The 53889-nt window shown below is 63.2% G+C and carries 59 protein-coding genes and 2 tRNA genes (1 of these 61 only partly in view); 32 read left to right on the forward strand and 29 right to left on the reverse strand.

What is annotated here, in order from left to right:
* The coding region (locus tag AC1DWU_RS05990; protein ID WP_477149072.1) for a hypothetical protein at positions 1-216 on the forward strand (216 nt) is incomplete at its 5' end.
* 278 nt (positions 217-494) lie between these two features.
* Here AC1DWU_RS05990 and AC1DWU_RS05995 read toward each other — a convergent pair.
* A complete protein-coding gene (locus AC1DWU_RS05995; RefSeq protein WP_477149073.1) occupies positions 495-1124 on the reverse strand; it encodes a hypothetical protein in 630 nt (209 codons plus the stop codon).
* 145 nt (positions 1125-1269) lie between these two features.
* Between AC1DWU_RS05995 and ku (AC1DWU_RS06000) the strand changes: the two genes are divergently transcribed.
* Complete coding sequence (ku, locus tag AC1DWU_RS06000; protein WP_477149074.1) at positions 1270-2139, forward strand: non-homologous end joining protein Ku; 870 nt, start codon at positions 1270-1272, stop codon at positions 2137-2139.
* On the opposite strand, the gene ku (AC1DWU_RS06005) is transcribed toward ku (AC1DWU_RS06000), so the two are convergent.
* Together ku (AC1DWU_RS06005) and AC1DWU_RS06010 are read right to left on the reverse strand one after the other, a co-directional pair.
* Positions 2136-2960, reverse strand: coding sequence for a non-homologous end joining protein Ku (gene ku, locus AC1DWU_RS06005; protein ID WP_477149075.1), 825 nt, complete (start codon positions 2958-2960; stop codon positions 2136-2138). The two genes, ku (AC1DWU_RS06000) and ku (AC1DWU_RS06005), sit on opposite strands and share 4 nt — an antisense overlap.
* A gap of 89 nt (positions 2961-3049) precedes the next feature.
* Positions 3050-3229: a hypothetical protein gene (locus tag AC1DWU_RS06010; protein WP_477149076.1), complete on the reverse strand. Its 180-nt coding sequence runs from the start codon at positions 3227-3229 to the stop codon at positions 3050-3052.
* Positions 3230-3336: 107 nt separating this feature from the next.
* Between AC1DWU_RS06010 and AC1DWU_RS06015 the strand changes: the two genes are divergently transcribed.
* Positions 3337-4155, forward strand: a complete 819-nt coding sequence (locus AC1DWU_RS06015) for a hypothetical protein (RefSeq protein WP_477149077.1) — start codon at positions 3337-3339, stop codon at positions 4153-4155.
* A gap of 132 nt (positions 4156-4287) precedes the next feature.
* Here the strand turns inward: AC1DWU_RS06015 and AC1DWU_RS06020 are convergent, their stop codons facing one another.
* On the reverse strand, positions 4288-4557 hold the full coding sequence (locus AC1DWU_RS06020; RefSeq protein WP_477149078.1) for an antibiotic biosynthesis monooxygenase family protein: 270 nt from the start codon (positions 4555-4557) through the stop codon (positions 4288-4290).
* Between the two features lie 23 nt (positions 4558-4580).
* Positions 4581-5099 carry a DUF924 family protein gene (locus AC1DWU_RS06025; protein WP_477149407.1) on the reverse strand — a complete coding sequence of 173 codons (519 nt, stop codon included), beginning with the start codon at positions 5097-5099 and terminating at the stop codon, positions 4581-4583.
* A 347-nt stretch (positions 5100-5446) separates the two neighbouring features.
* Between AC1DWU_RS06025 and AC1DWU_RS06030 the strand changes: the two genes are divergently transcribed.
* Positions 5447-6397 (forward strand): LysR family transcriptional regulator, encoded by a 951-nt coding sequence (locus tag AC1DWU_RS06030; protein ID WP_477149079.1) that lies wholly within the window; start codon positions 5447-5449, stop codon positions 6395-6397.
* Positions 6398-6695: 298 nt separating this feature from the next.
* Here the strand turns inward: AC1DWU_RS06030 and AC1DWU_RS06035 are convergent, their stop codons facing one another.
* The 5 genes from AC1DWU_RS06035 to AC1DWU_RS06055 form a co-directional block, all read right to left on the reverse strand.
* Complete coding sequence (locus AC1DWU_RS06035) at positions 6696-8837, reverse strand: beta-galactosidase (RefSeq protein WP_477149080.1); 2142 nt, start codon at positions 8835-8837, stop codon at positions 6696-6698.
* 24 nt (positions 8838-8861) lie between these two features.
* Positions 8862-9764 carry a carbohydrate ABC transporter permease gene (locus AC1DWU_RS06040; protein ID WP_477149081.1) on the reverse strand — a complete coding sequence of 301 codons (903 nt, stop codon included), beginning with the start codon at positions 9762-9764 and terminating at the stop codon, positions 8862-8864.
* The gene (locus tag AC1DWU_RS06045; protein WP_477149082.1) at positions 9764-10591 is read right to left on the reverse strand and encodes a carbohydrate ABC transporter permease; all 828 of its coding nucleotides are present in this window, start codon (positions 10589-10591) and stop codon (positions 9764-9766) included. The genes AC1DWU_RS06040 and AC1DWU_RS06045 overlap by 1 nt, the downstream gene beginning before the upstream one ends.
* A gap of 170 nt (positions 10592-10761) precedes the next feature.
* Positions 10762-12102 carry an ABC transporter substrate-binding protein gene (locus tag AC1DWU_RS06050; RefSeq protein WP_477149083.1) on the reverse strand — a complete coding sequence of 447 codons (1341 nt, stop codon included), beginning with the start codon at positions 12100-12102 and terminating at the stop codon, positions 10762-10764.
* 78 nt (positions 12103-12180) lie between these two features.
* A complete protein-coding gene (locus AC1DWU_RS06055) occupies positions 12181-13398 on the reverse strand; it encodes an ROK family transcriptional regulator (RefSeq protein ID WP_477149084.1) in 1218 nt (405 codons plus the stop codon).
* A gap of 486 nt (positions 13399-13884) precedes the next feature.
* Between AC1DWU_RS06055 and AC1DWU_RS06060 the strand changes: the two genes are divergently transcribed.
* Entirely contained in the window at positions 13885-14685 is an 801-nt protein-coding gene (locus AC1DWU_RS06060) for a class I SAM-dependent methyltransferase (RefSeq protein WP_477149085.1), read from the forward strand.
* Positions 14686-14770: 85 nt separating this feature from the next.
* Here the strand turns inward: AC1DWU_RS06060 and AC1DWU_RS06065 are convergent, their stop codons facing one another.
* Together AC1DWU_RS06065 and xth are read right to left on the reverse strand one after the other, a co-directional pair.
* Positions 14771-14971 (reverse strand): hypothetical protein, encoded by a 201-nt coding sequence (locus tag AC1DWU_RS06065; protein ID WP_477149086.1) that lies wholly within the window; start codon positions 14969-14971, stop codon positions 14771-14773.
* 302 nt (positions 14972-15273) lie between these two features.
* Complete coding sequence (gene xth, locus AC1DWU_RS06070) at positions 15274-16047, reverse strand: exodeoxyribonuclease III (protein ID WP_477149087.1); 774 nt, start codon at positions 16045-16047, stop codon at positions 15274-15276.
* A gap of 421 nt (positions 16048-16468) precedes the next feature.
* Here xth and AC1DWU_RS06075 point away from each other — a divergent pair, with 421 nt between their 5' ends.
* The 3 genes from AC1DWU_RS06075 (at position 16469) to AC1DWU_RS06085 (ending at position 18140) form a co-directional block, all read left to right on the forward strand.
* Complete coding sequence (locus AC1DWU_RS06075) at positions 16469-16669, forward strand: helix-turn-helix domain-containing protein (protein WP_477149088.1); 201 nt, start codon at positions 16469-16471, stop codon at positions 16667-16669.
* A 29-nt stretch (positions 16670-16698) separates the two neighbouring features.
* Positions 16699-17028, forward strand: a complete 330-nt coding sequence (locus AC1DWU_RS06080; protein ID WP_477149089.1) for a hypothetical protein — start codon at positions 16699-16701, stop codon at positions 17026-17028.
* 86 nt (positions 17029-17114) lie between these two features.
* A complete protein-coding gene (locus AC1DWU_RS06085; protein ID WP_477149090.1) occupies positions 17115-18140 on the forward strand; it encodes a hypothetical protein in 1026 nt (341 codons plus the stop codon).
* Here AC1DWU_RS06085 and AC1DWU_RS06090 read toward each other — a convergent pair.
* Together AC1DWU_RS06090 and AC1DWU_RS06095 are read right to left on the reverse strand one after the other, a co-directional pair.
* Positions 18115-18846 carry a hypothetical protein gene (locus AC1DWU_RS06090; protein WP_477149091.1) on the reverse strand — a complete coding sequence of 244 codons (732 nt, stop codon included), beginning with the start codon at positions 18844-18846 and terminating at the stop codon, positions 18115-18117. The two genes, AC1DWU_RS06085 and AC1DWU_RS06090, sit on opposite strands and share 26 nt — an antisense overlap.
* A 48-nt stretch (positions 18847-18894) precedes the next feature.
* Positions 18895-19512, reverse strand: coding sequence for a hypothetical protein (locus AC1DWU_RS06095; RefSeq protein ID WP_477149092.1), 618 nt, complete (start codon positions 19510-19512; stop codon positions 18895-18897).
* On the opposite strand from AC1DWU_RS06095, the gene AC1DWU_RS06100 reads away from it, so the two are divergent.
* The gene (locus AC1DWU_RS06100; protein WP_477149093.1) at positions 19511-20176 is read left to right on the forward strand and encodes a hypothetical protein; all 666 of its coding nucleotides are present in this window, start codon (positions 19511-19513) and stop codon (positions 20174-20176) included. The two genes, AC1DWU_RS06095 and AC1DWU_RS06100, sit on opposite strands and share 2 nt — an antisense overlap.
* Positions 20177-20318: 142 nt before the next feature.
* Positions 20319-20741, forward strand: coding sequence for a hypothetical protein (locus AC1DWU_RS06105; RefSeq protein WP_477149094.1), 423 nt, complete (start codon positions 20319-20321; stop codon positions 20739-20741).
* 703 nt (positions 20742-21444) lie between these two features.
* Here the strand turns inward: AC1DWU_RS06105 and AC1DWU_RS06110 are convergent.
* The 3 genes from AC1DWU_RS06110 to AC1DWU_RS06120 all read right to left on the reverse strand — a co-directional run bounded on the left by AC1DWU_RS06110 (position 21445) and on the right by AC1DWU_RS06120 (position 23801).
* A complete protein-coding gene (locus tag AC1DWU_RS06110) occupies positions 21445-21810 on the reverse strand; it encodes a 4-fold beta flower protein (RefSeq protein ID WP_477149095.1) in 366 nt (121 codons plus the stop codon).
* Positions 21811-22331: 521 nt separating this feature from the next.
* A complete protein-coding gene (locus AC1DWU_RS06115; RefSeq protein WP_477149096.1) occupies positions 22332-23060 on the reverse strand; it encodes a phosphatidylserine/phosphatidylglycerophosphate/cardiolipin synthase family protein in 729 nt (242 codons plus the stop codon).
* A 273-nt stretch (positions 23061-23333) separates the two neighbouring features.
* Positions 23334-23801 (reverse strand): hypothetical protein, encoded by a 468-nt coding sequence (locus tag AC1DWU_RS06120; RefSeq protein WP_477149097.1) that lies wholly within the window; start codon positions 23799-23801, stop codon positions 23334-23336.
* Between the two features lie 98 nt (positions 23802-23899).
* Here AC1DWU_RS06120 and AC1DWU_RS06125 point away from each other — a divergent pair, with 98 nt between their 5' ends.
* The 4 genes from AC1DWU_RS06125 to AC1DWU_RS06140 all read left to right on the forward strand — a co-directional run bounded on the left by AC1DWU_RS06125 (position 23900) and on the right by AC1DWU_RS06140 (position 28683).
* The gene (locus AC1DWU_RS06125; RefSeq protein ID WP_477149098.1) at positions 23900-25516 is read left to right on the forward strand and encodes a tape measure protein; all 1617 of its coding nucleotides are present in this window, start codon (positions 23900-23902) and stop codon (positions 25514-25516) included.
* Positions 25513-26229: a hypothetical protein gene (locus AC1DWU_RS06130; RefSeq protein ID WP_477149099.1), complete on the forward strand. Its 717-nt coding sequence runs from the start codon at positions 25513-25515 to the stop codon at positions 26227-26229. Before AC1DWU_RS06125 ends, AC1DWU_RS06130 begins: the two co-directional genes overlap by 4 nt.
* Before the next feature lie 409 nt (positions 26230-26638).
* Entirely contained in the window at positions 26639-26794 is a 156-nt protein-coding gene (locus tag AC1DWU_RS06135) for a hypothetical protein (protein WP_477149100.1), read from the forward strand.
* Positions 26794-28683, forward strand: coding sequence for a hypothetical protein (locus AC1DWU_RS06140; RefSeq protein ID WP_477149101.1), 1890 nt, complete (start codon positions 26794-26796; stop codon positions 28681-28683). Before AC1DWU_RS06135 ends, AC1DWU_RS06140 begins: the two co-directional genes overlap by 1 nt.
* Positions 28684-29145: 462 nt before the next feature.
* On the opposite strand, the gene AC1DWU_RS06145 is transcribed toward AC1DWU_RS06140, so the two are convergent.
* Positions 29146-29379: a hypothetical protein gene (locus AC1DWU_RS06145; protein ID WP_477149102.1), complete on the reverse strand. Its 234-nt coding sequence runs from the start codon at positions 29377-29379 to the stop codon at positions 29146-29148.
* 78 nt (positions 29380-29457) lie between these two features.
* Between AC1DWU_RS06145 and AC1DWU_RS06150 the strand changes: the two genes are divergently transcribed.
* From AC1DWU_RS06150 to AC1DWU_RS06165, 4 genes are all read left to right on the forward strand, one after another.
* Complete coding sequence (locus AC1DWU_RS06150) at positions 29458-29745, forward strand: hypothetical protein (RefSeq protein WP_477149103.1); 288 nt, start codon at positions 29458-29460, stop codon at positions 29743-29745.
* Complete coding sequence (locus AC1DWU_RS06155) at positions 29745-30065, forward strand: hypothetical protein (RefSeq protein ID WP_477149104.1); 321 nt, start codon at positions 29745-29747, stop codon at positions 30063-30065. The genes AC1DWU_RS06150 and AC1DWU_RS06155 overlap by 1 nt, the downstream gene beginning before the upstream one ends.
* 60 nt (positions 30066-30125) lie before the next feature.
* The gene (locus tag AC1DWU_RS06160; protein ID WP_477149105.1) at positions 30126-30314 is read left to right on the forward strand and encodes a hypothetical protein; all 189 of its coding nucleotides are present in this window, start codon (positions 30126-30128) and stop codon (positions 30312-30314) included.
* Between the two features lie 293 nt (positions 30315-30607).
* The gene (locus AC1DWU_RS06165) at positions 30608-30952 is read left to right on the forward strand and encodes a hypothetical protein (RefSeq protein WP_477149106.1); all 345 of its coding nucleotides are present in this window, start codon (positions 30608-30610) and stop codon (positions 30950-30952) included.
* Positions 30953-31220: 268 nt separating this feature from the next.
* Here AC1DWU_RS06165 and AC1DWU_RS06170 read toward each other — a convergent pair whose 3' ends face one another.
* The 3 genes from AC1DWU_RS06170 to AC1DWU_RS06180 form a co-directional block, all read right to left on the reverse strand.
* A complete protein-coding gene (locus tag AC1DWU_RS06170) occupies positions 31221-31565 on the reverse strand; it encodes a helix-turn-helix domain-containing protein (protein WP_477149107.1) in 345 nt (114 codons plus the stop codon).
* A 639-nt stretch (positions 31566-32204) separates the two neighbouring features.
* Positions 32205-32279, reverse strand: a tRNA-Lys gene (locus tag AC1DWU_RS06175).
* 109 nt (positions 32280-32388) lie between these two features.
* On the reverse strand, positions 32389-33183 hold the full coding sequence (locus tag AC1DWU_RS06180; protein WP_477149108.1) for a hypothetical protein: 795 nt from the start codon (positions 33181-33183) through the stop codon (positions 32389-32391).
* Between the two features lie 131 nt (positions 33184-33314).
* On the opposite strand from AC1DWU_RS06180, the gene glmU reads away from it, so the two are divergent.
* The 3 genes from glmU to AC1DWU_RS06195 are packed head-to-tail and all read left to right on the forward strand — an operon-like array spanning position 33315 to position 36886.
* A complete protein-coding gene (glmU, locus tag AC1DWU_RS06185; RefSeq protein WP_477149109.1) occupies positions 33315-34670 on the forward strand; it encodes a bifunctional UDP-N-acetylglucosamine diphosphorylase/glucosamine-1-phosphate N-acetyltransferase GlmU in 1356 nt (451 codons plus the stop codon).
* A gap of 10 nt (positions 34671-34680) precedes the next feature.
* The gene (gene glmS, locus AC1DWU_RS06190; RefSeq protein ID WP_477149110.1) at positions 34681-36507 is read left to right on the forward strand and encodes a glutamine--fructose-6-phosphate transaminase (isomerizing); all 1827 of its coding nucleotides are present in this window, start codon (positions 34681-34683) and stop codon (positions 36505-36507) included.
* Positions 36500-36886, forward strand: a complete 387-nt coding sequence (locus AC1DWU_RS06195) for a DUF2237 family protein (RefSeq protein WP_477149111.1) — start codon at positions 36500-36502, stop codon at positions 36884-36886. Before glmS ends, AC1DWU_RS06195 begins: the two co-directional genes overlap by 8 nt.
* On the opposite strand, the gene AC1DWU_RS06200 is transcribed toward AC1DWU_RS06195, so the two are convergent.
* On the reverse strand, positions 36883-37299 hold the full coding sequence (locus tag AC1DWU_RS06200; RefSeq protein WP_477149112.1) for a GNAT family acetyltransferase: 417 nt from the start codon (positions 37297-37299) through the stop codon (positions 36883-36885). The two genes, AC1DWU_RS06195 and AC1DWU_RS06200, sit on opposite strands and share 4 nt — an antisense overlap.
* A 3-nt stretch (positions 37300-37302) precedes the next feature.
* Positions 37303-39411: an ATP-dependent DNA helicase RecG gene (gene recG, locus AC1DWU_RS06205; protein WP_477149113.1), complete on the reverse strand. Its 2109-nt coding sequence runs from the start codon at positions 39409-39411 to the stop codon at positions 37303-37305.
* Between the two features lie 148 nt (positions 39412-39559).
* On the opposite strand from recG, the gene AC1DWU_RS06210 reads away from it, so the two are divergent.
* The 3 genes from AC1DWU_RS06210 (at position 39560) to AC1DWU_RS06220 (ending at position 44125) form a co-directional block, all read left to right on the forward strand.
* Positions 39560-39805, forward strand: coding sequence for an FAD assembly factor SdhE (locus tag AC1DWU_RS06210; RefSeq protein WP_477149114.1), 246 nt, complete (start codon positions 39560-39562; stop codon positions 39803-39805).
* Entirely contained in the window at positions 39802-43302 is a 3501-nt protein-coding gene (mfd, locus tag AC1DWU_RS06215) for a transcription-repair coupling factor (RefSeq protein ID WP_477149115.1), read from the forward strand. Before AC1DWU_RS06210 ends, mfd begins: the two co-directional genes overlap by 4 nt.
* A 112-nt stretch (positions 43303-43414) precedes the next feature.
* Entirely contained in the window at positions 43415-44125 is a 711-nt protein-coding gene (locus AC1DWU_RS06220; protein ID WP_477149116.1) for an invasion associated locus B family protein, read from the forward strand.
* A gap of 52 nt (positions 44126-44177) precedes the next feature.
* Here the strand turns inward: AC1DWU_RS06220 and AC1DWU_RS06225 are convergent, their stop codons facing one another.
* The 3 genes from AC1DWU_RS06225 to AC1DWU_RS06235 are packed head-to-tail and all read right to left on the reverse strand — an operon-like array spanning position 44178 to position 46268.
* Entirely contained in the window at positions 44178-45338 is a 1161-nt protein-coding gene (locus tag AC1DWU_RS06225; RefSeq protein ID WP_477149117.1) for an FAD-dependent monooxygenase, read from the reverse strand.
* The gene (locus AC1DWU_RS06230; protein ID WP_477149118.1) at positions 45335-45808 is read right to left on the reverse strand and encodes a DUF6691 family protein; all 474 of its coding nucleotides are present in this window, start codon (positions 45806-45808) and stop codon (positions 45335-45337) included. Before AC1DWU_RS06230 ends, AC1DWU_RS06225 begins: the two co-directional genes overlap by 4 nt.
* A 1-nt stretch (position 45809) precedes the next feature.
* Complete coding sequence (locus tag AC1DWU_RS06235; RefSeq protein WP_477149119.1) at positions 45810-46268, reverse strand: YeeE/YedE family protein; 459 nt, start codon at positions 46266-46268, stop codon at positions 45810-45812.
* Between the two features lie 200 nt (positions 46269-46468).
* Between AC1DWU_RS06235 and AC1DWU_RS06240 the strand changes: the two genes are divergently transcribed.
* The 3 genes from AC1DWU_RS06240 to AC1DWU_RS06250 all read left to right on the forward strand — a co-directional run bounded on the left by AC1DWU_RS06240 (position 46469) and on the right by AC1DWU_RS06250 (position 48433).
* Positions 46469-47338, forward strand: a complete 870-nt coding sequence (locus tag AC1DWU_RS06240; RefSeq protein WP_477149120.1) for a TerC family protein — start codon at positions 46469-46471, stop codon at positions 47336-47338.
* A gap of 3 nt (positions 47339-47341) precedes the next feature.
* Positions 47342-48313 carry a quinone oxidoreductase family protein gene (locus tag AC1DWU_RS06245; RefSeq protein ID WP_477149121.1) on the forward strand — a complete coding sequence of 324 codons (972 nt, stop codon included), beginning with the start codon at positions 47342-47344 and terminating at the stop codon, positions 48311-48313.
* 30 nt (positions 48314-48343) lie between these two features.
* A tRNA-Ser gene (locus tag AC1DWU_RS06250) sits at positions 48344-48433 on the forward strand.
* Between the two features lie 44 nt (positions 48434-48477).
* Here AC1DWU_RS06250 and AC1DWU_RS06255 read toward each other — a convergent pair.
* Positions 48478-49500: an LLM class flavin-dependent oxidoreductase gene (locus AC1DWU_RS06255; protein WP_477149122.1), complete on the reverse strand. Its 1023-nt coding sequence runs from the start codon at positions 49498-49500 to the stop codon at positions 48478-48480.
* Positions 49501-49707: 207 nt separating this feature from the next.
* On the opposite strand from AC1DWU_RS06255, the gene AC1DWU_RS06260 reads away from it, so the two are divergent.
* Positions 49708-49923 carry a dodecin gene (locus AC1DWU_RS06260; RefSeq protein ID WP_477149123.1) on the forward strand — a complete coding sequence of 72 codons (216 nt, stop codon included), beginning with the start codon at positions 49708-49710 and terminating at the stop codon, positions 49921-49923.
* Positions 49924-49927: 4 nt separating this feature from the next.
* Here AC1DWU_RS06260 and AC1DWU_RS06265 read toward each other — a convergent pair whose 3' ends face one another.
* Complete coding sequence (locus tag AC1DWU_RS06265; RefSeq protein WP_477149124.1) at positions 49928-50476, reverse strand: dihydrofolate reductase family protein; 549 nt, start codon at positions 50474-50476, stop codon at positions 49928-49930.
* A gap of 103 nt (positions 50477-50579) precedes the next feature.
* Here AC1DWU_RS06265 and AC1DWU_RS06270 point away from each other — a divergent pair, with 103 nt between their 5' ends.
* The 4 genes from AC1DWU_RS06270 to AC1DWU_RS06285 are packed head-to-tail and all read left to right on the forward strand — an operon-like array spanning position 50580 to position 53804.
* The gene (locus tag AC1DWU_RS06270; RefSeq protein ID WP_477149125.1) at positions 50580-51218 is read left to right on the forward strand and encodes a 5-oxoprolinase subunit B family protein; all 639 of its coding nucleotides are present in this window, start codon (positions 50580-50582) and stop codon (positions 51216-51218) included.
* Complete coding sequence (locus tag AC1DWU_RS06275; RefSeq protein WP_477149126.1) at positions 51215-52105, forward strand: 5-oxoprolinase subunit C family protein; 891 nt, start codon at positions 51215-51217, stop codon at positions 52103-52105. The genes AC1DWU_RS06270 and AC1DWU_RS06275 overlap by 4 nt, the downstream gene beginning before the upstream one ends.
* Complete coding sequence (locus AC1DWU_RS06280; protein WP_477149127.1) at positions 52102-52845, forward strand: LamB/YcsF family protein; 744 nt, start codon at positions 52102-52104, stop codon at positions 52843-52845. Before AC1DWU_RS06275 ends, AC1DWU_RS06280 begins: the two co-directional genes overlap by 4 nt.
* Before the next feature lie 56 nt (positions 52846-52901).
* Positions 52902-53804 (forward strand): bifunctional methylenetetrahydrofolate dehydrogenase/methenyltetrahydrofolate cyclohydrolase, encoded by a 903-nt coding sequence (locus tag AC1DWU_RS06285; protein ID WP_477149128.1) that lies wholly within the window; start codon positions 52902-52904, stop codon positions 53802-53804.
* Here the strand turns inward: AC1DWU_RS06285 and AC1DWU_RS06290 are convergent.
* Positions 53801-53889, reverse strand: the final stretch of a protein-coding gene (locus tag AC1DWU_RS06290; RefSeq protein ID WP_477149129.1) for an MmcQ/YjbR family DNA-binding protein. The gene runs 274 nt beyond the window's last position; the window shows 89 of its 363 coding nt (coding positions 275-363); its start codon lies beyond the right edge, outside the window — the gene reads right to left on this strand; the stop codon is at positions 53801-53803. The genes AC1DWU_RS06285 and AC1DWU_RS06290 overlap by 4 nt on opposite strands.

Raw genomic sequence — 53889 nt, forward strand, 5'->3', positions numbered from 1 at the left:
CAGTATCGAGGGGCCGACGAAATCGATGCCCACTCCCATGGTTACGCCCTCAAGCGTGTGGTTGCCGAAGCGGTACCCGAGCCCAGAGTCTCCAGCAGTCGTGATGCCCAGGCCGTCGATCCGGCGATTGTGCGTCATCGCCGGCCATATCTCGGCGGCATGTCGCTTTTGAACGGGTGGAACCTCACCTTCCGCGCGCAACTGCCAGCCCATTGATCAACCCCGCCTCCGCAAGAACCAGTATCGGCGGCTAACGCGAGGAATCACGACGACTACGAAGGGCTGGAGTGTTAGACGATAGAGCCTGTGGGCGGACAGCCAACGAGCGAAGATTGCTCTTCTTGGAGCCGAAACGGAGACCGCCGCAGCAGCTGAAGACTCCTGACCCGCAGCTTTGCGCGGCTCTTCGGAATTGGGTCGGCCGGCTCGCCCGCGGCCGACCGGGATTGGGAAGGGCGATTGAGGGCAGTGCGCTAGCCGCGTTGCTGGCGGTCTCAGCGCAACAGTCCGTCGCGTTCGAACTCCGTCCAGCCGCGAAGCTTGAATCGATCTTCGTCGGCTGGGCTGTCCGATCGGTGCGATCGCTCGGTATCATTCTTGCGGGCTCGCGTGAGCTTCGCCTTCCAAGCGGCTTTGCGCCGGTTTTCAGCGGCTTTCACAGCGTCGTCCTCGCGCCAAGCGTCGATCAGTCCACTATCTAGGATGTCCTCGACCACACGAGGGTCGAAAACGTGGAAGGTTACCTTCTTGGCGCGGCCGCGAAGTTTTACCGTGCGTGTCCCAGCGCTCGGTAGCCGACCGTCCTTAAGCCATCGATGCCTCTCGGTGGTGGAGATCCCCAAGATATCTTCGATCTCGCGCGGGATCACCGGTCGGCTCTCGATGCCCTCAAGTGCCTTGGAGACAATCGCCGACGCTGCCGAAAACTGCTTGGATGCGCCTTCAGCCATATGGAGCGTGAGTTCTCCCATCTTCACCGTAAGTGACTTTCGGATCGCCACAGGTAGATGGGCGCGAATCTCAAGGTAGATGCCCTGAGATCGGATCGATGAGCCCAGCCTGGCGGCAGAAGGCAGCGTCCAAACCTCGATCAACTCCGCGGCGATATTTGCTTTCGTGCCCATGCGCTTCAGGTAGGACCTCCCGGGCGCTGCTACAATGAGACAGCCACGGTCCCCAGGCGATCGCCGTTCACAGTTGGTTCAGTCCATACGAGAGGGAACATGGGCGCTTCCCGGCCGTTGTCCGATCACAGACGGAGGTCGCGAATTGGCAGCTCGAGCAATCTGGAAGGGTGTTATCAAAATCGCTGAGATCGTGTGTCCGGTCTCGATGTACGCAGCGGCATCGCAGTCCGAACGCATCTCGTTGCACATAGTCAATCGCAGCACCGGAAATCGGCTCAAGCGGCTCTATGTGGACGAGAAAACGGACAAGCCGGTCGAGCACGACGATCAGGTGAAGGGCTATGAAACCAGCGACGGCCAATACGTGGTGCTGGAGCCTGAGGAAATCGCCGCTGCCGTGCCGAACAGTGACAAAGCTCTCACCGTCGACCGCTTCATTGCCTGCAACAAGATCGAGCCCACGTATTTCGACAAGCCCTATTACCTGCTGCCAACCACCGACATCGGGAACGAAACCTTCGTCCTGATCCGCGAAGCTCTGCGACAGCGAAAGGTCGCGGCGATCGCGCATGCTGTATTATTCCGACGGCTCAGGCCGGTTCTGATCCGCGCGCACCACGATGGATTGATCGCAACTACGCTAAACTTCGACTACGAGGTCCGATCGGCTTCCGACGCCTTTAAGGAAATCAAGAAGAGGAAAATCGAGCCCGAAATGCTGGACCTAGCCAAGCATATCCTTCAGACGAAGGCTGGCGAGTTCGACCCGAGCAAGTTCGACGACCGCTACGAGCAGGCCTTGGCTGACCTGGTGCAGGCCAAGATCAACGGCAAGACGATTGTGCCGCTTCGTCCGCCCGAGCCAACCAAGAAGAACGACCTGCTCGAAGCGCTACGGCTGAGCGCCGGCGCCAAGGGCGAGGCGGCGCCACGTCGGTCTGTCGGCAAGTCGAAGGCGAAGAAAACGGCCCCGCCGAGAAAAGCCGCCCCAGCCCGGCGGAAGGCGGGTTAACGACCGCCCTTGGCGTTCTGAGCCGGCTTGTTCTCGAGGCTCTTCTTCAAGGCAGCCATCAGGTTGATGACGTTGGTAGGGGCCTCGGTCTCAGGTTCAGCGTCCGTCTTGGCAGGCTTCGACTTCCGCTTGGGGGACTCCTTGGCCTTGATGATCTCTTTCAGCTTCGCCTGCACGGGATCCTTGACCATATCCTTGTTCCAGGCGGCTGTGCGCTCCTCGATGATCTTCTCGACCATCGCCAGCATTTTTTTGTCGGGCTTTGCTTCGTCGACCTTCTCGAAATACTCGTCTTCGTCGCGCACTTCGTCGCCGAAGCGGAGCGTCCAGAGCAATATGCCAGTGTCCCAAGGCTGCAGCATCACGGCGCGCTCGCGATTGCCGAGTACGAGGCGCGAGATTCCCATCACATTCTGTTCAGCCATCGCCTCGCGAATGACGGAAAAGGCCTCTTCGCCCACCTCGTCGGCCGGCACCACGAAATACGGGGTATCGAAGTAGGTCCACTCCACGGTGTCGGCCTCGACGAATTCGTCGATGTCGATCGTACGGACGCTGTCGAGCTTCACAGCGTCCAACTCCTCGTCCTCCAGGATGACGTACTCGTCTTCTGCTTTCTCGTAGGCTTTCACCTGGTGATCGTCATCGACGGTCTTGCCGGTCTCGGCGTCGACATATCGCGTGTAGATCCGATCTCCCGTGGTACGGTTCAGTGTGTGAAAACGAACGCGATTGCCCTCGGTCGTTGCCGGGGAGAGCGTCACCGCACACGTTACAAGAGACAACTTCAGATAGCCTTTCCAGTATGGACGAACTGCCATAATCACCTCCATCAAACCACGGGGCAACGCTTGATGGGGACTGTTGTTCCGACTGTCCGGGATGGGAACGGCGGGTTGCGGGTGGTGCGCTAGAACGGGGACGGCTCGGGCGGAGCGGGCGGGTCTTCCTTCGGCCCGATCGACACTACGCGAAGTCCCGGCGGTAGGGCGCGCTCCAGTTGTTGGGCCTTCTCCCTCGGCGCTGTCATCCAGCTTTCGATCTCTTCGGGCGTCGTGAGGGTCACCGGCATGGCATCGGGCTTGGCCAAGCCGATTGCCGATTGACCGGGGTTCCCTTCCCTGAAACGATAGTTACGGGGAAAGTAAAAGTATCTCAAGCGGATTGGCTATTCGTAATAGTTCTATTTCTAGGCGCTTGATCGACAGCATCAGCTGGTCGAAGGGGTTCAACGTGATCGGCTTGAACGGAGTCTCCATCAGCGCGTTGTCGGACACGATCAGCGCGATATATGACTGTGCGCTCGATCCTCATCGATGGCCCGACACTTGCCGAATGATTGCCGATCTGTGTGAGAGCACAGGAGGTGGAATATGTGTGCATGATAAGCGACATATGCAAAATGATCAGTTTTTTGTGTTCGGATACCAGCCAGAATTTCTTGAAAAGTTGGGAAGCCAATACGCAGAAAGTCCGATGGCAGCAGCGGATGTCGTCGCGAAAATCGGCCACGTTAGCGCCCTCTCTATGGAAGGCCTCGAGTTACTCGAAAGTCGGTTCCATAGAGAAGTACTAAAGCCGTTCGGACTGCTGGATATGATCTGGTTTCCGGCGTTGAGAACCGGGGGCCGTGTGGCCTCGATGCACGCCTCCAGGGGCGAGAATGCTCGGCATTACCAACAGATCGAGATCGGCCTGTTCAAGCTACTCTCACCGCATGTCTGCCGCGCACTCACGATCTCCGATGTGCTCGATATCAAGGCCCTGAGGTCGGGGATGCTGGAAGGGACGCTTGATGTTCTTGTCGCAGGTGTTTTCCTCACTGCGCGGTATGGCCGCGTAGTCTATATGAACGCCGCTGCCGAGCGCCAAGTCACAACCGGCGGTGCCATTCGCATCGTGAACAACCGGATTTTTCCCACCGATCCCGGGCGAAGCGCTCGGGGGACGGCCGGTATTGGCGCTAAGCGGACCTCATTCGGGAGGCAACGACCCGACACGATGATCAACGACTGAAAAATGCTACTTGATTGAATCGACATCGTCGGCCCGCCGCTGGCCTGGCATACTGTACTACGCGCCGGGACGCCTCCGGACACACGAATTTGAAAAGGCCCGGGCATTTGCTCGGACCCTTTCGGGTCGGGGCTAGGGCGTTACCACCGCGTGAAGCGGCTGGAACGTCACCTTGGGGTGAATGCCCGCCGGCAGGCTCGGTGCAACGTGGGTCGCAAAGAACTGCGTCGAGTTCTCCCTGGCCTCCCATACCTCGATCACACGCCAGCCGGTCTCGGTCTGGTGCGCGCTGTGCATCAGAAAGCCGGGGGCGCTCTTCATCGCTTCCGAGACCGCCTTGAGCGTTGCTTCATAGCCTGCCGGCGTCTGGCCGGCGATTTCGGCGATCATCATGATGGCCATCTTGTTACTCCGTGTTGGTAGTGTCAGCCGGCAAAGCCGCCGGCATCGAGAAAGGCCTGCTCCTCGTCGGTCGTCGGCCGGCCGAGGATGGCGTTGCGGTGCGGGAAGCGCCCGAAGCGCTGGATGATCTCGCGGTGGTGCTGCGCTCGGACCGAATGGGGCGGGCCGAGGTGCCAACTGAGTCGCACCGAGCGGTCCTGGTCGACCATGTCCTCCGAGTGCGCGAAGGGCAGGTAGAAAAACATGCGCAGCGCAGCTTCCACCGCGAGGTCGTATCCCCAGTCAACTGCCGCGGTCGCCACGTGTCGCGCGAGGGGGTCGGTGGTGTACATGCACGGCGTGCCGCGGAAGGCGTTGCGCGGGAATTGGTCGAGCAACAGTACCAGGGCAAGTGCGCCATAGGGCGCATCTGCCCAGTCGGCCAGCTCATCGCGCGCGGCCATCTCGTGCAGGCCGAGGAAGCGGGATCGAAACCGTTCGTCGAAGGCTGTGTCCTTGGCGAACCAAAGTCCGGGCCCGGATTCCTTCCAGAACTCGACCATCGCGGCCGCGTCACCAGGAATATCCGGGTATGGCCGGGTGGCGACGTCCGCGGGGGTTTTTCTCAGCGCGAGCGCTTGGCGGAAGGCCATCATCCTGAGAACCCTCCGTTGCGGAGGAACAATTCCACGTCTGAGAGCGCTTCCTGCTTGGCTAGCTTGCATGCAGGGCGGCGAGGCCGCTTGGGAGCGGCGACGTCGGGACGGGAGACATAGTCTCGCGTCGCGATGCGATCGCCGACAAGCATCAGGTTCTTGTACATTCGTTAGGTTCCAGTTGATCGCCCAACCCGCGGTCGTCTGATTGCCAGATTGCCGTATACTGAAGCCAGTGATATGATTTCAGTATTATGCTGCATGAAATTGATCTCTCTCGTATCGATCTGAACCTGCTGGTGCTTTTCGAGGTCGTGCTCGATGAACTCAACGTGGGGCGAGCTGCCCTGCGGCTCAATTTGTCGCCCTCGGCGGTCAGTCACGGGCTCGGCCGGCTGCGTTCGCAACTGAACGATCCACTGTTCCTGAAGACGCCCAAGGGTGTGGTCGCCACCGAGCGGGCGCTGACCCTGGCTGAGCCGGTGGCCGATATTCTCGGGCGCGTGCGGCGCGTCATGGCCACGGCAGAACCGTTCGATCCGCTGACCTCACGGCGCCGGTTCATCATCGGCTCGCCGGACGGTAGCGCCATCGTGCCGCTGCCGATGCTGCTCGCCGAGCTCGCGGCCAAGGCGCCGGGCATCGATATTGGCACACGCCAACTCATGCCCGATCCCGCACAGCTGCGGCCGTGGGATCCGGTGTTCGAGGAACTGGACGCCCGGCGCGTCGATATCGCGGCGATCACCTTTGGTGAGGTGCCGTCACGCTTCGTCGCCCGACCGCTCTACACCGACGAATTCGTCGTCGTTGCGCGCAAGGGGCATCCGTTCCTTGCAGAGCCCACGCTCGATGCCTATTGCGCGGCCAACCACGTGGTCGTCTCGGGCCGTGCCGACCCCGCGAGCTATACCGGCGAAGTTCTGGCATCGCTCGGCCGGTCGCGCCGCGTGCAACTTACCGTGCCGCTTTTCGTCGTGGCGCTGGCTACGATCGCGGAGTCGGACCTCATCGGCTCCATGCCTAAGCGGCTCATCGCGACCCTCTCCGATCGCTTCGGGCTGGCCACAGCACCCCTGCCGTTCAATCACGGGCCGCCAAGCCAGGTGAGCCTCGTTGTGCCGCGCGTAGCGCTGATGGACGTCGGGCTCGCCTGGCTCGTCGGCCGGATCGAGCAGCTCGTCATGGAAACCGTCGCCGCGTGAGCGTTGCCAGCCGTCCTCGCCTCGACAGATTTGCAGAGCCGTCGCCCAATAGCTTTCTGAGCGACCACTTGTGGCGCACAGCGGACGTCGGCGACCGTCCGAGGGAAGGCAGGGTGGGGCTGGTGGTAGACTGTTTACAACAGGGGACGCCTGACGAGCAGCGCACCTACCGCCGATGGATGACCGGAGCCACTTCTGGCCCAAAGCGGCCGTCGAGAACTGGGCAACTCCGCCCCGTACGAGGCACTCCGATCAACTCCCTCGTGTCGCCCTCCTTCGGTCAGTGCGCCCAGGCATCCTAGTCGAGTTCGATGATGCTGCATCCATAGGCCGGCAGCGACAGCTTACCGCCGCGTACTTTGCCGTCGCCGAGCAAGTTCTTGCCCGCAGGCACATTACCGATGCTTGCCAGCTCACCCATCGTATTGAGGATGAAAAGCAGGCGGCGGTCCTTGCTCTCGCGGATGGTCGCTTCGACGCCGGCCGGCATGTCGGCGATGAGCGGCACAATACCGGCGGGCGCCAGCACTTGATCGGCCAGCACCTCGACCAGAGCATCGCTGAGGTACGTGCCTAGGTAGATCACCTGGCCCTTGCCGACCCTACGGGAGGTCATTGCGGCCACGCCCTCGGCGAAGCGGTTCGCCCAGCGGCCGATTACCCTGGTGCCGGGGGCGACGTTAAGCAGCTCGTAAAGATGCGCCGCCGTCACCTGCGCATTCCCGATCTTGAGCTCATATTGGCGGCTCGCCGAAGTCGCCGGCAGCTTTTCGCGGACCGAGTTGGCGCCGAAGCGACCGCCATGCGCGAAAAGCCCATCGCCGCCGACCGGCGTCAAACGTCCGAACTCCTCGACCGTGATACCGGCCAGCGCCGAGAGCGTCTTGCCCGGCGAGGTCTCGCGGATGACGTGGTTGTTGACGTCGCGCGATCCGGTGCGACCGCCGAGGATCACCGTTCCACCGGCCTTGGCGAAGGCCTCGATGCGCGCCGTCCACGCATCGGTCCATTTCAGCCAATGCGGCACATAGAGTGCCTTGAGTTTCGACAGATCGTCCTCTGGATGGATGAAGCCGCAGGCGATGTTGTGCCGGTAGCAATAGCGATGCAGAAGCGTCGCATCGTCCTGCGGGCTCGGCAGGCCGATGGGGTAGGAGCGGTGCATCTCCTGATTGTCGAAATCTGATCCGGCGATGCCCAAATCCATGCGCACATGGGTGCCAAGGATCTTGTCTTTGAGCGCCGTAACCTCACCCGCAAACTGCTTGGCCTCGTCATAGCGGCGGCGAGGGATGTCGTCGTGATCGATGATGCCCATCCAGTAGATCTCGGCGCCGAAATGTGCCGGCCGCCAGCGGAAGAACATCACGCCATCGGCGCCGCGCGCCACCGAGGTGTAGGCCATGCGGCGCATCTCGCCGGGTTCGGGCGTCAGTGTCGAAAAGTTCGGCTGTGCGCCGAAGCCAGATTGCTGCTCGGGCACAATGAAATTGCCGGTGAAGCCGCGGCAGATATCGAGTTGAAGCGCCTGCGCTTCGCCGACGCCGCCGACACGCTGCTTCTCGTCATCAAGATACGGGTAGATATCGAAGCCGAGGAAATCGAGATCGGTCGAGAACTCGCCACGGAAGTCGATGTCGTCGATGCGGCCCAGATTGTGGAAAACGAACCAGTCGGAATTGGTGGCGCGCAGGATCAGCACCTGATCGTGCTGGAACCGCGCCGTGACGAAGGCGAGGAAGCGGTGATAGTCGACCACATGGGTCGGCCCGACCGGGGCAGGGGCGTAGTCGAAGGGCAGCACCACCTGATCGAAATCGTCGTAGGCGGTGGCCCAGAAATGCCCGCCCCACGCATCGTTGAGCGCGGCGATAGTCTTGTACTTGTCCTTAAGGAAGGCCTGGAACTCGAGCAGCGTTACCGGTCCGTAGGACAGCGACCCGGAAGTGTTGAGCTCGTTGTCCGTCTGCCAGCCGATGATGTGCGAATTGCCGCGATAATGCTCGGCCATCGCCTTAGTGATGCGCTTCGAATGCTCGCGGAACACTCCGCTCGCAAGATTGGCGTGCTGGCGCGAACCATGGCTCATGGCGCGGCCATTGGCATCGACGCGCAATACTTCGGGATAGCGCGCCGTCAGCCAGCGCGGGGGCGTCGCCGTCGGCGTGCACATGATGGTCTTGATGCCGGCTTTGCCCAGCACATCTATGGCCCGGTCGAACAAATCGAAATCGAACGCCCCCTCATGCGGCTCTAGAATGTGCCAGGCGAATTCCGCAAGTCGCACCGCGTTGAAGCCCGCGGCTGCCATGCGGTCGGCGTCGCGCTGCCAATAGCTCTCATCGACATGCTCCGGGTAATGTGGGGCACCGACGAGGAAAGTGTCGGTCGCGATCGGCCGCCAGACAGAGAGCGGCGCGGATTTCGAGGCAGTCGTCATAGTCGGAAAACTCCAGGCGATAGTCTATTTGATGGCGCCGGCGGTGAGGCCGCCCTGCCAGAACCGCTGCAGCAGCAGGAACACCACGATGACCGGGATGATGCTGACCAGCGCGCCGGTGATGACGATCGAGAACAGCACCTGTCCGCCGCCACCGCCCTGCTGCGCGAGTTGATACCAGGTCGCAAGGCCCACCGTGATCGGCTGATACTCCTGCGAGCGCAGGACGATCAGCGGCAGGAAGTAGTTGTTCCAGGTCCCGACGAACGAGAGCAGCGCCACGGTCACCATGCCCGGCGCCACCAGCCGAAGCACGATGGCGCGGAAGATCATGAACTCGCCGGCGCCATCGATACGCGCGGCGTCGAGCAGTTCGTCATCGACGCCCTGTTCGATATAGACGCGCATCAGATAGACACCGATCGGCGAGATCATCGAGGGCAGGATCACGCCCAGGGGATTGTCGCTGAGACCCGAAAGCGCCAGCAGCAGGAAGATCGGCACCACTAGGGCCGTCTGCGGGACAAACACCGCGCCCAGCACGAGCCCAAAGGTCAGATTTCGGCCGCGGAACTTGAACTTCGCGAACGCGTAGCCCGCCGCTGTTGCCAGCAGCGCCGCACCTGCCCCCGAAATGGTCGAGTAGAGCACGCTGTTGCCCATCCAACGCAGGAACATGCCATTGTCGCGCGAGAACAGATCGACCAGATTCTGCCAGAGGTTGAACTCGGTGCCGAAGCCGAAGCCGAACGTGGCGAACAGGTCGCCATTTGTTTTGGTTGCCGATAGGACCAGGTAGAGCAGCGGCGCGAGGCTGTAGACGAGGAACAGTGACAACAGCAGCGTGAGCATGATCCGAGAGCGCTGCCGTTCGCCGGGCAGGCGCCTGGCAACTTCGAAAGTGGCGATGTCGGTGGTCGCAGTCATCATTGCTCCGGCCGACGGCGGTTGGTGATCAGGGTGAAGATGTAGGAGGCACCGGCGATCACGATGCCAAGCACGAATGAGACGGCGGCTGCATAGCCATACTGCTGGTTCTGAGTCGCCAGCGAATAGGCATAGAGGTTCGGCGTGTAGCTCGAATTGATGGTGTTTCTGGCGAGCGCGCGCATCAAATACGGCTCATTGAACAGCTGCAGTGTGCCATTGATCGAAAAGATGATGGTGAGCAGGATCGCCGGCCACAGCAGCGGCAGCTGGATGAGCCGCGCAAATTGCCAGGGCGAGGCGCCATCTATCCGCGAGGCCTCGGCGAGGTCCGACGGGATCGCCTTCAGCGCGGCGTAATAGATCACCATATTATAGCCGACATATTCCCACGTCGCGATATTGGCCAACGAGAAGATCATCGCGCCCGGCGACAGGAAGTCCGGCGGTGGCAGGTTGAACGCCTTGGCCATCTGCGTGAACGGGCCGAAGGTAGGGCCGTAAAGATAACCCCAGATGATCGTCGCGATTACGCTCGGCACGGCGTACGGGAGGAAGAAGCCGAGCCGGAAGACGCCCTTGGCATAGATCTGGCCACGATCGAGCACGATGGCGAACAGCAGAGCGAGACCCAGCATGATCGGCACCTGGACGATCCCGAAGATAACGAGGTTCCAGACGCCGCCCCAGAACTTCGCGTCGCCCGCCACCTTGATATAGGCCGCGGTAGCGGCAAACTGTCGGCCACCGACAAGCGTGTCGCGGAACAGGCTCATGTAGAACGCATACACAAGTGGCGCGACGATGAAGGCGATGAACAGCAGCAAGAATGGCGCCAAGAAGAGATAGGGCGCGAGCTTTCGTGACGTAAAACCGCCCGATCGCGCTGGGTGCGTCGTAGCGGCTGGCGTATTCGACATTGCCATGGTCCCCCGTCCGGCAAGATGAAGAGATCGGGCGCGCCGATCAGGCGCGCCCGGCCGTTGCCCGGGAGAACTTAGGCTACGGTAAAGCCTTGTTCCTTCGCGTAGGTGACCACGGCGTCCTGGATACGGTCGAACGCATCCGACAGAGTGCCGTTACCGCTGAGCGAGGCGCCGAATTCATCAGACATCGACTGGTACAAGAAGCTCTGGAACGGGCTCCATTCAAACGGCGTCACAGCATTCGACGACTTGGCGAACACCTTGTTCACTTCCTGTCCGCCGTAGAAATCCATCTTGTTGCCCGCCCATTCCGGGCTCGACAGCAGCGCGTTGGTGGTGGGGAAGAAGAATTGCTTGGTGGTGTAGAGCTTTGTGGCTTCGGGATCCCTGCACAGCCAGATCGCGACTTCGGCGGCCTCAGGCAGATGCTGGGTCGCTTTCAGCACGGCCAGTGATGAGCCACCCCAAGCGCCGGTCGCGAACTTGCTCGCGTCCCACTGCGGCAGATCGGCGGCACGCCACTGGCCCGCGCTGGTCTTGGCGAACGAGGTCAGGAACACCGGACCCCAGCCCGCGGTGAGCCAGGTGGCATAGCGGCCCGAGTCGAGGCCGGTGTACCACTCATTGTTGAAGCCCGGCTTGGTCTCGATGACACCGGCGGAAATAAGGTCCTGCCAATAGGCGGCGAAGTCCTTAGAAATCTTGTCGTTGATGTTGATCACGAGCTTGTCGCCATCGCGGCTGACCGGCTTCCAGCCCATCGGCCACAGCAGAGCATTGACCCAGTCGCCTGAGCTGAACAGCGCGTCCGTCAGGTAGACATTGGGATCCGCCGCATGCAGCTTCTTGGCCGCATCGGCAAACTCGGCCCAGGTCGTGGGCGGCGTGATCCCATGCTTGTCGAAGACGTCCTTGCGATAGAGCATCGCCATGGGACCGGTATCCTGCGGCATGGCGTTGACCACATCGCCCTTGCCGAGTTGGCTCCATGTGCCTTCTGGGAACTCCGCCTTGTGCGGGTTTGCCCACTGGCCGATGTCGGCGAAAGCGTCCAACTGGCGGAAGCTCTCGAGGTGCTGAAATTCGATTTGCACGACGTCGGGCAGGCCGCTGCCCCCCTGCAGGCCCGCACGGACCGCCTGATACTCCGGGTCGCCCTGGCCGGCATTCACGAGTTCGACCTGGATGCCCGGATGCGCGGCGTTGAACATATCGACCTGAAGCTGGAGATCCGGCACCCACGACCACAGCACCACCTTCACGGGCTCCTGCGCCCGCACTGCCGCCGGCAGGGCCGCAACCGCGAGCCCAGCACCCGCAACTTTCAAGAAGTCACGACGCTGCATCGTCCGCCCAAGCGGATTGAAAATCTTCGTCATTGAAGTCCTCCCACGAAAGATGCGCTCCCACACGGCGTAGGGCGCATTTTTTCTTTCAGTTAGAAACTTAATGCCGAGATTCCGTCGATGTCAATCGCGAACGATTGATCTTCAGTCGGCCATCGCGAGGCTGTTGGCAGGGTTGAGCGTGGTCGCATCGAGCACTAGGCGCACCGCTCCAAGCACGATGTCGCGGTGCCCCAGCGCGCCTATCACGAGGCGCGGCGGGTCGTACACATTGCCTTTGAGGCGATGCCGCAGCACATCGAGCACCAGATCACCGCCGCCGACGACCCGGCCCGCCAGTACGATGATTTCGGGGTTCATGAAGGCAGCAACACTGCCCACCGCCATGGTCGCGTAGTCGAGTAGTTCGGTCACGACTGGCGCGATTTTGCCCGGCTCCCGGTCGGTGACGTCAGCCAGGGTGAGCTTCCCCGCCGCATACTGCGTGTTGGCCTCTTCGAGCATCTTGGTCGCCTGTTCGGGGATGCCGAAAAAGCGCAGCGATTGCTTGTCGCCCAGATGTTCGAACGGCCGCCCGGTGAGGAGGGGGTCATCGAGATACCAGCCGAGTTCGCCCGCCGCATGCGAGTGCCCGCCATAGAGCTTGCCGTCGATCACGACGCCCGCGCCGGCACCCGGCCCGATCGAGAGGCTCACGACGCTGTCGGCGCCACGCCCGGCCCCGAATCCCCATTCGCCTACGGCGGCGAGGTTGCGACCGTTCTCCACGACGATGGGCATCTGAAAATGCTCGCGGAGTCGCGCCCGCAACGGCATGTCGCGCCAGCCGAGCCCGAGCGTCAGCACCACTTCGCCCTCCGGCTGCCGGACGATCGAGGGCAGGCCAATGCCGATGCCGCGAATGGTCTGGCCGCGCGGGCGGGGGGCCGCCATCAGCCTGCGGATCAGGCCCACCAGCTTTTCGAAATTGCGCTCGCCATAATCGTCGGCCGTCTCGTGCATTTCTGTCTGCACGACGCCTTCCAGATTGGCCACGGCGCCGTAGAATTCGCCCTTGCCGGCCTCGATGCCGATGATCGCATGCGCCGCACCGCGAAACTTGATGCGCGCACGCGGCCGGCCTCGCGACGTTTCGTCGAAGCCGTCATAGGCGACCAAATCTTCGGCGATCAGATCCTCGATTACGCGCATTACTGTGGGCATGCTGATGTTCAGCCGCTGGGCGATACTCGAAGGTGATGCCACTCCTTCGGTGCGGATTAAATCCACTACGGCCGAACGATTGAGTCGGCGCAACAGGCTCGACGTCGTGGGCTGGCGCTTCATTGATAGACCAGTTGCAAAAGGCCGGCGGACCGGCAACGAGCGTCGGCATAGACCAGAACCGTGCCAGAGTCCGCCTTTTTCTGATGACGCCGAACGTCAGTCGCTCCGCAGTGAAAGCTACCGCGGTAGCCCGTTCGACGGTTGCGACGATCCGCGGCGTGGCGTCCAAGCCCTCCTTGGTCACTGCGTTTGAACGTGCAAATAACTGACTCCGCCTTTGGCGGAACCAACATCTATGACCGCTTTTGGCGCAAAGCGGACATTGGTGCGTCAACGACAGCCACGGCGATCAAAAATAATGGTCCACAACATTAGCACGTCACGGCCGCCCGCATGTAAAGCATGGTGCAAGCATCTCCGGGCTTCTCGCGCGTTCGATCCGGGCCTTCCGGCGTACTCAACCGTGCTGATTTCGGCGCGCCGGATGTCCGCTAATGACCCAAGCGGCCATCGCGTCTTGGCGCGCTGGGCCTCGTGTTCTAGGTTGTCCAACTCGTTCCAGGCAATTCCGGGAGTGCTAAGATGGCGTCCACATTCACCGTGCACGAGGCGTCCGGGTATGAGCAGCTCATGGGGCGATGGAGTCGCAAGCTGGCACCCGCATTCGTCGAGTTTGCGGGGCTCGCTGCCGGCGAGAAGCTGCTCGACGTCGGGTGTGGTACCGGCAGCCTGACATTTGAACTCGCCACACGAAGCGAGCCCGTCGAGATCCGAGCCATCGACTACGCTCCGGCCTTCGTCGAGGCCGCGCGGCAGGCTAATACCGATCCGCGGGTCACGATCGAACAGGCGGACGCTACTGCATTGCCCTTTGGGGATCGGACATTTGATCGTGCGATGGCGATGCTGGTATTGCACTTTGTCCCGGACACGCCGCTGGCAATCAGAGAAATGCGCCGAGTCGTCAGGCCAGGCGGTGTCGTGGCGGCGGTTGTGTGGGACCATCTTGGTGGCATGTCCGGGATGCGTATGATCGTGGACACCATCGCAATGCTGTCGGAAGGTGGGCGCCAGCTTCGCAACCGCTATGTCTTCCAGCCAATGATGCAGCCTGGCGAAATGAAACGAGCCTTTGTCGACCAGGGACTGAACAACGTGGCGGAGGACCAGTTGATGGTCCGCATGGACTACCGCGACTTCGATGACCTGTGGGCGCCCATAGCTGCCGGCGAAGGACCGCTTGGCAAGTTTGTTTGCCAACTCGAAGCAGAGGAGCTCGATAGAGCAACCGCCGCAGTTCGAGATGCATACGAAAGCGGGAGACCTGACGGCCCGCGTTCGTTCGCCAGTTTGGCGTGGGCCTGCCGCGGGATTGTTCCGTAACCGACGCCACTTCGGTGGTCCCTCCCTCGTTCGCGCGACACGGGTGTTTCCTTTTGGCGCGAAGCGGACCTCGGCCATCCAGGGCTCACTTCACGCCGAGGTGGTCGTAGTACGCGGAGGGCTCGTCGGGCTGACGACAGTCAGGCTGCCAGAGGAGGGGATGGACCTGGTGCAGGCGCTGCGCGTCGGTCCCGGCGCATCTGGCGGATCGACGGCGAAAGTCATGACGCAGCATGGACTGCTCTATGCGCAACTCGTTGCCGAGCGCAGCCTCGAGATCGCTCACTCTTACGCCGTAGCGAAAGGGCTGGGCTCGCCAAAATCCAGAACTGGATCGAGCAATCGTGGTCCGGCTACGCACTCTGATACTCTCGGAGTTCTTCAACCGTGATCCCGGCGGCCGTTGCGACCTGCTCGGGTCCAGACCCGATGACAGTCGACGGCTATGATCTCCCTTGGGCTGACGCTGGGTAGGATCGGCTGGAAAGGTCAACTTGCGAACGCCTTCGTGCGGCCTACAAACAACCTCCTGAGCACCGAAAGTTGCGGGGGGATATCGTAGTGGTTCTCTGTCTCGGGTGTATCTCGCTACGGCTCTAACTCAATCCAGACCGGAGCGTGGTCGCTTGTCTTCTCTGCTGCGCGAATTTCGCGGTCCACTCCAGCGGCGGCCAAGCGCGAAGCTAGGACAGGATTGAGCAGGAGATGATCCATTCTCAGTCCCGCGTTGCGCCCGAAGGCGTTCCGAAAGTAGTCCCAGTAGGTGTAAATCGCCTCGCCTGGGTGGAGAGCCCGCAGGGCGTCGACCCATCCCTGATCGGTCAACATGTGATAGGCCGCCCGCGTCTCCGGGAAGAACACCGCGTCTCCGACCCATCTTTCCGGGCGATAGGCGTCCAACTCGGTGGGGACCGCATTGTAGTCGCCGCACAGGGCCACGGGGCGCTTCATTCCGACGAGTGATGACGCATAGGAGTTCAGACGCTCGAACCAACTCAGCTTGTAGTCGAACCGCGGACCTGGAGCTGGGTTGCCGTTGGGCAGGTAGATGCACCCAACGATTAGTTCACCGACGGCAGCCTCAAGGTACCGGCTGTGGGTGTCGTCCGGATCTCCGGGAAGGCCTCGGCGCGTCTCCACGGGTTGTTGACCTCGCGCGAGTATCGCCACACCGTTGTAAGACTTTTGACCGTGCCAGATCGCGCCATAGCCTGCGCTTTCGATCGCGTTGATGGGAAACTTTTCGTCTGAGGTCTTCAGCTCCTGCAGGCAAACGATGTCCGGGTTCGTGGTGTCGAGCCACTGTAGGAGTAGGGGAAGCCTCCCGTTGACGCCGTTCACGTTGTAGGTCGCGATCCGCACGTCCGACCTCCAGGTCGCTGCCGACGATTCAACGTCCAGTCTGGCTCTGGTTCCCCTTGGCCGCTGGCGGTGTGGATCGGTCCGTCGAGTGCGCCTTGGCAGCTGTGTCCTGGATCTTCCGCTTGATCATCTTAATCTCGGCCTCTTTTGCTCCTCTGACCGTCCATCTTGTCACCGACAGCGCGTTGCGGAAGGGGTTTGTGGGGCATCTTAATCACCGATGAGCGTTCGCGGACATGCGTGGCAACCTCAGCGAAACCCGGTGGCGCTTGGTAACGGTTGCCATGCCGGCCATCCGAATTCGATGGAACACGATGGCACATGTCGTGGAGCGTCGGCAACGATTGGAAAGCACCTTGACGTATGTCGGTGTATCGGTGTTCCTATTTAGGCCTCTAGAGTTCTCAGGAGGCACTTTCCAATGAACCACGCAAACGAAAACACCCCGTCCGGCGATCTGCTGATGGGGGCGTCAGCGATTGCTGCACATCTCGGTATCACCCGCCGACAAACATATCGGTTGGTCTATGACGACCTCATTCCGGCCTTCAAACTTGGCGGAACGGTCGCGGCTCGCAAGTCGAGCCTGAACACTTGGTTGGAGCGGCAGGAAGCCGCCTAACCCCTTACTCCACACCAAGAGGATTTCGCATGTCGGTTGAGGCACAGCCGCTCGATCAGTCAGAACGCGACTTGTCCGAAGAGGACGCGGAACTCGTCCTTGTGTTTATGGGCAACGCGGAGCTTCGCGTCCGCTCCAGCACGGCAATCTCGATTGCCGTATCTATAGCTCGAGAAACGATTTTATGGGGCGAGTCCCGAATTACCCACAAGGACTTCGGGCGCCGGACCGGAGCATGCCGCCGTTCGATCGACAAGGCGATAAAGACACTTAGGTGCACTCGGCTGATCGAGCGCATCGGCACGACCGAAAGCGGCGTTGCGGTCTATCGCGCCGCAGTCGACGCGCGTCGCACATGAGCTGGCATAGGGTTCGAGCTGCCGACAAGCTTGCTTTTCGCGAAGACCTGCAGTCGGACCCTACGTTGACGGACCTGCAGAAGCGCATGATCTCGACCATCGCGACCAGTTGGGACAACGAGCGAATGCATTCGGAGTGCAGCCTGACGTTTATCGCCGCAGGGGCCGGCACAACGAAAAAGATGGCGCACAAGTACTCGTCGACTCTCACCACTAGCGGTCGCGTATCCATCAAAAGTCTAGCGACCCACACCGCGCCCACCATGTGGGACGTGAACTGGTGGTTTCGTGGCAGCGCTTGGGTGCGCCATAACAACGGCGGCCAACCCAGTGTCGACTGCCGGAAAGTGTACCCCGCAGATGCGGACGAGGAGTCCCCCAGGCGTGCGCAGGAGGGAGTCCCCCAGGCGTACGGAGGGGAGTCCCCCAAGCGGGGGACCAATTCCTCTTCTAAAGAAGAGTATACAGCCGCCCCGGAAGGAGCGCGCGCCGTTGGGCGCGCGCCGGGGACGGCGGAAGAAAAAGGAAACCCGCACCGTACGGCTCCTGGATTCTCGAAATGGCGGATCGTCCACGCCGAGTTCTCGGGTGCTGACAAGGAGATCTTTATTGCGCACCTGCGGAGCAGCAAGGGCCGGAAATTTGTCCTGCGCTGCAACATCGATAGCGACGAGTACGCAAGCCTGTTCAACGCCATTGACTTGGAAAACGGATCGAATGAAGCGATCGGACAGCTCGTGCAAATGTCGGTAGACCGCAGCAGTCCCAAGGAGTTTATGCGCGCCGGACCGCTGCCGTGGTTTTCGGTGACGATCATGGGTGGCGATGACACCGACGGCGGCGCCGTTGTGCGCGTTGCATACGACGACGGCCAACGGGGAAGGCTGTTTCTTACGACCGCTGATGCTGACCGATTGGCAGCCGCATGCGGCGGGCGTGACAATGCCGTTGGCGTGCGGGTTCGGTGTCGGTTGATGCCTGATGACAGCCGGGAGTTTCACTTAAGCAACGACGCGCTCGTCCCGGCGAATGACATTGGCGAGGCGGCGCTGGCCCGGTTCGGGCCTAGTCCCCCCGGCCTCGGTCTCACCGGATGTGCCCATATTCCGTAAAGAGCTCGAGTTGGAGCCCGTTTAGCCGCTCGAACTCCGCTTCGTCCCCCAACGCCTTGGCAGCTATCGCCGTATCCATCAACGCCCGGTGAAGGTAGTTCGAGTACTGCTCCTCCAACGCCTCCATCTGTGGGTGCCCCTTTGATGCTGGGACGTCGAACCCTCGACGGTCAAACGTGTCGAGGATGTGCACGCCGGCGCCGTGAACGAATCCTGAGAACGCATTGTATATGGTGGCGTCGTGCGCAATCACATTGTCCGTGGGATGCTCTCCGTGAAAGACGCGGGCGATGTAGGCTCGAACCTCCTTGCGTGAGACGCGGTCTCGCTTTTGCGTCGACAGCACAGGGTCCGAATGGTCGAACTCCTCCTGAAAGAACTCCGCCAGGAACCGCTCGTGGTTGCGTTCCGGGGGAAGGGCAAAGAGCACCGGGCCTGCAAGAAACTGGATGTCCGCCCCCGTCTCATCAAGGATGCGCATGCTCGCGCCGGCATCCATGGTCAGTCCCGCTCCCATCAGCAGATCGAGTGCTCGCAGGGCGCTGCAAAGCCTCACTAACTTCAGGAGAATGGCTTGCTGAGGTGTCTGGTCGTTGAATCTGAACGCCCGCTGGCCCGATGCTGTCTTAGACAACGCGGGGGCCGGTACTGACTTCAGCAGTTGCGATATCGCACGGTCCACCGCACTAATGATTGTCTCGACCACTGCTTCTCGATCTCGCGCCAAGATTTAGCCCCCAATTGACGAAGTGACTCACCCACCTTTGAGGAAGCTGGTCGCAATCTCCGCCATCTTGTCCGGTGCCTTACCGGCGATTGCCTCAACGAGTTGTTTTCCCCGGGTGGTCCAGTAACCGTCGGGCACCCTGGCATACTCTATGCAGGCTGCCAGCACCTCCATGCGGCGTATCCAGTCAGGGATGACCTCGCGTCGGCGCGATAGGTTGTCTTCGTGGGGGTAAGGCTTCCAGTTCTCAAGCAAGAAGGTGTAGCCAGTAAAATTGCTCGCCAAGAAGGTAAGGGTCTTCTCCCGCAGGATCCCGTGCCGGTTGATGTTGGCTCGTCCATCCATCATTACCTCAGCACCCGTCTGAGGGTTGTACTCCGGACTAACGGGCAGGACAGACGCTTCTTCAAGCCATCCACGCCATTCCGCGGTTAGTTTGTCAACTTGCTCAACAACCCAAGCCTTGTTCGGATTGATTAGGGCAAGGGGCTCCCTCGGCGGAAATCTCGCATGGTTTTTGTTTTCTCCTCGGCCACCGACGCTCGTTTTTTCTTCATAACTCAAACGACGCATATTTACGTGTGTCGGTGTATGCGGGTTCACTTTTCCCACGCGCTTTTCTAGCGCCACGGGGAACAGAGCCATGCCGAACGCAACCGCACTACGCGACGTACCAGTATTCGAAGCCGGCCGGGAGGGCATCAGCCTAGCTGAGCACTTCGACAGCCCGTCGGGCCACGATTACGCGACGATCGTCCATTTCGTTCGTGTCAGGCCACGCCAAGAGCCAGCAAACGACAACGGAATTCGGCACCCACTCGACAGAAAGCCGAACGAGAGTGCCGCTCACTGGATCGCGCGCCGCAACGTAGCCAGATCCGGTCGCCCCCTCGCTACCTATCAGCCCAGCGACCGACGCTCTCCACTCGAGGATGAGTACAGCGCGGGCCGTGTGGCCGCCTCAGAAATGAGGACGGCGGGCGAGGTCGAGGGGCTGGTGCACGTGGCCTCGCTGACCTGGCAGTGCCCGCACCCGCGTGACCTGCCGCTTGGGCGCCTCAATGCTCCGGAGCAAGCGATCTACGCGCGAGAGCTAGTCGCAAGGCTCCAGCGAGCCGCAGGACACCTTTGGCGGATCGTGGAGGAGGTGTCGGTGTTTCAGCGGCGTTCGATGACCGAGATCGGCAAAGATTTCGGCTACGGCACCGAGAAAGCAGCTACCGTCGGCCGTGAGAAAGCAATCGACGGACTGAAGTTGGTCGGTGCGGAACTAGGGCGCATCTGGTGCGAAGAGCGGGCGGCGGCATAGCCCCGGAGCCCACCTACCCCAATCTGCTATAGTTTAAGGGGTTGGTGCTTCTGCTTGTAGGCACCCATTCAATGCGCCGCTCGGCTTCCCCGCCGGGCGGCGTTTCTCATTTCCCCCATAAGACCCAACACACAGGTTTCAAATGGATGCCACCTACACGCTCGGCCGCGTAGCAAGTGCAGCCGACACGCCCACACCCGTGCTAAGTCGCTACCTTGAGCATGGAGTCATCAGACTTCGTCACGGCGACGTCGATAGTTCGACGCTGGGCATACCGCGACAGTTCGGGTTGCGACGCGTGCTGCAGGTCGCACTGACTCGAACGCTCAACAAACTCGGCGTGGCGCCGCAGCGAGCGGCAGATGCCGCGCTCGTCTGGACGGATCAGGGCGCGCCATCCTCGAACACCACCTTTCAACGTCGCGAGCGCTGCTCGCACAGGACGAGAACGGCATCACGGAACGCCGCGCTAAGCTACGCGAATTTCAGACCACGAGGCAGCAACGCATCGCCCTACATCGCCGAACTCGAGACCGCGCTTGCGACGGTGGAGTTGTCTCCATGACCAAGCGGAATTTTGACTTCAATGAGGAACTGCGCACCCGCCGCGGCGAGAGCGGCAGATCATCGCACGAACGGAACGGCGTGAGGAAAGATCCGGCATCGTCACCCAGTGTTCCAACTCGAGCGCAAGGACGAAGCCTGGGGCGAAACCATTCGCGTGTGGGCGCCATCGCATGCGCTGCTTAGGGAGCTTTAGCGTCGAGTAACCCAGATTTCCCCAAGCCTCATACAGGTAGCCCCGGCTGGTCCGTAACCCTCGAGCCAACCACTGGTGATGTTGTAGAGAGTAATCGGATCGCCAAAATCTGTCGGCTGGGAGTCCTCACAGGACTTTTCGGACACCAGTACGCTTCCACTTACAGGCTGATAGGTGGTGCTAAACGGTGACAAAAACGTAACCAGAATCTTTCCGTTTTCGGAGCTCCAGTTCCACTGCCCTGCGGCTGGAGCTCTCTGTATCTGGACTGAGAAGCGCTTCTCGCAGACCGCTTGGACATTCGGATAGATCGACGCGTCGACACCGCGCATCTCGGCGATCATGCACTCGTCGAAGGTTCGTGGTTGTGAGGAAGACCACCATAATAAGCCTCCCACCGCGACGACTACGACCGCGGCCCCGGCAAACAGAATTAGGGCGATCCATCGGAGTACAGTTCCCAAAAAAATCCCGCCCCCGTCGCAACTGCCGGAATCTGCCTAGTTGGCTATTGCTTCAGCCAGACCTCAAACCCGAGGTCAGACCACCCGCCCAAAGGGGTGAGTGGCGTCAACGGGGTGAGTGGCGTCAACGGCCGAAGGGGTGTGAGCGGTGTCAGAGGTGTTAGCGGGGTGAGCGGCGTTAGCGGGGGTAGCGTGCCGCTTGGCTGGTGGTCGCTCCCAAAAGCAACCGGTCGACCATTTCTATCCATCATGGTGGTGTGATCGGCAGGCCCCAGCCAAGTCTTCCTGCTTACGGACCAAGCATGCCCCTCAACGACAAATGCAATATAGCGCAGGTGCGTGTCGAAGATTGACCCGTCCGTGTCGAGCCAGCCAACTAATACACTACTACAGTTGAACAATGCCTCCATGGGGCCGCCTCCTTCTATCAATGACTTACCACGCTCAGTTAAGCCTGCGTAGGCCTCTTGGCCGCCGTACGGGGGGGTATGTCGATCTTTCAGACCCTTACGAGCCTACACCGGCGCCCCCCGTTCGCACGCAGTATTCCAATTCATAACCCCAGGGTGACAAATGCCGCGTCCTAAGACGCCGTATGCAAAAGCCTTTGCTTTGGGCGCGACAGAGAAGCATCGAGAGCGCTATCAGCCCCTGCCGGCGTCCCATTCGTGGACGCTGGGGCCACTAGGGGAGGCCCCAGAATGGCTGAAAGCTGACGAGGCCCGGTGCTGGCGCGCCACGGCCGAGGAGATCGACTGGCTGGATAGCTCCCACCGTGGCCTCATGACGATCGTCGCCATCTTGCGAGCTCGACTGCAAGCCGATGACGCGAGCGTCAAGATGCTCAACCTCCTTCGGCTTTGTTTGCAATCCATGGGGGCAACTCCAGCCACCGAGCACTTTGCACGGCGTGCTGAATAGCCAATAGCCGCTAGAGTAAAGGCGTTGCAGCGTTCCAGAACGCCTCGTAGGCGGCCAATTTCAGAGGAACAGCATCGCCCTCAATCTTGACGATCGTCGCCGGAGATCGAGCCGCCAGTGCATTGAGCGACTGCGTCATCATCCAGATTGTGGAGTTGTCGATCACCACGAGCCGATCGTGCAACGATCGAGGCGAGGAGAGTCGCGCCTCCAGGGGACGCTTCGCGACGTTTTGCGAGCGCCATCGGGCGACGGCCGGCGCGAACGACGGCTTTACAGAAGCGGCATCAGAGAGCAATTCCATCCGAATGCTCTCATCTGCCAAGACCGCAAAATCCGACAAGGCCTTTTCATCCATATACGGATCTATGATCCGTGCGCTGATCTTCGCCTGTCCAAGTACCTTGCCCATGGCAACCATGGCATCGAAGGGGTTTCCGGCGTTCACGAACATGCCCTGAACCGCCGCCGGCGCGGCTAACTCTGCAACTGCGAGGGCTCGGTAGAGCATGACCATAATCAGGTTGGCGTGGTCGTCGTAGTTGCCCAGATTAACAAAGTTGGTCATCGATTTGATTGCGGCAGCGTCTGCAAAGTCGCCCGTCTCACTTACAAACGCGTAGGCGCGCGCTAACCAAAGCTGGGTCTCGCTCGACACAGGGCGTGAGGCTAAGTTGGGGGCCATCTCAATGAGCCGACCTATGCTAACGTAAAGCGCCTCTGGCGTCATTTTGGCCAATTTCGCTCCCTCAATTATTGCTCCCACAAAGGGTCTCGCACGGCGCCCCGTCGCTGTCCCCGTCAAGCTTGCCGCCCCAGCTGCAATTGTGGAGGTAGTAGACAGCCTCTTCACAAGACCCGATCTTGCCGCAGGTTTTGCGCGGCTGGCAGGACCATGACCGCGCAACAAGCGCCGCAATCTGCGGCGCGACCGCAGGATTAGCCGGCGACAGGTTCTCAGCCGCCGGCGCGAGGGTCGGCATGACCACAGCAAATGCGATGGCCCAGGCCCTCATCCCTGCTTGAACTGGATTCCGCAGTTCTTGGAAATGTTCGCCTGCTCGATGGCCTGCATTTCGCCCTTCAGGCGAGCTACCTCGGCTGCGTTCCCTTTGTCACCGCCGATGAAAAACAAAGACGGCCAGAATAGGACCAGGCCAACGCCCATCATCGCTGCGTCTTTGCTCGCCTGGCTCGACTGCGCGCCTGTAGCCACCGCGGCGGCCTGCGAAACTCTAGCCGCCTCTTGCTGCAACTGCTCGCAGCTCAGGTTCTGATAGAGAATTGGAGAAACATACGCGGGCGCGATGTCCTTAGGACTTGTCGCACAGCCAGACACTAGCGCCGCAACTGCGGCGACAGCAATAGATTGCCTAATCATTTGAACCCCCATTAATTCGTTACTGATTGCGCAAATATTGGGCACACGCAAGCGACCCGACAACAATTCGTTAACGTGCGCACCTGAATCGAACGTCACCCACCGGAAATCACCAAAATGCCTCCAGACTTCGACCGCCTCGCCGCGGATCTCGTTGCCTATACAAACGACCAACTCCCAGCCGCCGTGCCTCCCCGATGAGTGACAACGCCCGCTTACTGATCGTCCTGGAAGCGCAGTCGGTAAAACTACAGCGCGAACTCGTGTCGGTCGGTCGCCAGATTGATCGCTTCGCCTCGCAGACCGATCGCCGCTTTGCCTCGATGCAGAAGAGTGCGGACGCTCGGTTTTCGGCCATTGGCCGAGTGATCGGCGGCGCCCTGTCGGTCGCGGCTGCTCAGCGCTTTCTCGACGCAAACACGAGGATCGAAAACGGCCTGAAGACCGCCGGCCTCGCCGGGGAAGAACTTACGCGCGTTTACGAGGCGCTGTTCGCAGCAGCTCAACGCAACGCGGCACCGGTGGAAGCTCTTACCCAACTGTACAGCCGCGCGTCGCTTGCTCAGAAGGAACTCGGCGTAACGAGTGAAGAGCTTCTTACCTTCACCGAAAACGTAGCCGTTGCGCTACGCGTTTCCGGCCGAAGTGCAGCCGAGTCGAGTGGCGCCCTGTTGCAGCTTTCGCAGGCGCTGGGGGGTGGTACGGTTCGGGCCGAAGAGTTCAACAGTATCATGGAGGGCGCGCTGCCAGTCGCCCAGGCCGCCGCCGCGGGGCTGGAGGAGGCCGGCGGCTCGGTGGCCAAGCTTCGCAAGCTAGTCATTGAGGGAAAAGTCTCTAGCGAGGCATTCTTCAGGGCCTTCGAGGCCGGCGCCGGGACGTTGCGCGGCAAGGTCGCAGACGCAGCGTTCACGCTGGCACAGGGGCTTACGAAGGTAGAGAACGCGGCCATCAAGACGGCCGGCCAGTTCGACGACGCAACCGGCCTCAGCGTAGCGCTTGGCGGCGCGCTGAACGATCTCGCGTCATTTGTCGGTGATGTCGGCAACGCCTTCGCCGAGAACGCAGCGCCCATTGGAGGATTCTTCAAAGCGTTGGGGGACGGTCTCGCCGGCCTCGAGCAATGGAAGACAGACTTCCGCGCGGCGCTTGGATTGTCCGGACCGGGGGGCCTTGATGACTTCTTAGATGGGACCAACCTCCTCAAGGGCCAGATCGGTTTCGCGAGCCAGCAAAAGTTTGACCCCGCCGGTGAGGGTGCCAATTTCGGTGACTTGGCGACGTTCAGAGCCCCTGCCACCGGCACAGTCTCGCTTGGCCACTTCAAGCCGCCCGTTGGCACCGGCTCCGACGCGCTGGACGGCTATGAGCGCGCCCGCAACGCCATCATCGATCAAACTGACGCCCTAGTAGCCCAGGCCGCGGCACAGGCCGCCCTCAACCCGCTCGTGAATGACTATGGCGCGGCTACCGACCGAGCTCGCATAGAATTGGACCTAATGCGGGCCGCAATCGACGCCAGGGTACCTATCGATGACAAGGTGATCGCACAAATACGGGACCTGGCCCGCGGCTATGCCATCGCGTCCGTGGAGGCGCAGAAGCTCGCGGAGTCGCAAGACAGGATACGTGAGACCGCAGGCCAGTGGCGTGACCTGTCGCGCGACGCGCTAAGCGGTCTGATCAGCGACCTGCTCGAGGCCAAGAGCGCTGGCGAAGCCCTCGGAGCAGTGTTCACGAAGATCGGCAACCAACTGCTCGATATGGGCCTAACCGCGCCTGTGGGTCAGCTTTTCACATTGGAGTTCGCCGCATGACGGCTTTCTTGGCCCTTCCCTACGCCGACCGCATCGAACTCTTGGCCGACGGCGCAACCTGCCTACCCAACGGCATGCTTATCGCCGCCACAGATAAGATCGTAGCGTCCGAATACGTGCCCTTGGCCATGGTGGGCCGCGGCAACCACGGCGACTTGCGCACGATGACGGACGCCATCCTCAAGTTGACCGCCTGCGGTTCCGTTGACGACACGATCGAGCAACTTGTCGGCGCCCTGGAAGACGTCCGCAGCGAACCCGGCGAGCCTCCTGACCAACACTCCGAGATTGTCGTTGCCGCGGTCTCGGAAACGCGCGGCCCGTGCCAGTTCATGCTGAACAGCTTCGAGGGGCGAGATCGACCGGCTTGGACCCTCATAGACCGTTCCGGCGAGATGATTGGAGGCGGCAACTTGCCGAGCAAGGCCGATATCGCGGCGGCCGGCCTTGACGCTGAGACGTTCGCCGACGGCGCGGCAGTTGGCGGGCTGGCGCTGATGGAAATTATGCGCCGGCTACCAGGCAAGGACGAAACCCGCGACGGCGCCACGGACGGCTATTGGATTGGGTGTCACGTCGACCACGCGGTGGTCAGCGCGGACGGCGTCACAGTGACCAGAATTCAGACCTGGCCGGACGAGTTGTTCAAGCTGATCGATCCGGAACCAAAGCCGCCCATTGATGTTATCGCGGCACAGGTTCAACGCCTCTAAGAACGCCAAGCCTCAATATCACTAACGCCGCACCACCCCCCGGTGCGGCGTTCTTTTTGTCACCTAGCTCTTGGCTTGGTGAATGGGTTTGGCGCTAGCGGGCGGGTGCTTCGGCAACCGTATTGCTGCGGCCAGCGCGTCCTCTTTGCGGCCGTATGGGCCCGCCACCAGGCCGTGGCTGTCGTAAACACCATACCCGCCATCCGGACGGCTATGGATCTCCCAGCCATCTACCCAGTCAACGTAGTGCGACATCTGGAACCTCCCTTCGCCGCTGGTTGATCACGGCCGAAAATTTAGGTCGCGACAGTCGGCGTTCAATACCTAGCGGCACTAGAGCGCCTTAAGCCCGAGGCCGCATTTAACAAAGACATCCGCGCAGCGGATGCGAACCCTTCAGGGAACAGAAATGACCAAAACAACGCGCATCGAGCGCGATCGCACACCCATGCCCGAAGACCTTCGCCTTGCCGGCGTGGACGTCGAGCGCATCGTCGCCGCCGCGGTAGCTAAAGATGACAAGCGCCGCGCGGGCGGGATGAAGGACGTGGAGGTTCGCTACTGATGCCATTCCCCACCACGTATTCGACCGGCACCGCCTCCGTTGCCAACGGCGCTACGACCGTAAGTCTGGTCGGCGCAGTGACGGGCGCCATCTATGCCGGCGACCTGTTCTGCGACCCGGCCCAGCCCTTGGTCCCGCCGCAGCGCATCGCCACGGATCCTGTGGCGGGCGTGTTCGAACTGGCTGTGGCCTGGCCCGGTACATCGCTCACCGCTGACCCGTACGAGGTCCGGATTACGCCGGACTCGGCGAGAATGTCAGAACGTACCAGGCGGGTGCTTGATACCTTGCAGGCCCGCAGCGAAGCTTGGAAAGGCCCTTGGGTCACCGCCACCGACTATGTCGTCACTGATGAAGTCGAGCACGACGGCAGTTCGTACATCTGCGTCCTCGGCCACACGTCTGGCACTTTCGCTACAGACCTCGCCGCGGTGAAGTGGCAACTCCTGGCTGCGGCCGGAACCGATGGAACAAACGGCACCAACGGAACGAATGGAGCGGACGGCTACAGCCCCGGCTATCGGCTGACGTTCTCGACGACCACGACTGATGCCGATCCCGGTGCAGGCGCCATTCGCTTCAATCATGCGACTTTTGCTTCGATTACCCAGCTATTCGTCGACAATCAGGATGCTGCCGGCGTTTCGCTAACGACCTGGCTCGATGGCCTAGACGACATTTCGAACGCCAACGCTAGGGCGTACATTCGCTTTCAGAAGGCGACCGACCCGACCGTCTATGCTGAGTTCGCAGTGACTGGTGCTGTCACGGACGGCACCGGTTATCGCAAGGTGCCAGTCACCCCAGTCGCTGGCGCAGTGCCAGCGAACGCCACCGTGTTGGTGGCCACGGCCGCCAAGAGCGGCGCGGACGGTGCTGGAGCGGTATCGTCGGTGAACGGGCTGACGGGCGCGGTGATCGTCCCCACCGGTGGCTTTCTCAACCGCCTGATCAACGGCAACGGTGCTATCAACCAGCGCGGCGCTACTTCGCAGGCAGACGACACCTACGGCTGGGATCGGCACTACGTGCTGACGCAGACTGCAGCGATCGGCGTCTCGTCGTTGAGCGATGTATCCAACGGCTTGCCGTCCCTGATGCGGCTGACCCAGTCGCAGGTGACGGCGCAGCGCATGGGCGTGGCCCAGATAGTCGAGTCGGTTAACTGCAAGGATTTGCGCGGCCAGGCGGTGACGCTGCTCGGCAAGCTCCGCTGCTCGGCATCGCAGGCGATCCGCTATGCTATTCTAGAATGGACGGGCACCGCCGACGCTCCGGTTTCCGACGTCGTGAACTCCTGGACCAACGGCACCTTCACCGCCGGCCAGTTCTTCAACTCCACTACATTGACGGTGACACAGGTCGGGACGATCACTCCGAGCGCCGCGACGGTCACTGACTTCCTACTGACCACGACACTCGGCTCGTCTGTCAACAACGTCATCGTGCTGATCTGGACCGAAGGCACTGCAGCCCAGAACGTCACGCTCGATGTTGCGTGGGAGTTCCTAAAGGGAAACAACACCGGCAAGACCTATCCGGTGGAGGTGCGCTCTCGCGGGCAGGAGATCGATCTGTGCAAGCGCTATTGGCAGCTGCTGAAGGCGCTACCAACCCTGACTGCGTTCTCTACAACGGCGGTTATCGGTCCGATCTCGTGGCCGCTGATGCGCGGCACGCCGACAATTGGAGCCACCGGCGTGCTGCGTATCACGAAGCCAGGGACCAACATATACGACCAGAGCTCAGTCAGCTTTGCCGGGACCGCCCTTACCCCTGATGGTGGTGATATCAACCTTTCCAACTTCACCGGCCTTACCGGTGGGACCATCTATCAGAGCTACTTCAGCAACAACGGCAACTATATCACCCTCGACGGGGAGATCTGAAGGTGCGCCTCTAGTTCTCACGCGACTGCGGGACGGAATGTCGCCGCCCTCGGCCTCGTGTGATTTCCACCAAGCGGACATTCGCACCCAAAAAAAGATGGCGGACACCTCAGCGTGCCCGCCAATTGGAGGTCGGACGGCGAGGTAAGCATTACGCCATCCGACTGTGAGCGTACGCCTCCGGTAGGGCGGCGGATACCTCCTAGTTCGGGACGCTGGGGATCTTGTGGCAATTGCCTAAAGACGTCACGCACCCATAACGCACACCTCACGCGGTCCCGCATCCAATGTGCTGTCCGATTCCCTTTTTACACCCTGGAGGAGCGGCGGACCGCAGCCGACGCTAAGGCCACATAGCGTCGGCTGTTTTGCATACACGACTGACTCCAAAGCCTTAGCTGGTGTCCACACCGACGACCGGGTGCGAAACGCTGCGGGCCCCGCAGCGTTCGCCTTACGACCTCAGTTCGGATTGGTGCGTTTGGCGTAATCGCTGTCGGGAAAGAGCTCGCGAGCCGTCATGTGCAGCCACGCCTCCGCCTCGGCTTCGGAGCGTACGACCGCCTTGGCTTTGATGCCGTTCAGGCCATCACCAATCACAACGTTCCAGACGCCATCGTAGAACGCCGAAATGGTGGCGTTAATCTCGCTGTCGTGCAGGTCCTGCAGGATCCCCATCCGGCTAGTATGAGGCATCCGGGACAGACCGCAATCCCTCGTGGCTTGTTCTTGTTTCGTTCACGCTCTATCTTCCGTACAACACGGAGGATCACGATGTACCGCCAACCCCTCACCACGCCCGGCAAAGCCCCCGAGCCGAAGGCGGCCAAGACCAAGCTCATCGTCCTCATGGCGTTCGACAAGGGCGACGACGGCGAGCTCCTCCCGTCATTCGAGCCGCGCGAAATGCCGGACGAACGACGGGCAGTTCAGACCGCCCGCGAGATGGCTACGCGGCATCCGGGCGTTATCACTTGGAGTCGCGACGCTGACCTCAAGGCCGGCGAGTTCGGGCCGCCTGTTGTGCTGTTTCAGGCTGGCGACGTGCCGGAGCTCGAATGATGGACCGCTATCCACGCACGGTTGGCGAGTTCATCGAGCACGGCCGAATGGTGATTATCGAGTGCGAGGCATGCCGGCGTAAGGCGCCCATAGACCTTAGCGTGCTCGAGCTCACCTTCGGCGCCGACTTCGACATGTACTCGTCGATGCGATCGATGCGCGACCAGTTGGGGTGCCCGGCTTGCGGCCGTCCTCGGCCGCTGATCGAATTCTACAATCCCCACGCAGCCCGTTTTCGGGACGTGTCGTTCGAGGACTCGGTCACCTCGCAACTCGAGTTCAGTGCCTACAATCGAGCCCGGCAGGCATCGAACGGCTAAGCCGGAAACCTCCGGCCCCCGCCGACGTTCTCAGCAAGCGGCGTTGAGTTGGAGAGTACGATGGCAACGCGAGCCAAAAAGAAGTCTGACCTGCCGTACGATGTGGGCGATTGGGTGCATGTGCTGGCCAAGGTGACCCGCCTCAGCCAAGACGCCGGCGGGGATATCGAGCACGCAACGGTGCAGCTATCGAACGGAAACCTCGAGACGCTGCGGCACAATCCTGACGCGATCAAGAAGGTGGAGTAGCCTTTCGTTCTGCACAGCATATTCGGCTGAACGCACGCGAATGAATTGCTAGTAGATTCAACGGTTCAATGCCCATTAATGAGCATAGGTCCGCCATCCCATGCGTCATCACGCGATATGCGCATGCATGCTCTTCCCGCGGGTTAGCCGCCGGTCACACTTTGATGCACAACCCCCGCGCTCGCCGATTTTGGCGGCACGACCCTAGGGCAAAGAAAGATATGCGACGTTTCAAACTAGGTCAGCCCGTCAGGTGCAAGGGGCTGGGATTCAACGTTCGGCTAGTGGGTTGGATGGAATCCACCGGCCAACTTCTAATCGATTACGACGGCCGCGGTGTCCTTCGCTGGTGGTGCGATCCAAGCGCGATTGCTGCCAACCAGAACGGGGCTGATCCAAGCGTGGCTTGGCGTGCAGCCAACAACATGTACGACGTCGGCGCCTTGCGTCGGCTGGGGCGGAAAGAGTTGGCGGCGTGGCTTCACGCCGAAAAGGGCAGGCTCGAGACGATGGCTGATGAGACGCTGGAGCACTCGCTCCAGGTGCAGCACCTCGTGGAGTATGCGGGATGGCACGGCGTGGATCTGATGGCGCCACCGGTGCCAAGCCCCGAGCTCGTGGCCGCCAACGATCGATAGCTAGCTTGGAGGGTGTAGTCCGGCGGGCTCACGCGGCACCGCCGGTCACTTCCCGAGCCAGGCGATAAGGCCGGGCTCGGCGTCCTCGATTGGCACTGTCAGGGATAGGAGGACTGTGGCCACCATTAGGACGAGGCACGCGATCCCGATTACAATGATGCGCACGCCCATTTCTCCCCGCGAATGCGCATTACAGGCAACTTCGGCGGACGATCAATGCCATATGCGAAGATAGGCTAAAGCGCTGGGGTGTATGCGTTTTTATGCGCTATCGAAGCCTGACGCCATGGCCGCCTTCGACGTTCTGCCCGGGCTCGAGGAAGACCACCCCGGCCCCCTCTAGCGCGGCTTGAATGGCGTTCAGAGTCGACTGCTTCGCGTCGGCGCCATTCTCAATTCGCGTGACCGTATTCGCCGTTAGGCCGGCCAACGCGGCTAACTCCCTCACTCCAAGACCCGTGGCCGCTCTGGCCATCCTTATTTGAATTGCGATCAATGGTACACCGTACAAACGAGAGTTGACATGGTATCGAATCGTGCTAGCGTGATGACACGGTACAAACACACTTGTACACGGACAATGCACGAGAGGCCAGCCATGATCCCCCTTCATACTTCGGTCACCGTTTACACCCCCGTCGGCTACGATTTCGAAGCCAGCATCCTTGGCCGAATGGAGGTGGGCGAGGTTCGATACCTTGTGCGGCTCACGCCAACCTCCACCCCGTTCTGGGTGCCGGCTTCAATGGTCTCCGTGACTCTGGATTGACCCGCCGATCTGTCGCGCCACGAGGGTACATCGGAGTTCGCTTTAACAGCCGCCACCTGCCAGGCGTCACCCCGCCTGGGCCGCATGGATACCGTGCAGATCGGGCATGGATGACGTCACTGGCCAAATGCAGCGGGAGGCAGGAGCCAAAAAGGTTCGCCGCGGTATAGCTGGGGTAATCCGTGACGGGCGAAATGCCGGCGGCAGGCTTACGGCCATTCGCCCGTACCCCGTTCGCCTGGCAAGCTGACGATTGTTGAAGAGTCAAAGGAGGGGCGAGTTTCGAGGTCGCCCAACCTGGCGCCCCTTTCTTAGGGGCGCGGCAGCAAGTCGATCATGCGCCATTCATGCTCCATGCAATCCCGGCAAACCCCGCGCAAACGCTGGAAAAGCTCGGAAACGTTAGGGAACCCGATGGCGCACGGCCCGCGTTGGCGGCAGTTCCACCATTCTCTGTAAGTCACTGATATATAAGAAAAATGATGGTACGCCCGGATGGATTCGAACCATCGACCATCCGATTAAAAGTCGGATGCTCTACCACTGAGCTACGGGCGCCCGGGGCGGGATATGATCCCGCACATGTCAACGATCCTGCCACCTGGGCGGATCGGCGCGGAACATAGGCATTGTGCCCCTGCTGTCAATTGCTATCGGCGAATGGCCGTCAGTTGAGCAGTGGAACCGGCTGGCCGGCATAGGGGGTGGGCTCGCACGGCACACCCGCGCGATCGAGCCGGGCGCAGAGTTCGACGGCGGAGGCGCGGTCGACCAGCGGGCCGGCGACGATGATCTTGCCGTCGGTGCCGTCCTTGTCCGCGAGCACCGGCGACAGGCCCACCAGCATGGTGCCGACCTGCGCAAGCATCTCCTGCCACTGCGCCTCGGCAGTGTCGGGCTGCACGGGGAAACCCAGCGCGATGCCGGGAGCGGTGCCGTCGGGAATGAGGGGCTGCGGCATGGTGCCGGCGAGCGGCACGACCTTCAGCTTCACCTCGCCCGAACCGGGGAGGAGGGGACGCTGCTGCACGGAGACGGAGCCACCGTCGGTTTCGAAGGTCAGGGTCTTGCCGGCGGTAATGGAGCCGGTGGGGGTGTTATCGACGGCGGCGGTCGCCCTGGCTTCGGCGGCGCGCTCCAGCAGCTTGGGCACGCTGATTTCGAGCGCACCGACGCGCTGGGTCACGGCGCCGGCGGCTTCCTCGTTCATCGAGAAGCGCTGCAGCAACTGGGTGTTGTCGCGCTTCATCTTCGACGTCTCTTCCTCGAGCGTCGCGACTTGGCTATGAAGCTGGTTGAGGGTCGAGCCCTCTAGGCGCGACGCATGCAGCGCGCCGTAGACGCTTGCCGGGATCAGGCCGGAGAGGTTTGCGCCAAGGATTGCCACGGCCCAGATGCCGAGCGCCGTGATGCCCCACAGGGTGACGTCCACCGAACGAAACTGATCAGCTGCCTTGGCCAAAAGTCATATCCCTCGAAAGCCCACGAATCAGGGCCATTTGTGACTTTACCACTCCGTAACCGTGTTATCGGATTCCCAACAACTTGCTGCCATAAACACGGGGGAAACGATGACCCTGAAGAGGGCCCCTCATGACTGAATTGCTGTCGATCATCCTGGCTGCGGGCGAAGGCACCCGCATGCGCTCGGCCATGCCGAAGGTGCTGCACCAGGTGGGAGGCCTCTCTATCGTCGGCCATGTCGTCAATGCCGCGATGACAGCGGGTTCGAGCCGTGTTGCGGTGGTGACCGGGCCGGGACACGACGCGGTGCGGGAGGCGATCAACGCCTTCGCTCCTGCAGTACAGTTCTTCGAGCAGACCGAGCGCAAGGGCACCGGTCACGCCGCAGCCATGGCACGCCCGGCATTCGCCGATTTTGGCGGCTACATTGCCGTTATCTATGGCGATCACCCACTGCTGCGCCCCGAGAACTTCCGGGGCGTGCTCGATCGGCTGGACGCCGGGTGGGACGCGGCGATCCTCGGCTTCGAGCCACCCGATACGCTGACTTATGGCCGACTGATCACCGACGGCGAGCGCCTCCTGGCTATTCGCGAGCATAAGGATGCGACACCCGAGGAGCGCGAGATCGGGCTCTGCAATGCCTGCATTCTCACCTTCCGCGCCGAAGTGTTCCGCTCGCTGATCGACAAGCTCGACGCGAACAACGCTGCGGGGGAGTACTACCTCACCGATCTGGTCGAGCTCGCCAATGCCGCGGGTTACAACGTGAGCTACGCGGTCGCGCCGGAAGTGGATGTGATGGGTGTCAACGACCGGGCGCAGCTCGCTCGGGCCGAGGCGCAGTTTCAGGAACTGCGGCGCGACGATTTCATGCGCGCGGGGGTGACGCTGAAAGATCCGGCGTCGGTGTATTTCTCGTACGACACCGAGATCGGGCGGGACGTGACGATCTTCCCGAACGTGGTGTTCGGCCCGGGCGTGAAGATTGCCGACGGGGTCGAGATCCGGGCGTTCTGCGATATCGAGGACGTGAAGATCGGCGAGGGCTCGAGCATCGGGCCGTTCGCGCGCATCCGCGGTGCTGCGGAACTGGGCAAGGACGTGCACCTGGGCAACTTCGTCGAGGTGAAGAAGTCGGTGCTCCATGACGGCGTGAAAGCCGGGCACCTGAGCTATCTGGGCGACGCCGAGATCGGGGCGAAGACCAACATCGGGGCCGGGACCATCACCTGCAACTATGATGGCGTGAACAAATCCAAGACCACCATCGGAGCGAACGCCTTTATCGGCTCGAACTCGTCGCTGGTGGCACCGGTGACTATCGGCGACGGCGCGTATATCGCTTCGGGTAGCGTCGTCACTCACAATGTCGAACCGGATGCACTGGCTATCGGCCGCGCCCGGCAAGAGAACAAGGCTGGTTATGCGCCCAAGCTGAAGGCGCGTGCCGAAGCCGTCAAACGCGCCAAAGCTGGCAAGTAGGGAGCCTCATATGTGCGGCATCGTCGGGATCATCGGGACGGAACCGGTCGCGCCGCGGCTGGTCGATGCGCTGAAGCGGCTCGAGTATCGCGGCTATGACAGCGCCGGGGTCGCGACGATCGACGGTGGCCAGATCGGCCGCCGCCGTGCCGAGGGTAAGCTCGGCAACCTCGCAGCGAAGCTGAGTTTCGAACCGCTCAACGGCAATATCGGCATCGGCCACACCCGCTGGGCGACACACGGGGCGCCGACCGAGGGCAACGCGCATCCGCACGCGACCGACAAGGTGGCGGTGGTTCACAACGGCATCATCGAGAATTTTCGCGAGCTGCTCGCCGACCTCGCCAAGGACGGCTACCTGCCCAAGACGCAGACCGACACGGAATCGGTGGCGCTCTGGGTGACGCGCGAGATCGACCGCGGGCTCGATCCCGAGATGGCGGTGGCGCGCACGCTGAAGGAGCTGCGTGGCGCCTTCGCGCTGGCCTTCATGTTCAAGGGCGAGGATGCGCTGCTGATCGCCGCTCGCAGCGGTGCGCCGCTGGCCATCGGCTATGGTACAACCGAGATGTACCTGGGCTCGGACGCAATGGCGCTTGCCCCGTTCACCTCGCGGCTGAGCTATCTGCTTGACGGAGATTGGGCCGTGCTGACCAAGAGCGGCGTCACCATCCGCGATGGCTCCGACGCGATCGTGCAGCGCGAGATGCTGGTTTCGGCCGCCTCGGCACTGCTGGTCGACAAGGGCAACCACCGCCACTTCATGGCAAAGGAAATCTATGAACAGCCCGAGACCGTCTCGCACACGCTCAGCCACTATGTGGACATGGGTAGCGAGAAGGTGGCGCTGCGCGAGACGCTGCCATTCGATTTCGCCCAGCTGTCGCGGCTGACCATTTCGGCTTGCGGCACGGCGGCGTTTGCCGGCACGGTCGCGAAATACTGGTTCGAGCGCTATGCGCGGTTGCCGGTCGATGTCGACGTGGCGTCGGAGTTCCGCTATCGCGAGCCGCCGCTGGAGAAGAACGGGCTGAGCCTGTTCATTTCGCAGTCGGGCGAGACGGCGGATACCCTCGCGGCGTTGCGCTATTGCGCCGGGCAGGGGCAGCACATCGCCTCGCTGCTGAACTCGCCGGAATCGACCATGGCGCGCGAGAGCCAGGTGGTATTTCCGACGCTGTGCGGTCCCGAGATCGGTGTCGCCTCGACCAAGGCGTTCACGGCGCAACTGACGGCACTCGCCAGCCTTGCGATCGCGGCGGGCGTGGCGCGGGGTACCATCGGGCCTGCCCAGGAAGCCGAACTGGTGCGGAGCCTCACCACGCTACCGGCTGCCATCTCGGCAGCGCTGGCGCTCGAGGGGCACGTCGAAGCGATCGCCAAGCGGCTGTCCAAGGCCAAGGACGTGCTCTATCTCGGCCGCGGCCAGATGTTCCCGATTGCCATGGAAGGCGCTCTGAAGCTCAAGGAACTGAGCTACATCCACGCTGAAGCTTATCCGGCGGGCGAACTCAAGCACGGACCCATCGCCCTGGTCGACGAACTGATGCCGGTGATCGTCGTCGCGCCGTCCGACGAGCTGATGGCCAAGACCCTGTCAAACATGCAGGAAGTCGCGGCGCGCGGCGGCAAGATCATTTTGATCACTGACGAAGTCGGGCAGCAGACCGTGGGTCCCGACGTGGCGGAGGTTATCGTGCTCCCCAAGGTCGCGAGCTTCGTCGCGCCGATCCTGGCGACGATCCCGGTGCAGTTGCTGGCCTATCACACCGCCTCGTTCATGGGCACGGACGTCGACCAGCCGCGCAATCTCGCCAAGAGCGTCACGGTTGAATAAGCCATTCTTCGAGGCAGAGCCCGAACTGAACGTTCATGGCGAGCCGCTGAAGCCGTGTTCGCTCAACCCGCTGACCGGGTTCTTCCGTAACGGCCATTGCATGACTGGGCCGGAGGATGTCGGCCGGCACACGGTGTGCGCCGAGATGACGGCCGAGTTCCTGGCGTTCTCGAAGTCCCGCGGCAACGACCTCAGCACACCGATCCCTGAATATGCGTTCCCGGGCCTCAAGCCGGGCGATCGTTGGTGCCTCGTCGCCTTGCGTTGGATCGAGGCCCTGGAGGCCGGGATGGCGCCCAAGGTCGTGCTCGAGGCGACGCATCAGTCAGTGCTCGAATATGTCGAGCTCGAGGTGCTGAGGAAGTACGCGATCGACTAGTCGGGGATGAGGCGCTTCCCGAAGCTGTAGGACGCGTGCTGCTCGTAGCCTTGGCGCACGTAGTAGGCGGTGACGGCCTCGTTCTCGGCGCGAACCAGCAGGTTGAGCTTGGGGCAGCCCATTGCGGTGAGTAACCGCTCGAGTTCGGCGAGAAGCGCGGCGCCGTAGCCCTTGCCGGCATGCCCCTCTGATGCCGCGAGATAATAGACCGAGCCGCGATGTCCATCGTAGCCGCCCATGGCGGTCGCGACGATCTGCCCGTCCAACTCGCCGACGAGGAACAGCTCGGGCTGCACGGCGAGTTTGCGCTCGATGTCCTTCAGCGGGTCGTTCCAGGGCCGCGTCAGGCCACGCGCCTGCCACAGTGCAATGACCGCGTCGGTATCGCGGCGATCGAAGGGGCGGATATGCATGGGCTAGCCGGCTCGGAGCAGGGGAATGGCGAGGTCTTTGCGGAACAGGTAGAGCAGGGTGCGCAGCGCCTCGCCTTCCGCACCCGTAAGTCCGGGGTTACGCGTCAGCGCATCCTTGGCGTCCTCGTGTGCCCATTCCAGCAGGTGCCGGTGCACGTCGGGGACGGCGAGGTGGTAGCCGGGCATGCCGGATTGGCGGGTGCCGAGCACGTCGCCCTGGCCACGGAGCTCGAGGTCCTTCTCGGCGATGATGAAGCCGTCTTCGGTGCCCTTGATGGTTTCGAGCCGAGCCTTGGCGGTTTCGCTCAGCGGTTCCTTGTAGAGCAGCAGGCAGGCCGAGCGCTGGCTGCCGCGTCCGACGCGGCCGCGGAGCTGGTGGAGCTGCGCGAGGCCGAAGCGTTCGGCATGCTCGATGATCATGATGGTGGCATTGGGGACGTCGACGCCGACTTCGATGACGGTGGTGGCGACGAGGACCTTGGCTTCGTTGCGCTGGAAGTGGTCCATCGCTTCCGCCTTGGCGGCAGCGCTCATGCGGCCATGGATGAGGACCACCTGCTCGCCGAAGACCTTCTTCAGCTCCGCGAAGCGATCCTCGGCGGCGACGACTTCGAGATGCTCGCTCTCCTCGACCAGCGGGCAGACCCAGAAGGCTTGCGCGCCTTCCTCGATGCGTGAGGCGAGCCGCTGGATCACTCGGTCGTACTCACCGATCGACAGCACGGCGGTGTCGATCGGCTGCCGGCCGCGCGGTTTCTCGCGAAGGATGCTGACGGCCATGTCGCCGAAATGGGTGAGCACCAGCGTGCGGGGGATCGGTGTGGCGGTCATGACGAGGAGGTCGGCGTGCGAACCCTTTTCGCTGAGGGCGAGGCGCTGGTGGACGCCGAAGCGGTGCTGCTCGTCGACGACGGTGAGACCGAGATTGTGGAACTCGACGCCGGACTGGAACAGCGCGTGGGTGCCGACGACGATGCTGGTCGAGCCGTCGGCGATGCCGGCGAGCACCGCGCGGCGCTCGGCGGCGGTCATCTTGCCGGTGAGGAGCACGATGCCGAGCCCGACCTGGTCGCAGAGCGGCTTCAGCGTCTTGTAGTGCTGGCTGGCGAGGATTTCGGTCGGCGTCATCAGCGCCGACTGCGCACCGCTCTCGGCCATCCCGGCCATCGCCATCAGCGCCACCACGGTCTTGCCGGCGCCGACATCGCCCTGCAGCAGGCGGGACATGCGCTCGGGTGCCGCGAGGTCGTGGCGGATGTCCTCGACGGCGAGGCGCTGGCCTTCGGTGAGGGTGTATGGCAGGGCGGCCTGCACCTTGGCGGTGATCTCGCCGGTAAACGTGCGGGCTATGCCACGTGGGGCGATGAGCTGTGAGCGGACGATGAGGAGGGCGAGCTGGCCGGCGAGGTACTCATCATAGGCGAGGCGCATGCGGTTCTTCGACCAGAGCTGTGCGTCCTCCGGATCAACCGGCGCATGCGACGAAGTCATGGCGGCGCGGAAGGTGGGCCAGCCGAACTCGGTGATACGCTGGGCGGGCATCCATTCGGGGAGATCGGGCAACGACTCGAGCACCTGGCGGGTGAGCTTGATCAGGGCGCGGGAACTCAGGCCCTGGGTGAGCGGATAGACCGGCTCGACCAGCGGCATGTCCTCGAACTTGTCGGCCTCGACGGCGTAGTCGGGGTGGGTGATCTGTTTTTCGCCCTGGAAGAAGCCGATGGTGCCGGAGACGTAGCGCGTCTCGCCGACCGGCAGGAGTTTCTCCACCCAGCCGCCCTGTGCCCGGAAATACACCAGCTGGATCTCGCCGGTCTCGTCATGCGCGAACACGCGGTGTGGGATGTTCGGACGACCCTTGGGCGGCGGCTGATGGCGGTCGATGTGGAGCTTCAGCGTCGCGATGTTGTTGTGCACGGCGCCGGCGATGCCATCCATGCGGCGGCGATCGACGATGCCGGTCGGCATGTGCATCAACAGGTCGAGCGCGATCGCTTCCTGTCCCTCGGGTGCGCCGAAGAAGCGGGTGAGCAGCGCGGACAGTTGCGGCCCCACGCCCTTGATGGAGTGGAGCGAGCGAAACAGCGGATCGAGGGCAGGCGGACGGGACACGAGTCGGGGAACCTCCGGGCCAGAACCTAGCCGAGACAGTTCAGGTCTGCCACGTGACAGAGGGTCGATATCCGCGTAAACACGCCATCCACATCCCCGAGACCACCCAATCATGGCCCTTCAAAAAGACGCCGGTGAAGAATTGTCTATGCGGCTCCGGCGCCTCCGCTATCGCGCCTGGCACCGCGGCACCAAGGAGATGGACCTGATGCTCGGGCCCTACGCAGATGCCCGGCTGGGGGAGATGGAGGTTGCGGAACTCGATCGCTTCGAGACGCTTCTGGAGGAGGCGGACACCGATCTCCTCAAGTGGCTGATGGGGCAGGAGCCGACGCCCGCCGACGCCGACGCCGAACTGCTCGCCGATTTGCTCAAGTTCCGAACCGCCAAATGACCGACCAGCGCGCCGACCGCACGATCGCCAACGTCCCCGACGGCATGCAGCCGGTGGTGCTCGCGCGCCTGGTCGAGGACCGGCTGAAGGGCGCACCCGATGCGACCGTGAGCGCGGTGTTCGTCGCCCGCGACGGCCGGCGGCTGCAGCGCATGGTGGAGATCCTCGAGCAGATGATGCCGGGGCACCAGATCCTGACGCTGCCGGCATGGGACTGCCTGCCGTATGACCGGGTGTCGCCGAACGGCGTGACCATCGCGGCGCGGATGACGACGCTCTCGACCGTCGCCAGCGGTGCGGCGAAAGGCGCGATCGTCCTCACCACGGTCAACGCGCTGGTGCAGAAGTTGCCGCCGCGCGACGCAGTGGCGGGGATGAGCTTTGCTGCCGCGGCGGGGCAGGTGGTGGACAGCGAGAAGCTGATCGCCTGGGCCTCGGGCAACGGCTACCTGCGCGTGCCGACGGTGCGCGAGACGGGTGAATACGCGGTGCGTGGCGGGTTGATCGACCTCTATCCGGCCGGCGTCGAGTTTCCGCTGCGCTTCGACTTCTTCGGCAAGCAACTGGAGACCATCCGGACCTTCGACCCGGACACTCAGCGCACCACCGGCAACCTGAAGCGCATCGCGCTGGCGCCGATGAGCGAAGTGCTCCTCAGCGACGAGGCGATCCGTCGCTTCCGGGCGCGCTACACCACGATGTTCGGCGGAAATACCGTCGATGATCCGCTCTATGCGGCGGTGAGCGCGGGGCAGCGCTACCCGGGCGTCGAGCACTGGATGGCGTTTTTCTACGACGAGTTGGACCACCTCGGCGCCTATGCCGGCGATGCACCGTTCGTGTTCGACGATCAGGCGAGGGAAGCGTTCGCCGACCGGCAGACGCAGGTTTCCGACTACTATCAGGCGCGCGAGGATGCGCGGCACGAGAAGCAGTCCTCGCAGGGCGCCGCGCCATACAAGCCGGTACCGCCAGCGCAGCTCTACGAGATGGAGCGGCACCCCTACGCGCTGGCACCGGACGGTGGCGTGGTGCAGCTGTCGCCGTTCGCGACGCCCGACATGAAGCATGCCGACGATGCCGGTGGGCGCGTAGCGCCGAGCTTCGCCGCAGAGCGGCAGGCGCAGGACGTCAACCTGTTCGAGTCGGTGGTGAACCTGTTCCGCGCCGAGCGGAAGAAGGCGCGGAAGACCATCATCGCGTGCTGGTCGGAAGGTTCCCGCGACCGCATGGCGCAGGTGCTCGCCGATCATGGTCTTGCGCATCCGCGCCTGGCCGAGAACTGGCGCGACGCGGAGACGACATCGCCGGAGACCACGGCGCTGGTGGTGCTGGGGCTCGAGACCGGCTTCCAGACCGACGACATGCTGGTGCTGTCCGAGCAGGACATCCTCGGCGAACGCCTGCTGCGGCCACAGAAGCGCAAGAGGGCCTCGGATGCGCTGACCGAAGCCGCTGGCCTCGCCGCCGGCGACCTCGTGGTGCACGTCGATCACGGCATCGGGCGGTTCCTCGGGCTAAAGACAATCGAGGTGCAGGGCGCGCCGCACGATTGCGTCGAGATCGAGTACGCGCAGAACACCAAGCTCTATCTGCCGGTCGAAAATATCGAGCTGCTGTCGCGCTATGGCGCAGACGCGATCATCGAGCTCGACAAGCTCGGCGGCGTGGCGTGGCAGGCCAAAAAGAGCAAGCTCAAGAAGCGCATCCGCGACATGGCGGAGCAACTGATCAAGATCGCAGCGCTGCGGCAGCTGTCGACCGTGCAGCCGATGGACGTGCAGCCGGGGCTCTACGAGGAGTTCGCGGCGCGGTTCCCGTACGACGAGACCGAGGATCAACTGGCGGCGATCAACGCCGTGTTCGAGGACCTGTCGTCGGGCCGCGTGATGGACCGGCTGGTGTGCGGCGACGTCGGCTTCGGCAAGACCGAAGTGGCGCTGCGGGCCGCGTTCGCAGTGGCGATGTCAGGGCGGCAGGTGGCGGTGGTGGTGCCGACGACGCTGCTGTCGCGGCAGCACTTCAAGACCTTCATCGAGCGCTTCTCCGGGTTGCCGCTTAGGATCAGGCAGGCGTCGCGTCTGGTCTCTTCGACCGAGCTGAAATCGACGAGGGAAGAGCTGACCAAGGGCACCGTCGACATCGTCATCGGCACCCACGCGCTGCTCGCGAAATCTATCCAGTTCAAGGATCTCGGGCTTCTCATCATCGACGAGGAGCAGCACTTTGGCGTCGGCCACAAGGAGCGGCTAAAGGAGCTGAAGGGCAATGTGCACGTCCTGACGCTGACCGCGACACCGATCCCGCGCACCCTGCAGCTGGCGCTCACCGGCGTGCGCGACCTGTCGCTCTTGGCGACGCCCCCGATCGACCGCCTGGCCATCCGCACGTTCGTTTCGCCGTTCGATCCGCTGAGCGTGCGCGAGGCACTCCTGCGCGAGAAGTATCGTGGCGGACAGGCGTTCTACGTGGTGCCCAAGATCAAGGACCAGCCCGATATCGCCGAGTTCCTGCGCCAGCAGGTGCCGGAGGTCAGCTACGTCGTGGCCAACGGCCAGATGCCGCCGAGCGAGCTCGACGACATCATGAACAACTTCTACGACGGCAAGTTCGACGTGCTGGTGGCCACCACGATCGTCGAATCGGGCCTCGATATCCCGAACGCCAACACGCTGGTGGTGCACCGGGCCGACAATTTCGGGCTCGCGCAGCTGTACCAGATCCGCGGCCGCATCGGCCGGGCCAAGCAGCGCGCCTATGCGCTGTTTACGATCCCGCCGGACCGCAAGCTCAACGACACGGCTGAGCGGCGGCTGACGGTGCTGCAGTCACTGGAAACGCTCGGTGCAGGTTTCCAGTTGGCGAGCCACGATCTCGATATCCGCGGCGCCGGCAACCTGCTCGGCGACGAGCAGTCGGGGCATATCCGCGAAGTCGGCTTCGAGCTCTACCAGGCGATGCTGGAAGAGGCGGTGGCGGCGCTGCGCGACGGCGATGCCGAGTACGAGGATCGCGGCGAGTGGAGCCCGACAATTTCGCTGGGCATGCCCGTGATGATCCCCGAGTACTATGTGCCCGACCTGCAGCTCAGGATGCAGCTCTATCGTCGTCTCGGCGATCTCTCGGATGCGCGCGAGATCGACGCGGCCGGTGCCGAACTGATCGACCGCTTCGGGCCGTTGCCGGAAGAGGTCGAGGCGCTGCTGAAGGTGATCCTCGTGAAGGCGCTGTGCCGCACGGCCAATGTCGAGAAGGTGGATGCCGGCCCGAAGGGCGCGGTCGTGACGCTGCGGCACAAGGAATTCCCGAACCCCGCCGGACTGGTACGCATGGTCTCCGACCCGCAGATGCAGGTCCGGATCAAACCCGATCAGAAACTCGTGTTCAGTCGTGACTGGCCGAGCCCAGAGGCGCGGCTGAGGGGAACGGCGGCAATTCTGTCAAGGATGGCCCGGCTGGCCTCGGAGTCAGGCGCTGCGGCAACACTTGCAGGTTAAAGCTTTCGGAAGCCCTCTCGGTCATGTTATTGCCGCGTTTCGTGCCTTGAAGAGCGCACGAACAAGGGTGGCCGGGAGAGCCACCGATGGTAGGACACCACAAGGAAATTCAATGACCCTCAAAAAGCTCGTCGTTGCTGGTTTCGCGGTCGCCGCACTGATGATGCCCTCTTTCGGGGCGCTCGCGCAGGACGCCGCCCCGGCAGCCCCCGCCGAGGGTGCGGCCGCACCGGCGGCGCCTGCTGCGGATGCAGCCGCCGCGCCGGCAGCCGCTGCCAACCCGGGCCAGAACTGGCTCAAGGTCTGCGACCCGATCGACGGCGGCAAGCAGGCTTGCATCATGCGCCAGGTCGTCGTCGCCAACGGCCAGTTCCTCGGCTCGTTCCTGTTGCGCGACGATCCGGGCCAGGAAAGCCGCCTGCTCGCCGTTGCGGCGGTGCCGCTCGGGGTGCTGCTGCCCTTCGGCCTCACCTGGCAGATCGACGGCGGCAAGCCGATCCGCGTGCCGTTCATGCTCTGCGATCCGCAGAGCTGCGCCACCCAGCTGGTGATCAACGAGGCCTACGTGAACAGCCTCAAGAAGGGCGGCGTGCTGAAGCTCACCGCCAAGAATCGCCAGAACAAGGATCTCGTGATCGACATCACGCTGGCCGGCTTCACCACCGTCTATGACGGCGAGGCGGCGATGACCTTCGACGAGTTCAACAAGCAGTCGACCGCGCCGACCGCGCTGGAAAAGCAGCTGCAGGATCGCGCCGAAGAACTGCGCAAGCAGCTCGGCACCGATGGCGCTGCTCCGCCGGCGACGCCTCCCGCACAGTAAGCGGGTCCGACGATTGAATTGAAAAGGGCGCCCTCGGGCGCCCTTTTTCGTGTCAGCGGTTGCCCATGCCGAGGCCGAAGGCTTGCTTGCGTAGCGGCGGCAGCAGGCGCAACGCCCAGAGGCCGCCGGCGCGCAGCGCCTGGGCCGGAAGGAAATCGCTGAGCAGGGAGCGGAACAGCGCGTCGACCATGCCGCCGGTGCGCTCGAGATCGTCAGCGCGGCGGGCGGCGTAGTCTGTGCTGACGGCGTTGGCCCAGCCGGGAGCGCCGCGGTCCACGTTCATGAGCGACGCAGCGAGGTCCGCGACATCGCGCAGGCCGAGATTGAGCCCCTGGGCGCCGATTGGTGGGAAGGCGTGCGCTGCCTCGCCGGCTAGCACGATGCCATCCATGCCGGCCCGCTCAACGGTGAGCGTCGAGAGCAGGAACATGTGTGCCGGCGTCAGCAGCTTGATGTCGCCGAACAGCCGCTGCGATTTCTTGAGGAAGATCTCGCGCAGCCCTTCCGGGCCGGCGCCCTGCGCTGTCTTCAGGACCTCGCGATCGTCGATCCAGACGAGGTTGGCGCGGGCGTCGCCGGCGGGGACCAGGGTGAACGGCCCCTGCTCGTAATGAAACTCGACGGAAGCGCCGCCGAGCGGCCGGCCGAGCTCCAGGTCGCAGACCAATGCCGACTGGGTAAAGCCGTGCTCGCGGGCGCGGAAATCCGTCGCAACGCGCACCAGCGACTTCTTGCCGTCCGAGCCGACCACCAGCGGCGCTTCGATGATGCTGCCATCGGCGAGGGTGAGCACCCAGCCGTTGTCGCCGCGATCGATGCTGGAGAGGGTCACTTCGCGCGTCTCGAGATTGTCGAGCGTTGCACGCGCCGCCTCGAAGGCTTCGAGCAGCTTGATGTTGGGGAAGTTCCAGCCGAAGGCATCGAGGCCCGCGTCCTTGCTGTCGAACAGCGTCTCCGGCGCCCGGATCAGCCGATCGGTGGCGTCGATGATGCGGATCTGGGTCAGCGGGTGGCCCAGCGCGGCAGGATCGGTGACGAGGCCGGAAGCGCGGAGGTAGTCGACGCTCGGCCCCATCAGTGCGGAGGTGCGGCGATCGGGCGGCCCCTTGGGCGCGAGGTGGACGGCACGCAGCCCGGCGCGCGCTACGGCGACCGCAGCAGCGACCCCGGCGAGCCCACCACCCACGACGACAGCTTCGGGCGCGCCGCTCATCGGGCCAGCGCCAGCCGCTTGTCGCGTCCGCTCGGGATGATCAACGCACCGGCATAGGAGCCGGCGAACATCGCAAGCAGGAACAGCAGCAGGTTGTCGGGCCAGAAGGCGATCAGCGAGATAGCCGGGCCCGGGCAGATGCCCGACATGCCCCAGCCGATGCCGAACAGCGCGGCGCCACCGACCAGCGGGGCGTCGATATGGTGGAACTCGGGCTCATGGAACTGCGCATCGAACAGCGGCGCCTGGCGCCGGCGGCCGATGCGGATGGCAATGAACATCACCCCGATCGCCGCGACGATGACGAAGGCGAGGCTCGGATCCCAGCCGCCGGTGGGAATGGCGGTGAAGTCGAGGAAGCGCAGCACCTTCAGGGGATCCACCATCTGCGAGATGTAGAGCCCGGCACCGAACAGCAGGCCGCTGACGGCGGCGGTGGCGAGATAGGGGAGGCGGATGGAGGCGGCCATGTCAGACGATCCCGGTGATGGCGACAGTGAGGATGGCAACGGAAAAGAACACGCCGACCGCGACGAACGAGCGCCTCGATAGCCGCGCGATACCGCAGACGCCGTGGCCGGAGGTGCAGCCGTTGCCGATCTTGGTGCCGAATCCGATCAGCAGGCCCGACGCAGCGATCCAGAGCGGGGCAGGGATGCCCCAGCCCGCCGGCGGTGCGGCAAGCTGCGCCGGCTGACCGCCGGGACCGCCGACGCCCAAGCCTGGGAAGAGGTACGACGCCGCAAGGGCGCCTAGTACCAGAGCCGCGAGGAACACCAGGCGCCACACAACGGTGCGCGCCGGCGGCAGCAACTGCCCAAAAATCCCAGAGATGCCGGCGATGCGGCCGTTGCCGAGCCACAGCACCGCCGAGGCGAGCCCGATGAGCACACCGCCAATCAAGGCGGGGATAGGAGAGAACGAGTCCATTGAGGAACTTTCGAATGGGATCTGGCACTTACAGTATCAGCGGCAGGGTCGACGGACCAGCTTCGGGACGATGCGATCATCCCACGGCCAGGGGGCGCGGTGAAAAACCGCACCCTGTGCTGAGCGGGCCGCGAACTCTTTCAACTGTGGGCTCAGCGCCCTAAGTATGTCGCCACGCCAAAGACAAAACGGAGCTGTCGATGCTGGAACTCCTCTACGATCCCAACGTGTGGGCCGCCTTCTTGACCCTCACTGTGATGGAGATCGTTCTCGGCATCGACAACATCGTCTTCATCTCAGTACTGGTTTCGCGCCTCCCCAAGGAGCAGGCCGACAGGGCCCGCCGCCTCGGCCTGTCGCTGGCGCTGATCTTCCGCATCCTGCTGTTGCTGGTGATTTCGTGGGTCATCGGCCTGACCCAGCCGGTATTCGACTTCAATGGCTTTGCCCCGTCGTGGAAGGACCTCATCCTCATCGCCGGTGGCGCCTTCCTGATCTACAAGGCGACGCACGAGATGCATGCCGAGATCGAGGAGCCGCACGAGCCGGACCTGAAGAAGCAGGCGAGCATGGCCTTCGCCGCGATCATCAGCCAGATCATCGTGATCGACATGGTGTTCTCGATCGACTCGATCGTTACGGCCGTTGGCATGGCCGACCACGTCGAAGTGATGATCGCCGCGGTTATCGTCGCGGTCGGCATCATGTTCGTGGCGTCCGGCCCGGTGGCCGACTTCGTCGCCAAGCATCCGACCACCAAGATGCTGGCGCTGGCCTTCCTGCTGCTGATCGGCGTGTCGCTGGTCGGTGATGGCCTCGGCTTCCACATTCCCAAGGGCTATATCTACGCCGCGATGGGCTTCTCGGTGCTGGTCGAAGCGATCAACATCATTGCCAAGGAGCGCCGGAACAAGCGCGCCGCCGCAGCCGGCCTGCCGCACAAGGCCGCGGCCGCCACGCTGGTGCCGGCAAACGCCGCCGCCGAAGCGATCGCGCCGTCCAAGCCGAAGCCCAAGTCCACGCCGTCGTCGCGCGCCCGTGCGAAGCCCAAGTCAGCCCCGAGGAAGTAAGCCATGAGCCGCGCCTTCGTCGTCCGAGAGTATGGTGGCCCCGAGCAGCTGAAGCTCGAACAGGTCGAAGTTGGTGCGCCCGGCGAAGGGCAGCTCAAGATCCGCAACAAGGCGATCGGGCTCAACTTCGTCGATGTCTACCAGCGCACCGGGCTCTACAAGACGCCACTACCGTTCACCGCGGGCAACGAGGGGGCCGGCGAGGTGATCGCTGTCGGTCCGGGCGTTGCCGGCTTCAAGGTCGGCGATCGCATCGCCTATCAGGGACCAGTAGGGGCCTATGCCGACGAGCGATTGCTGCCGGCCGAGAAGGCCGTGCATCTGCCGGACGGCATCAGCTACGAGGTGGCCGCCGCCGCGTTGCTGAAGGGCGCCACCGCATTCTACCTGCTGCACTGGACGCATGAGCTGAAGGCGGGCGAGACCATCCTAGTCCACGCGGCCGCCGGCGGCACCGGGCAGATCCTCACGCAGTGGGCCAAGGCCATCGGCGCCAATGTCATCGGCACCGCCGGCTCCGAGGAGAAGTGCGAGATCGTTCGCAAGAACGGCGCCGACCTAGCGATCAACTACAAGACCGACGACTTCGTGGCGCGGGTGAAGGAGTTCACCGGGGGCAAGGGCGTCGACGTGGTCTATGACGGGGTGGGGCAGGCGACGTTCGAGCCGTCGCTCGACTGCCTCAAGGTGCGTGGCCTGATGGTCAGCTTCGGCAACGCCTCGGGCCCCGTGTCGATCCCAAAGCTCGGCATCCTTGCCGAGAAGGGGTCGCTTTATGTCACGCGACCGACCGGGGCGGGGTACTTCCGTACGGCGGAAGACCTGCGCATCGCCGCAGACGCACTGTTCAACCTGATCGAGCTGGGCAAGATCAAGATCGCCATCGACCAGACTCGCCCCCTCGCCGAAGCCGTGGAAGCGCAGAAGGCGCTCGAGGCGCGGGCCACCACCGGCTCGACGCTGCTCTTGCCGTAAGGCGCGGCTGACGCTAAACGCGTGACCGTCGGGCAGGTGGCAGAGCGGTTGATTGCTCCGGTCTTGAAAACCGGCGAACGTGAAAGCGTTCCGGGGGTTCGAATCCCTCCCTGCCCGCCATTCCACCAGATCGACCGGACGGATGCCCGGTCGCCAAGAGCCGACTAGCGCCAGCCGAGCGCGGGCGCTACGTGGGTCAGGATGGATTCGATTACGTGGGCGTTGTAGTCGACGCCGAGCTGGTTGGGCACGGTGAGCAGCAGCGTGTCGGCCGCCTTGATGGCTTCGTCCTCGGCCAGTTCCTTGACCAGCACGTCGGGCTCGGCGGCGTAACTGCGGCCGAAGACCGCCTGCTTGCCCGGCTCGATGTAGCCGAAATGGTCCTGGCTCTGGCCATCGCCGCCGAAATAGGCGCGGTCCATGTCGTTGACCAGCGCGAAGATCGAGCGGCTGACCGAAACGCGCGGTGTGCGCGTGTGGCCGGCATCGGCCCAGGCCTTACGGTAGGCGGCGATTTGCTCGGCCTGCTGGATGTGGAAGGGCTTGTCGGACTCGGCCATGACGAGGGTCGAGCTCTGCAGGTTCACCCCGAGCGTGCCGGCCCATTGCGCCGTGGGGGTCGTCGCGGCGCCCCACCAGATGCGGTCACGCAAGCCTTCCGAATGGGGCTCGAGACGCAGCAGCCCGGGCGGATTGGCAAACATCGGCCTCGGGTTGGGCTGCGCGAAGCCCTTGCCCTGCAGCACGTCTAGGAAGACCTCGGCATGGCGGCGGGCCATGTCGGCGTCGGTCTTGCCTTCTTCTGGGGCGTAGCCGAAGTAGCGCCAGCCATCGATTACCTGCTCGGGCGAGCCACGGCTGATGCCGAGCTGCAGGCGGCCGCCGGCGATGATGTCGGCGGCGCCGGCGTCCTCTGCCATGTAGAGCGGGTTCTCGTAGCGCATGTCGATGACAGCGGTGCCGATCTCGATGCGGCTGGTCTTGGCGCCGACGGCCGCCAGCAGCGGGAACGGTGAAGCCAGCTGGCGCGCGAAATGGTGGACCCGGAAATAGGCGCCGTCAGCCCCCAGCTCTTCGGCCGCGACCGCAAGGTCAATAGACTGCAGCAAGGCGTCGGAAGCCGACCGGGTCTGCGACTGCGAGGAGGGCGTCCAATGCCCAAACGAGAGAAAACCGATCTTCTTCAATGTCGTGCAACCTCGAGTTTTCGCGGAAAGGGCGGCTCACCATGGGGCGGCGCGGCCTTATGACGGTATTCCGTCGACGGCATTTAGCAAGAACCGGGCGCCGACGCGACCCTTGACAGTCCTTGCGAAAGAGAGCGCCGTAACTTTGTCCGCCGGATCACGGCGGCATCAGGCTCATCGCCCGTTCTTCAACCGAAGGGGACTGACATGCCAAACCACGTCTACAAGAAGATTGATCTCGTCGGCTCGTCGTCGGTGTCCATCACCGATGCTGTCGAGGGGGCCATTGCGCGGGCCAGCAAGACCACTAGGAACCTCGAATGGTTCGAGGTCGAGCAGGTGCGCGGCTCCATCGTCGAGGGGAAGGTCGCGCAGTATCAGGTGGTGTTGAAGGTCGGCTTCCGCATCGAAGATCCGAGCTGATCGCTTACGGGCGCACCCACTGGGTCTGCACCACGCCACGGTCGATCAGTTCCATGTCGCGAGCTTCGAGGCCCGCGCCGGGAAGGACGAAGCGTGGGTGTCCCTTGCTGAAGCAGGGGATGCCATCCTCGAGGCTGAGCCCACGAACTTCCGACAGTACGAAGCGGTCGTAGAAGGGGATGAAGTGGTCGAACGTGCCGGTCCCGCCGGTGATGGCGATCACGCCTTCGGCGATGCCGAGGCGCTCGAGCACCACGCCGATCTCCATGCCGGACGGGTTCCACAGTGTGGTCAGCGCGTCGTCCGGATCGGGCCGCAGGTCGGCGACGGAGCGGCTGAGCACGAGACGGCGACGGCCGGGATTTGGATGCCGCGTGTGCCCGAGTCGTCCCAGCACTACCAACGCCGCCGCGTCGAGCGCCGCCTGGAAGATGCGCCAGTCGGCCTCGTTGCGCAGCGCCGGTGGCATGGTGCCGTCGGCGGCGGCGATCATGCCGTCCACCGAGACGATGGCGTGGCCTTCGACGATGACGCTGGAGTCGGGAATGGACATGATCCGGCTCTAGCGCGCCGCACGACCGGCAGCAAATGGAGATTGGGGCTTTCGGCGCGGCGGGCCCATGCTAGGTCAGGAGCGTGAGCGTCCGGAGCCCAAATTGACACCGCTGATCCTGCCACTGGGCGACCGGGGACTGCTGGTGCGGTTCGGCGAGACGCTGTCCGACGAGGCCAACCGCGCGGCGATTGACCTTGCGACGCGGGTTGAGGCGGCAGACGTTCCCGGTGTCGTCGAGGTAGTGCCGAACCTTGTCTCGGTGCTGCTGCGTTACGAGCCCGCGACGATCACTTTCGACCGACTGGCTGGTGAGGTGCGGCTACTGATCTCCGGTCCGGGTGACGCGGTGCCCCCTGGGAGGCAGCACAAGGTGGCGGTGACGTTCGATGGCGAGGACCTCGAGGAGGTGGCGAGTCTTGCGAAGCTGTCGGCTACAGCATTCGTCGCGGGCCACAACGCCGCGCCGCTGCGCGTGCTGGCGACCGGGTTTGCGCCGGGGTTCATTTATTGCGGCATGCATGCGGAGGCGCTGATCGTGCCGCGGCGCACGGTCGTGCGACGGCAGGTGCCGGCTGGTACCGTGCTGTTTGCGGCGGGGCAGACGGCGATAACGTCGACGCCGATCCCGACCGGGTGGCACGTCATCGGCCGCACCGGCTTTCGGAATTTCGATACTGCTCGTGAACCACCAACGACGGTGCGCGCCGGCGACCAGATTCGCTTCGAGGTTGCCTCGTGACCTCGATCCGCATCGTTCGTGCCGGGCCGCTGGTAACACTGCAGGATGGTGGGCGGCCGGGACTGCTGCGACATGGGATCAGCGCCTCGGGTCCAATGGATCGCGCGGCGTTCGAGCGCGCCGAAGGCTGGCTCGGCGCCGCTGGGGCGACCGGGATCGAGTTCACGATGGCAGGGTTGAGCTTTGCGGTTGACGGCAGCGTGAGCATGGCCTGCGATGGTGGAGAGTTCGAACTGAGCATCGACGGCGTGGCTCAGTCCTGGCCGACGCGGGCGGTGCTGAAAGCGGATGCCGTAGTCGACATCAGGCCGGGCCCGGCGGGCAATTATGGCTATCTGCGGTTCGATCGGGAGATCGACGTGCCCTTGGTGATGGGCAGCCGGTCCACCAGTTCGATCGCCGGGATTGGCGGGTATGGTGGACGGGCCCTGATGGCTGGTGATCTCCTGAGCCTCGGCGACCCGTCGGCCCGCCGTCCATCGCAACATCCGCGGCCGACACCGGTGACGGATGGCCCCATTCGTATCGTCTGGGGCATCCACGCCGATCACTTCTCCGCCGTGACGCGTCAGCGGTTCGTTACGGAAAGCTTCGTCGTGTCGCCGCAGTTGGACCGGATGGGGGTGCGACTGGGAGACCGCGGTGGGGTGTTCGCCGATGCGAAGATACTGTCGCTGGTTTCCGATGCCGTGGTGCCGGGGGATATCCAGATCCTCGGCGATGGAAGACCGATCGTGCTGATGCGGGATCACCAGCCGACCGGGGGCTATCCGCGGATCGCGACCGTTGCATCGGCGGATTTCGATCGGTTCGCGCAGTTGCGGCCAGGGGCCGAGGTGCGGTTCGAGCCGGTGACGGTGGCGCATGCTGAAGGACTGAAGCGGTGAACGAACTCGATCTCAATGCCGACCTTGGCGAGGGCATGCCGCACGATGCCGCGCTGCTCGACATCGTCTCGTCGGCCTCGATTGCCTGTGGCGGGCACGCAGGCGACGAGACGACGATGCGGCTGGCCCTGCGCGCTGCCAAGGCGCGCGGCGTGGCAGTGGGGGCGCATCCGGGGTTTGCCGATCGCGAGCATTTCGGACGGCGTCGGCTGTTCCTGCCGCCGGAGCAGCTAGACGAGCAGGTGCGCAGCCAGGTGCGGATGCTGGTGGAGTTCGCCGAGGAGGAAGGTGTCCCGGTGCGCTATCTGAAGCTGCACGGGGCGCTGGCCAACATGGCCGCCGAAGAGCCGGCGGTGGCGGCGTTGTGCTTCGCCTCGGTCACCGGACTGGTGCCGGGGCTGGCGGTGCTGGCGATAGACGACAGTGCACAGGTCGAGGTGGCGGAGACGCTTGGCTATCCGGTGGTGCGGGAGGCGTACGCCGATCGCGCCTATCAGCCCAACGGGCTACTGGTGCCGCGGTCGGAGTCGGGGGCGGTGCTGCACGACGCTGGCGCGATTGCAGAGCGGGCAGTGCGGCTGGCGCGGGCTGGGGAGTTGGTGGCGATCGACGGGTCGGTGATCCAGACCCGGGCCACCTCGCTCTGCATTCACGGCGATACCGACGAGGCGGTAGCGATTGCGCGCGCCGTGCGGCAGGCGCTGCAGGCGGAAGGGATCGCGATCCGCGCGCCTTACTGAGGTTGCACCGACGCGCGACTTGTTCCATATCGGCGGCTCCAGCCCAAGGAGCCTCCATGACCGCCAAGATCATCGACGGAAAGACCTATGCCGAGGGGCTGCGCGCGCGCATCGCCGGCCATGTCGAGCGGCTGAAGCGGGAGCACGACGTGACGCCGGGGCTGGCTGTGGTGATCGTCGGGCATGATCCCGGTAGCCAGATCTATGTGAGTCAGAAAGCCAAGCAGACCGTCGAGGTCGGCATGCACTCGGAAAAGTACGAGCTGCCCGAGGACGCTTCGGAGGCCGAAGTGCTGGCGCTGGTCAAGAACCTCAACGAGGATCCGGCCATCCACGGCATCCTGGTGCAGCTGCCGCTGCCCAAGCAGATCGACCCCAACAAGGTCATCGCCACCATCTCGCCGGACAAGGATGTCGACTGCTTCACCCCGGCTAGTGTCGGCAAGGTGCAGATCGGCCTTCCCGGCCCGGTATCGTGCACGCCTCTCGGCTGCCTGATGCTGCTGCGCGACACGCTCGGCTCGCTCGAGGGACTGAACGCAGTGATCGTCGGGCGCTCGAACCTCGTCGGCAAGCCCATGGCGCAACTGCTGCTGCGCGAGAACTGCACGGTGACGGTGGCGCACTCCAAGACCAAGGATCTCGCGGACGTTGTGCGCCGGGCCGATATCGTCGTTGCGGCGGTGGGGCGGCCCCAAATGATCAAGGGCGACTGGATCAAGCCGGGAGCCACGGTGATCGATGTGGGCATCAACCGCATCCCGGCGCCGGAGCGCGGCGAGGGCAAGACGCGGCTGCTTGGGGACGTCGACTTCGCGGCCGCGTCGGAAGTGGCAGGAGCGATCACGCCGGTGCCAGGTGGTGTCGGGCCGATGACCATCGTGTGCCTGTTGGCCAATACGGTGACGACGGCATCGCTGATCAACGGCATCGAGCCGCCGAGTGATTTGACGCCCTAAGACTTCGAGGCGGCGTACGCGTCGGCCAACCGCTTCGGGGCGCGGAACCGCCAGGCGTCCTCCAGTCGCAGCGACAGTTCTTCGT

The organism is Devosia sp. P2_G7 (assembly GCF_056403495.1).

What these genes read in the sequence shown, in the direction of transcription:
- AC1DWU_RS06235 (WP_477149119.1), bottom strand. Translation starts at nt 46,268, where the DNA reads ATGGACTCGTTCTCTCCTATCCCCGCCTTGATTGGCGGTGTGCTCATC.
- AC1DWU_RS06165 (WP_477149106.1), top strand. Translation starts at nt 30,608, where the DNA reads ATGGAATCCACCGGCCAACTTCTAATCGATTACGACGGCCGCGGTGTC.
- AC1DWU_RS06075 (WP_477149088.1), top strand. Translation starts at nt 16,469, where the DNA reads ATGAACCACGCAAACGAAAACACCCCGTCCGGCGATCTGCTGATGGGG.
- mfd (WP_477149115.1), top strand. Translation starts at nt 39,802, where the DNA reads ATGACCGACCAGCGCGCCGACCGCACGATCGCCAACGTCCCCGACGGC.
- AC1DWU_RS06040 (WP_477149081.1), bottom strand. Translation starts at nt 9,764, where the DNA reads ATGACTGCGACCACCGACATCGCCACTTTCGAAGTTGCCAGGCGCCTG.
- glmS (WP_477149110.1), top strand. Translation starts at nt 34,681, where the DNA reads ATGTGCGGCATCGTCGGGATCATCGGGACGGAACCGGTCGCGCCGCGG.
- AC1DWU_RS06170 (WP_477149107.1), bottom strand. Translation starts at nt 31,565, where the DNA reads ATGAAGGGGGATCATGGCTGGCCTCTCGTGCATTGTCCGTGTACAAGT.
- AC1DWU_RS06245 (WP_477149121.1), top strand. Translation starts at nt 47,342, where the DNA reads ATGAGCCGCGCCTTCGTCGTCCGAGAGTATGGTGGCCCCGAGCAGCTG.
- AC1DWU_RS06030 (WP_477149079.1), top strand. Translation starts at nt 5,447, where the DNA reads ATGCTGCATGAAATTGATCTCTCTCGTATCGATCTGAACCTGCTGGTG.
- AC1DWU_RS06220 (WP_477149116.1), top strand. Translation starts at nt 43,415, where the DNA reads ATGACCCTCAAAAAGCTCGTCGTTGCTGGTTTCGCGGTCGCCGCACTG.
- AC1DWU_RS06150 (WP_477149103.1), top strand. Translation starts at nt 29,458, where the DNA reads ATGTACCGCCAACCCCTCACCACGCCCGGCAAAGCCCCCGAGCCGAAG.
- AC1DWU_RS06130 (WP_477149099.1), top strand. Translation starts at nt 25,513, where the DNA reads ATGACGGCTTTCTTGGCCCTTCCCTACGCCGACCGCATCGAACTCTTG.
- glmU (WP_477149109.1), top strand. Translation starts at nt 33,315, where the DNA reads ATGACTGAATTGCTGTCGATCATCCTGGCTGCGGGCGAAGGCACCCGC.
- AC1DWU_RS06095 (WP_477149092.1), bottom strand. Translation starts at nt 19,512, where the DNA reads ATGGCTCTGTTCCCCGTGGCGCTAGAAAAGCGCGTGGGAAAAGTGAAC.
- AC1DWU_RS06145 (WP_477149102.1), bottom strand. Translation starts at nt 29,379, where the DNA reads ATGCCTCATACTAGCCGGATGGGGATCCTGCAGGACCTGCACGACAGC.
- AC1DWU_RS06285 (WP_477149128.1), top strand. Translation starts at nt 52,902, where the DNA reads ATGACCGCCAAGATCATCGACGGAAAGACCTATGCCGAGGGGCTGCGC.
- AC1DWU_RS06210 (WP_477149114.1), top strand. Translation starts at nt 39,560, where the DNA reads ATGCGGCTCCGGCGCCTCCGCTATCGCGCCTGGCACCGCGGCACCAAG.
- AC1DWU_RS06160 (WP_477149105.1), top strand. Translation starts at nt 30,126, where the DNA reads ATGGCAACGCGAGCCAAAAAGAAGTCTGACCTGCCGTACGATGTGGGC.
- AC1DWU_RS06155 (WP_477149104.1), top strand. Translation starts at nt 29,745, where the DNA reads ATGGACCGCTATCCACGCACGGTTGGCGAGTTCATCGAGCACGGCCGA.
- AC1DWU_RS06230 (WP_477149118.1), bottom strand. Translation starts at nt 45,808, where the DNA reads ATGGCCGCCTCCATCCGCCTCCCCTATCTCGCCACCGCCGCCGTCAGC.
- AC1DWU_RS06140 (WP_477149101.1), top strand. Translation starts at nt 26,794, where the DNA reads ATGCCATTCCCCACCACGTATTCGACCGGCACCGCCTCCGTTGCCAAC.
- AC1DWU_RS06135 (WP_477149100.1), top strand. Translation starts at nt 26,639, where the DNA reads ATGACCAAAACAACGCGCATCGAGCGCGATCGCACACCCATGCCCGAA.
- AC1DWU_RS06100 (WP_477149093.1), top strand. Translation starts at nt 19,511, where the DNA reads ATGCCGAACGCAACCGCACTACGCGACGTACCAGTATTCGAAGCCGGC.
- AC1DWU_RS06025 (WP_477149407.1), bottom strand. Translation starts at nt 5,099, where the DNA reads ATGGTCGAGTTCTGGAAGGAATCCGGGCCCGGACTTTGGTTCGCCAAG.
- AC1DWU_RS06260 (WP_477149123.1), top strand. Translation starts at nt 49,708, where the DNA reads ATGCCAAACCACGTCTACAAGAAGATTGATCTCGTCGGCTCGTCGTCG.
- AC1DWU_RS05995 (WP_477149073.1), bottom strand. Translation starts at nt 1,124, where the DNA reads ATGGGCACGAAAGCAAATATCGCCGCGGAGTTGATCGAGGTTTGGACG.
- ku (WP_477149075.1), bottom strand. Translation starts at nt 2,960, where the DNA reads ATGGCAGTTCGTCCATACTGGAAAGGCTATCTGAAGTTGTCTCTTGTA.
- AC1DWU_RS06200 (WP_477149112.1), bottom strand. Translation starts at nt 37,299, where the DNA reads ATGCATATCCGCCCCTTCGATCGCCGCGATACCGACGCGGTCATTGCA.
- AC1DWU_RS06085 (WP_477149090.1), top strand. Translation starts at nt 17,115, where the DNA reads ATGATCTCGACCATCGCGACCAGTTGGGACAACGAGCGAATGCATTCG.
- AC1DWU_RS06265 (WP_477149124.1), bottom strand. Translation starts at nt 50,476, where the DNA reads ATGTCCATTCCCGACTCCAGCGTCATCGTCGAAGGCCACGCCATCGTC.
- AC1DWU_RS06080 (WP_477149089.1), top strand. Translation starts at nt 16,699, where the DNA reads ATGTCGGTTGAGGCACAGCCGCTCGATCAGTCAGAACGCGACTTGTCC.
- AC1DWU_RS06240 (WP_477149120.1), top strand. Translation starts at nt 46,469, where the DNA reads ATGCTGGAACTCCTCTACGATCCCAACGTGTGGGCCGCCTTCTTGACC.
- AC1DWU_RS06110 (WP_477149095.1), bottom strand. Translation starts at nt 21,810, where the DNA reads ATGGAGGCATTGTTCAACTGTAGTAGTGTATTAGTTGGCTGGCTCGAC.
- AC1DWU_RS06060 (WP_477149085.1), top strand. Translation starts at nt 13,885, where the DNA reads ATGGCGTCCACATTCACCGTGCACGAGGCGTCCGGGTATGAGCAGCTC.
- AC1DWU_RS06105 (WP_477149094.1), top strand. Translation starts at nt 20,319, where the DNA reads ATGGATGCCACCTACACGCTCGGCCGCGTAGCAAGTGCAGCCGACACG.
- AC1DWU_RS06225 (WP_477149117.1), bottom strand. Translation starts at nt 45,338, where the DNA reads ATGAGCGGCGCGCCCGAAGCTGTCGTCGTGGGTGGTGGGCTCGCCGGG.
- AC1DWU_RS06035 (WP_477149080.1), bottom strand. Translation starts at nt 8,837, where the DNA reads ATGACGACTGCCTCGAAATCCGCGCCGCTCTCTGTCTGGCGGCCGATC.
- AC1DWU_RS06125 (WP_477149098.1), top strand. Translation starts at nt 23,900, where the DNA reads ATGAGTGACAACGCCCGCTTACTGATCGTCCTGGAAGCGCAGTCGGTA.
- AC1DWU_RS06020 (WP_477149078.1), bottom strand. Translation starts at nt 4,557, where the DNA reads ATGGCCATCATGATGATCGCCGAAATCGCCGGCCAGACGCCGGCAGGC.